This window comes from Streptomyces sp. NPDC040610, assembly GCF_055594065.1.
In genome coordinates, this window is record NZ_JBVIXA010000002.1 from 1 (window position 1) to 57671 (window position 57671).

Consider the following 57671-nt stretch of genomic DNA (forward strand, 5'->3'; position numbering starts at 1 on the left):
TCGCTCCCCCCCCCCCCCCCCCCCCCCTCCTCCCCCCCCCCCCCCCCCCACCCCCCCCCCCCCTCCCCCCCCCCCCCCCTCCCCTCCCCGCCCCCCCCCCCCCCCCCCCCCCCCCCCCTCCCTCCCCCCCCCCCCCTCCCCCCCCCCCCCCCCCCCCCCCCCCCCCCCCCCCACCCTCTTCCCCCCCCCCCCCCCCCCCACCCCCCCCCCCCCCCCGATCCTGCGGCAGTTGGTCAGAACCTCCAGGGCTTGCAGTTCAGGAGCTTCTTCGTGCCGACCTTGCGGTCGCAGGCGTACGCGACGACCTTGTCCTTGGCCTTGAACGACCACGACTTGGTGCTGTTGACGACGGCCACGCGATTCTTGACCGTCCGCCAGCCGCCGCCCTTGAATTCGTCGTACTTGAGCGCCAGGACGGCCTCGTACCCGTCACCCGCCACGCGGTCCTGCGCCGTGGCGCCCGAGAACTTGCCGTCGTAGAAGGCGCGGCCGTTGGCGTCCTTGCCCGCGTACCAGTACTGGTACGTCCCGCTGATCTTGGCCTTGCTGCTGCCGGACGTCCCGTGGAAGCCGATGGGCGCGGCGCTGGAGGAGCGGGGGCTCTTCTCGTGCGGGGCCGTGGTGGACGCGCCGGCGGATGACGCTCCGCTGAGCACGAGCCCCGCGAACGCTCCGGTGACTCCGGCGCTTGTGACCGCCTTGCGCCAGCGGGTGCGCGGCTTCGTCGATGCAGACATGTGTCGTCCCTCCCCGCCGCGGGCCGACCTCGGCTCAGAGGTCTGTGGAACCCGCGGATCGACAGCGCGGCAGGCCCCGCGCCGAGGCGGGCCGTGGCCGTGCTGATGACGAAGAGTTCACAGCGTGCGACGTTTTTCAGCACCCCACTTCCGTCCTGGTGAACAATCGCGGCAGGGTCGGGCGGGGCGGGGCGCGTGACCCGCGCGAGGCCGTCGCATTGCTTGCTGGGAAGGGCGGCGGCTCGTAGGTTGACACGGTTGATCAACGGAATACGGGGGGCGTGGGGTGGGGCGTCGGGAGAAGCCGCTCGATCCGACGGACGGGCCGGTGGCCCGGTTCGCGGTGGAGTTGCGCAAGGTGCGGCAGGAGGCGGGAGCTCCGTCGTATCGAGTGATGGCCCAGCAGGTGGGCTACTCGGTGACGGCGCTGTCGCAGGCGGCCGCGGGCGAGAACCTGCCGTCGCTGGCGGTGGTGCTCGCGTACGCGCGGGCCTGTGGGGCCGATCCGCAGGAGTGGGAGCGCCGCTTGCGTGAGGCGGTGCGGGAGCAGGCCGAGGAGTCGCTGGGCGAGGGTGAGGGCGACGGCGGGCAGTCGCCGTATCGGGGTCTGACGCGCTACGAACCGGGCGACGAGGGGCTGTTCTTCGGGCGGGAGCGCTTGACCGATGACCTGGTGGGGCGTGTGCGTGCGTCCCGCTTCACCGTGGTCTTCGGTCCCTCCGGGGGCGGCAAGTCGTCCCTTCTGCGGGCGGGGCTCATACCCCGGCTGCGGCGCCCCGATGATGCGGCGGAGCGTCCCGCGGCCATTCGGATCCTCACACCGGGCGAGCATCCTTTGCGTACGCACACAGCGGTGCTGACGCCCGCCGCGGGGGACGGTGACACCTGGCTGATCGTGGACCAGTTCGAGGAGGTGTTCACGCTGTGCCGGGATCCGCAGGAGCGGGCGGACTTCATCGACGGGCTCCTGGCGGCGCGGAATCCCGACAGCCGCTTGCGGGTGGTGCTCGGCGTACGGGCCGACTTCTACGGCCGCTGCGCCGAACACCGCGCCCTGGCGGAAGGCTTGTCCGACGCCGGCCTCCTGGTCACGGCGATGTCGCCCGCCGAGCTGAGGCAGGCGGTCGTGAAGCCCGCCCAGGTCGCGGGGCTGATCGTGGAACGGGAGTTGACCGCCCGGCTCGTGAAGGAGGCCGGGAGTGAGCCGGGGGCGCTGCCGCTGCTCTCCCACGCGCTGCGCGAGACCTGGCGGCGACGGCGCGGCCGGACGCTGACCTTGCAGGGGTACGAGGACACGGGCGGCGTCCACGGTGCCATCGCCCGCACCGCCGAGGACGTCCACGCCCAGCTCTCCGACAGCCGCAGGGAGTTGGCACGGCTTGTGCTGCTGCGGCTGATTGCCCCGGGTGAGGGGGCCCAGGACACCCGGCGGCCGATCCGGCGCGCGGAACTCGACTTCGGTGATGGCGACGAGGTCGACGCCGTGGTGGACCTGCTGGCCCGGGCCCGCCTCATCACCCTCGACGACGACACCGTCGACCTCGCCCACGAGGCGCTGATCACTTCCTGGCCCCGCCTGGGAGCCTGGGTGGACGCCCACCGGGACCGGCTGCGCGCCCACCGCCATCTGACGGAGGCGGCGCGCACGTGGGAGGAACTGGCGCACGACCGGGGCGCCTTGTACCGGGGTGCCCGGCTGACCACGGCGACGGAGCACTTCGCCGCCGACGGTGACGGGTGCGCGGATCTGACCGGGCTCGAGCTGTCCTTCCTCACGGCGAGCCGACGCGCCCGTACGCGTGCGCGGCGCCGCCGTCGTGCGCTGTCGGGCGCGCTGGCGGTGCTGGTCGTCCTGTCGGTGGTGGCGGGTGCCATGGCGTGGCGGGAGAGCCGTACGAGCGAGCGGCGGCACGTCGAGGCGGAGGCCCGCCGCATCGCCGCGGCCGCCGCCACCATGCGTGATCACGACCCGGTCACCGCGATGCGGCTGAGCGTCGCCGCCTGGCGGCTCGCGGAGTCCACCGAGACCCGCTCGGCGCTGCTGGGTGCCATGGCGCAGCACGAGGTGTCGTCCTTCTCCCGCACCGGCGCCCCGACGGATGCCGTGGCGACCGAGTTGACCGCCGACGGGCGGACGCTGGTGGCGGTGGGCGCGGGGCACGTGCGCACCTGGGACATGCGCGAGCCGCGGCCGAGGGCTCGTGCGTACCCCGGTCCCGGCAAGCTGGTCGCGGACGGCCCGGATGTGACGGTGAGCCCGGACGGCCGGACGCTGGCCGTGCTCACGACCGACTCCACGGTGCTGTGGGACGTCCGCGCCGGTCGCGTGCTCAGGCGCCTGCCCGCGACCGAGGCGCAGAGCGTGGTCTTCTCCCCCGACGGCAAGCGGGTGGCGCTGAAGGTGTGGAACGTGGACGACGAGGGCACGGCGGAGGGCGGGGGCGGGGCGGCTGTGCCGCAGGGCGCGCGCGGGGCGGAGGTCGCGAGAGATTCAGGTACGTCACAGGGCGCGGACACCGCGTACAGCAAGCTCTACGACGTACGCAGCGGCCGCACCCTGCTGGCCATGAAGCAGCGGCATCCGTACAAGTCGGAGAGCTTCGCACTGAGCGCGGACAACCGGCTCCTTGCCCGGTGCGGTGAGGAAGGTCCGCTGGAGGTCTGGGACATCGCCCGGCGCGCCCGGCTCGACCGCTCCTGGCTGGACGAGGACAAGAAGCGGTTCGACTGCGGCGGCGGCTCGTTCGTGTTCACCCCGGACAGCAGGTATCTGGCACGCGTCAGCGGCCGTGAGATCCGCCGCTGGGACCTGCGCGGCGGCCGCGAGGCGCCGCGCGTGGTGGGCAGAGGACTGGAGGACGTCCGTTTCAGCGCGGACAGCGAGTTCGTGGTGGCGTCCACGGCGGACGGGGTCGCGATGTGGCGGCTGGCCTCACCGGACGCGCCGGTGTTGCGCCACGCCACCGTAGGCAGCGCGTCCTGGGGGTTCGAGCTCGACCTGGACGCGGGAGTCGTGCGCTACTTCAACGAGACGCGGACGGTCCTGCACTCGCTGAGCGTGAAGTCCGCGGTCGAGGCGTCATGGCGCAAGGAGTACTTCTCCCCGGGGCGGCTGGCCGAGGACGGCCGCACCCAGGCCGTCGTCCGCCACGCGGAGGGCGGCAAGGAACTGCGGCTGGTGGACACCCGCAGCGGGCGGACCGTCTTCAAGCCGCCGGTCGAGCCCTGCCCCAAGGCCGCCGAGAACAAGCCCGCGCCCGCCGGTCCTGACGAAACATCACCGGACGAGGAGCCGGGCGCGGCCGAAATGGGTGAAGGTCCGGGGCCGGAGGAGTGCACCGACCTCATGGCGTTCAGCGCCGACGGCCGGTACTTCGCCTACGCGCAGGCACGGCAGTTGGGCGGCGCCACAGCGCCGAAGCGGGACCGGGTCGGCGTCTGGGACGTCCGCAAGGGCCGTGAGCACGCGGTGGTCGATCTGGACGCGAACGAGATGGGCGGGAGCGGTCTGGACGGTCTCGTGCTCAGCGCCGACGGGTCCCGTCTGTTCCTGGCCCGTACCTCGATGCAGGAGACCACCGAGGTGTGGGACCTGCGCTCCGGCGGTCGGCCCAAGAAGGTGAGGACGCTGTCGGGCATCTCCGGCGGGCTCGCGGTACGACGGGACTCGGCCCGGGTCGCCTCCTGGCAGGCCATCGCCGACCCCCGCTCCGGCAAGACCGTGCGCACGTCGCTGAGCGGCACCCTGACCAGCGAGCTGGCGTTCAGCCCCGGCGGGCAGTACCTGGCCGCGGGCGACGCCTACGGCCGGGTGACCATCTGGGACGGCACCGGACACACGCGCCGCGCCGTGCTGACCGCCGCGGACGCCGACACCGCGCCCACCACCGACGACGACCCGGTCGGCGCGCTCGCCTTCTCCCGCGACAACACCACGCTCGCCGTCGCCACCCACTCCGGCACGATCCAACTGTGGGACGTCCCCTCCAGCCAGCCACTGGGCTCGCCCCTGCCCACCCCCGGCGACACGATCACGTCGCTGGCCTTCAGCCCCGACGGCAGGACGCTGTACGCGGGCGGATCCCATGTGCCGTCGCAGAAATACACGCTCGACCCCGCGCGTCTGGTCACCGCCGTGTGCGAGCGGGCGGGGTCCGGGCTGTCACGGCGGGACTGGCGGACGTATCTGCCGGATCTGCCCTACCGTGCCACCTGCTGAGTGGCGGAGCGGCCGCTCGCACGGCAACGGCAGCTCGGACCGCTCCGACCGCTCCGACCGCTCCGACCGCTCCGACCGCTCCGACCGCTCCGACCGCTCCGACCGCGAAAACTCGTCGTACAGGGCTGGAATGAGCCAGCCTGCACACGCGTTCGGGCAGACATGACTAATGATCACCGCACCATCACCAACCCGGCCACCCTCCACGACCCGACCCCCTTCGGCTACAGCCACGCCGTCTCGGCACCCGGCGAACTCGTCTTCATCGCCGGGCAGTACGCCTCCGACAGCACCGGCGCCCCCGTCCCCGCCGACTTCGCCACCCAGGTGGAACTCGCGCTCGACCGGCTCCAGTCGGCGCTGGAGGGCGTCGGCCTCGGCTACGAGAACGTGGTCCGCCTCGGCAGCTTCATCGTCGACCACGACATGGAGAAGCTGGAGGCCCTCGGCAAGGTGCTGCACGCGCGCTTCGGCGACCGGCTTCCCGCCCAGACCCTCAGCGGCGTCGCCGCCCTGGCGCTCCCGGGCATGCTCTTCGAAATCGACGCGACAGCGGTACGGCCGTAACGAAGAGCCAGGAGCATGCGGAAGCGGCGGGCACGGTCGAGGGACCACTCCCCCGGCTCCTGGCCCCGTCAGCGCAAGCGATTCCGTACCCGCTCCGCCTGGGTGCGGCGGTTCTGCGACTCGTACAGCGTCAGGGCCTGCTGCCACGCCTCGCGGGCCGCGGTGGTCTGACCCAGGCAGTGGTGGGTCTCGGCCAGGTTCGTGAGGGTGTCGGCCTCGTTCGAGGAGTCGGAGCGTTCACGGAAGAGGGCCAAGGCCTGCTCGAAGTACTCCAGGGCTTCGGGGAGTTGGCCGGAGTGGTGGGCGATGTAGCCGAGGCTGTCGAGGGTGGAGGCGGTGTCGGCCGGGCTGCCGTGCTCCTCGTAGAGGCGCAGCGCCTGCTCGCAGTGGGTGCGCGCCTCGGGGTACCGGGCGAGCTGGGCGTGCATCCAGCCGACGGCGTTGAGCTGGTTGGCCTGCCAGAACGGGTTGTCCAACCGCCGGTACAGGTCGAGGGCGCGCAGCGCGTGGTCGAGGGCGCGCTCGTCGTCGCCGTTCTGCTCCCAGACGCGGCCGAGGGTGCGGCAGATGTGCGCCTGGCCTGCGATGTCGTTGGTGCGCTCGGCCAGGGCGAGGGCCTGGCGGAGGTGTTCGAGCGCCTCGGGGTGGTCGCCGGTCAGGGAGCGGGCGTGGCCGTAGCGCCAGTGGGCGAGGGCCTTGGGGGCGGGGGTGTCTCCATGCTGTTCGGAGGCCGTGAGGGCGGTGCGCCAGACGGTGAGGTACTCCGTGAGGTGATAGCCGCCCTGGTGGTACGAGATGAGGGTCCAGGCCAGCTGCCAGACCTGGCGGAGGCGGCCGGTGGCCAGGGCGAGCGACTGCACGGCGAGCAGGCAGGCGTGTTCGTCGTCGAACCACTGGAGCGCCGCCGCGAAGTCGGCCGGACTCAGGGGGGCGCAGCCCGGCGCCGGAGGTTCGGGCTGGACCATGAAGGGCGTGTGGGGGCCGTCGAGGAGCCGGTTGGCCGCGTACGCGGTGTGCAGGTGGAAGTCGACGAGCCGGTTCAGGGCGGACTCGACGTCCTGGTCGAACTGTTGGTGGGCGACCTCGCGCGCGTACAGCCGGATCAGGTCGTGCAGGTGGTAGCGGCCCGGCCGGTCCTGGCGCACCAGGTGGGCGCCCTCCAGTTCGGCGAGCAGGGTGCGGGCGCGGGGCACGGGCACGGCCGCGAGGCTGGCCGCGGCGGCGAGGCTGATGTCGGGGCCGGGGGCCAGGCCGAGCAGGACGAACAGCGTCGCGGCCTCGGGGGTGAGAGCGTGGTGCGAGGCGGCGAAGGCGGCGCGCAGGCTGGCGGTGAGGTCACCGGCGTGGAGGGCGTCGAGGCGGTCGGTGGCCTGGCTGAGTTCCGTGGCCAGGGCGGCGAGCGGGAACTCCGGGTGGGTGGCGGCGCGGGCGGCCACGATGCCCAGGGCCAGGGGCAGTCCCGCGCAGTGGTCGACCAGGGCGCTGACGGCTTCGGGCTCGGCGGCGACGCGGGGCATGCCGAGGTGGCTGGTGAGGAGTTGGTGTGCGGCGGCGGGGTCGAGGACGTCCAGGGGCAGCGGCCGGGCGCCGTGCGTGGCCACGAGCGCGGTCAGGCGACTGCGGCTGGTGATCAGGACGGTGCAGGCGGGGCTGCCCGGAAGGAGCGGGCGGACCTGGTCGGCGTCGCGGGCGTTGTCGAGCACGATGAGCATGCGGCGTTCGGCGACGAGGCTGCGGTAGAGCGCGGTCTGGCCGTCGAGGTGCGGCGGAATGCCGTCCGGGGCGACGCCGAGCGCGTCGAGGAAGCCGCGTACCGCCGTGGGCACGGGCATCGGCTCCGCCGTCGGGTCGAAGCCGCGGAGGTTCACGTACAGCTGCCCGTCGGGGAAGCGCTGCGTGTTCTCGTGCGCCCAGCGCACGGCCAGCCAGGTCTTGCCGACGCCGCCGGAGCCGCCGATCGCCGAGATCACCACGGTCTCGCCCAGGGCCTTGGTCAGTTGGTCGAGTTCGTCGCCGCGCCCGGTGAACACGCCTGGTGACAGGGGCAGTTGGCGGGGCACGGGGGTGGAGGGCAGGGCTGCGGCGCTCGGTGATCGCGGCAGGCCCAGGCGCGGGTCGTCGGTGAGGATGCGCTGGTGGAGTTCCCGCAAGGGGGTTCCGGGGTCCACGCCCAGCTCCTCGGCGAGGTGTTCCCTGATGCGCTGGTAGTGACCGAGGGCGTCGGCCGCGCGGCCCGCTCCGTGCAGGGCGAGCATGAGCTGTCCGGCCAGTCGCTCGTCCAGGGGGTGGGCCTCGGCCCGTGCGGTCAGTTCGGCGAGGAGTTCGCCGTGGCGGCCCTGTCGCAGGGCGAGGTCGTTGCGGTCCAGTTCGGCGGCGAGCCGTTCGCGGGCGAGGGTGTCGCGCAGGGCGTTGAACCAGGGTGTGTCCAGGCCGGAGAACGCCTCGCCCCGCCATTGGGCGAGTGCCCGCGCGAACAGCTCCGCGGCCTCTTCGTCGTCCTCGCTCGCTCTGGCCTGCGCCACCAGGTCGCGGAATCGGTGCAGGTCCACGGTCGAGGGGTCGACGGTGAGCCGGTATCCGCCCGGCTCCTTGTCGATGCGCACCCCGCTCCGCTCGAGCTGGCTCAGCGCCTGGCGTAATCGGGACAGGTAGCTGTAGAGCGTGGACTGGAGCCGCCGCGGGGGTCGGTCACCCCAGATGCGGTCGGCCAGCTGGTCCACGGAGACCGTGCGGTTGGCGTCCGCGAGGAGTGCCGCCAGGACCCCGCGCTGCCGCATGTGTCCGATGCTCAACGGCCGTTCGTCCACCGTGACTTCGATGTCTCCCAGCACCACGAAGCGGGCCGTCACCACGCCGCACCTCCTGCCCCCGTGACCTGCGGCCAGGCGGTGCCCCGCAGGTTCCCCCCACCCACCCTGACCCCGCGAGTCAAGGTTTGTCCGAGCGTTGTCCAGGCTCGGCCGAAAACCGGTCACGTCCGCAGCCGTGCGGCGAGTGCAGATCGAGACGCTGCCGGACACCCCCGCGACGCTCCGCGCCGCCGAGCGCGACGGCTTCGTCCGCGAGGGCGTGCTGCGCTCCGCGGCCTGGGTGATGGGCGAGTTCCTCGACGAGGTGCTGCTCGGGCTGCTCGTCGAGGAGTGGAAGCCGGATGCCAAGGCCTAGGGTGCCTGTCTCGAAGTCCGGCTCATTTCCTTCTTGTGGCAAGATCGCGGAATGCTACGACTAACTGACTTCATCATCGACTGCCCGGACACGATGAAGCTGGCCGCCTTCTACTCCGAGGTGACGGAGCTCCCCGTCAAGGAGGGCAGCAACGAGCACTGGGCCGGTATCCAGTTCGGCGAGATCGAACTGGCCTTCATCCAGGTGGAGGACTACCGCGCCCCGCGGTGGCCCGACAGCGAGCACCCCAAGCAGTTCCACCTCGACTTCGAAGTCGACGACATCGAGGCCGAACAGCACCGCGTCCTGGCCCTCGGCGCGACCCTGCAGCGGGACTGCGTCGGCCCCAACGGCTACGGCTTCCGCGTCTACACCGACCCCATTGGCCACCCCTTCTGCCTCTGCCGCAACAAGGGTGTCGTCTGGACCGATCAGGGCCCCACCTGGCCCCAGCGCGACCAGTAGGTCGATACGGTCGCCCCATGCACGTACGAGCAGTGGATCCGCGGGACACCGCCTGGGAGCACGACGACGCCACCTATCGGGCCTCCTTCTGGGACCGGTCGCAGGGGGCGTCGGACGAGTACGAGGTGACGGGTGCCGATGTCGAGGAAGTCCTGACCTGGGCGCGCGTCAAGGCGGATGAGACCGGCTCGGCGTACACGTTGTACGTGCGCGTCGTCGACGAGGGCAAGCCCGGTCTGGTCCGGCTCAGCGGGATGGCGGGCGACCCGTTCGCTTGAGGCCGCCGCCCGTCTCACGGCGGGTCGGCCCCGGGCGCCATCGTAAGGACCACCTTGCCCCGGGGGTGGCCCCGCTCCAGATGGCGGACGGCGGCCGGGGCCTCGGCCAGGGGGTAGGTGCTGTCGACGACCGGGGTGAGGGCGCCGCTCTCGATCAGGGACGTGAGGGTCTCGAGGTCGGCACGGCGTACGGCCGCGAACAGGCCGAGGAGGTCGTGGCGCGCGACACGGGTCACCAGGGCCATCCGCAGCCGGGTGCCGGTGTCGCCGAGCCAACGGTTTCCGCCCTCGCCGCCGACGCGCACCACGGTGCCGCGCGGGGCGAGGGCGCGGCGCAGCAGGGGCAGGGGACGGTTGCCGGCGGCGTCGACGACGACGTCGTAGCGGTGGGGGCTGTCGGTGATCTCCTGGCGGGCGTAGTCGAGGACGGTCGTGGCACCGAGGGTGCGTACGAACGTGGCCGCGCGGCCTCCGCAGACACCGTCGACCTCCGCGCCGTGGACGACGGCGAGTTGGACGGCGTAGCTGCCCACCCCGCCGGAGGCGCCGATGACCAGGACTCGCTGACCGGCGCGCAGCCCCGCCTTGGTGTGCAGCGCCTGCAGGGCGGTGACGGCGGAGACCGGGACGGCGGCGGCCTGCACGAAGGTGACGTTCGCGGGCTTGGGGGCGATCCTCTCGGCCTTGGCGAGCGCGTACTCGGCGAAGGAGCCGTCGAAGTGCCCGTACACCGCGTCGCCGGGGGCGAGGCCCGTCACCTTCGCGCCGACCGCCTCGACGCGTCCGGCGCCGTCCCAGCCCCGTACGGGATTCCTGGGCCTGCGCAGTCCGAAGACCGGGCGGACCATGAAGGGCAGCCCGGTCATCACATGCAGGACGTCGGGGCCGACTCCGGCGGCGTGCACGCGTACCAGCACCTCGCCCTCGGCAGGGATGGGCGGATCGACGTCCCGTACGTGAAGCGTGTCCGCGGAGCCGTAGACGTGCTGCACGATGGCCTTCACGGTGGTTTCTCCCGGTCCGGGCGAGCGGGTACGGCGGGCCTTCGCAAGCATCGCGCGAACCCACTCCGCTGCCTAGAGCCCGACGGCGGCCGACGCCGAAGTCCGGCGCCGACCTCAGGGGCGGCGCCGGACTCATCGGGCAGGCCTTGGGGGGCCCACCCGGTGCGCGGGCAGCGTGTCCCGGCCCCACGTCCCCGCTCGGGCTCTCCGAGCGGGTCAGTTCGCCCCGCCCTGCCCTGCGCTGCCCATCGGGCCGACCTTGACGGGGGAACCGCCGTCCTCGGTCACGGGCAGGGTGGAAGCGCCCGGCCACTCGATGGAGAACGACTTCGTCTCCCCGGGAGGCGTGATCACGAGCCCCGTGACGCTGACGCCGGAGCCGCCCGAGTCGTTGACCGGGTAGGTGACACCGAAGGACACCGACTCGCCGTCCTTGAGGGTCATCGGGCTGGACTGCCCCGTGCGCGTGGCGGACAGGTCCCCCTCGCTGGTCTTCAGGTCGACGCCCGCGAATCCGGTCAGGGCGCAGTCCCGGCCGCCACCGTTCTTGAACGTCACCGCGACCGTGCCCTCGGTGTCACCGTCGATGGTGCTGTCCGACGCGGAGATGTCCAGCTCGTCGGTGCGGCACTTGCCGGACTTGGCGCTCGCGTCGGAGCCGCCCCCGGTGGCCGCGCCCTGCCCGCCGGAGTCCTTCCCGCCGGAGTCCTTGCCCGCGGAGCCCTTCCCGCCGTCCTGCTCCGCACCGCCCGAGCCCGAACCGCCGGAGGAGGACGACGCGGTGGACTCGGCCGACGGGGAGTCCCCCGCCGAGTCGTCACCGTCGTTGCACGCCGAGAGCGAGAGAGTCGCGGCAACGGCCAGGGCGGCGAAGGTGAGCTTGTGAACGCGCATCGATTCTTCCTCAGTATCGGTTGGGGTGTCGGCCGCTCGGTCCGTGCCGTACGAGTCGTACACGTCGTACGAGTTGGTCCGAGCGGGCGTTGCTGACCTGCATGAGCCGCTCGGCTCGCAGCCGCGTTCATCCCAACCGCCCGCTAATACACCCCTGTTACACGCACCGCGAGGCACGAGACGCACCGACTCAGGGCGCGCTCCGGCCGTGTCCGCCCCTCCCGGCACCGGTGCCGCGCCCTCCCCCGCCGCCCTCCAGCACGGAAAACGGGGCCTGCGCGCGATGAGCCGCATGGGCTCGGGGGCCTGCCGCCGAGGAACCGGGCGCGCCGGTTCCGACCGCAATTGCGCACCCGTTCGAACCTGCCGCCCTCTGGGACAGACCTGTAACCCTGTGGATCTTGACCCGGCCGGCGCCAACCCCCCTATGCCGTAGACGACTTCGCGACCGAGTGCCTCTCGGGTGTGCCGATGCCTCAGGCGTCCCGCCACCCCACTACCGTTGCTCCCCATGACAGTCGCCACGACGGACATCACCGCGGACCTGATCCGGGATCTGCTGCGCGAGCAGCACCCCGACCTGGCGGATCTCCCCGTGAAGCTGGGGGCGCGTGGCTGGGACAACCAGCTGTGGCGGCTCGGCGACGATCTCGCCGTCCGGCTCCCGTGGGCGACGGAGTCCGCGGACGAGCTGCTGCGCAAGGAGCACGTCTGGCTGCCCGCCCTGGCGCCGCACCTACCGCTGCCGGTCCCCGTCCCGCAGCGGCTCGGTGAGCCTTCCGAGCGGTTTCCGCGGCCCTGGATCGTCACCACGTGGGTCCCGGGCGAGCCCGCCGACCGCGCCCCCGCGACGTGCGCCGCGGAGGCGGCCGACACCTTGGCCGCCTTCCTGACCGCCCTCCACCGCCCCGCCCCCGACGAGGCGCCCGCAGGCCGGAACCGGGGCGGACCGCTGGCCGACCACATCGAACCCTTCACCCAGGGGCTCGCCTCCGCGACCGAACTGGGGCTGATCCACGACCCGGACGCCGTCCGCGCTGTCTGGGAGGACGCCCTCGCCGCGCCCGACTGGACGGGTCCGCGCCTCTGGCTCCACGGCGACCTGCATCCGGCCAACATCCTCACGACGAACGGCACGTTCTCCGGCGTGATCGACTTCGGTGACCTGTTCGCGGGCGACCCGGCCTACGACCTCGCCGCCGCTTGGATCCTGTTGCCGGACGGCGCCGCCGACCGCTTCCACGCGGCCTACCGCCCGGCCCCGGACGCCGCGACCCTGCGTCGCGCCCGCGGCTGGGCGGTGCTGCGCGCTTTCGCCTGCCTCCACATCGGCCACGCCGGGGACCACGGCCTGCCCGGCGGCAAGCCCAGCTGGGGGCCGCCCGCGCACGCCTCCTTGCGGCGCCTCACCTCGCCGTAGATGCACTCGGCCGGTGAGGGCGGCCTGCGGTGCCTCCGGTGCCGTGGCCGTCGCAGCCGTGCGCCCCTGGCCTTGCGCACGACCCGCCCACGGCCTAGAGCGAGCCGAGGAACTCGATCGTCCTCCGGGTCAGGAGCTTGGCGGCGTCCGGGTCGTGGGACGCCAGCGAGTGGTCCGCGAACAGGTGCTCGTCTCCGGGGTACAGGAACATCTCCGCGTCAGCGCGGTCGGAGACGAGCGCGCGGGCGGCTTCGATGTCCTCGACGAAGAACGGATCGGCTTCCTTCGCGTGCACCTGCACCGGCACACCGTCAGGCCATGCCGCCCCGAACTCCGAGACGGGAATGCAGGCGTGGAACAGAAGCGCGCCCCGCGCGCCCGGCCGCGTCTGCGCCAGCTTCTGGGCGGGCAGCACACCGAGCGAGAAGCCGACGTAAACGGCGTCCTGCGGCAGGAGTTCGGCCGCACGGACGCCGCGCTCGGTGATCTCGCCGAAGCCGATCTGCTCGACGTAGGCCTGGCCCTCGTCGAGGGAGCCGAAGGTGCGCCCGTCGAAGAGGTCGGGCGTGTGGACGGTGTGGCCGTGCGCGCGCAGCTCGTCGGCGAAGGCCGCGACTCCGGGCGTCAGCCCCTGCGAGTGATGGAACAGTATGACCTCGGTCATGCCCAAACCCCTTGCCTGCCGGTGGCGAATGATCCGGAACTCTAGCTCCAGAGGCTGAGTCTGCGGCGGACCGCCCCGCGGCCCGGCCGACCGGGTCAGTCCTCCAGGATGAGGTCGGCGATCCTGCGAGCCAGCTCGCGGTCGGCGATCGCCCATGTCCCCTTTCTGGTGCTGTAGTTGGTGGACATCACCACCAGGGCGCGCCCGTCGACGGAGCGGACGATCTCCGAGTAGGAGCCGCCGACCTGGCTCTGCCCGGTGTGCCAGGCGATGCGGTGTTCGCCGGTGCCGGGCTCCAGGGCCCAGCCGTATCCGTACGCGAGTCCGTCCTCGGAGTCCTCGGCCGCGGACGCGTGCGGGGTGAACATCTTGCGGCGCGCGTCGGCGGAGAGGACCTCGCTGCCGTTCAGGGCGACGTGCCAGCGGAGCAGGTCCGTCGCCGTGGAGAGCATGCCGCCGTTGCCCCGCAGGTTCCAGTACGGCCCGTCGGGTGCCCAGGGCTGTTCGTTCGGGCGGCCCGCGGGCTTGCCCTTCTCGTCGTACTCGACGGCGATGTCCCGCTGGGTCCACCGCGGCCGGACGTAGCCGGTCCGCTCCAGGCCCGCGGGGCGGAAGAGGCGGTCGGCGAGGAACTGCTCGTACGGCAGGCGTGATCGCTCCTCGATGACCGCGGCGAGCAGACTGTATCCCAGGTTGGAGTAGTGGAAGGCGCGGCCCGGGCGGGAGCGCAGCTCGGTGTGGGTGAGGGCCCGGAGCATGACCGCGCGGGTTAGCGGGGTGTAGTCGTCGCCGTAGCGGTCGGGCAGGAATTCCGGCAGGCCCGAGGTGTGCGACAGGAGCTGGTGCACCGTCAGAGGGCGTAGGTGCGGCGGAAGTCCCGGGAGCAGGTCGCCGAGGCGGTCGCGTACATGGACGCGGCCATCCATCTCCAGTTTCAGCACGGCGGCCGCGGTGAACTGCTTGGTGTTGGAGGCGATGTCGTACACCGTGCCGCGTCCGCACCGGATGCCGCCTGCGCGGTCCGCGAGCCCGAAGCTCTCGCTGTACACGATGCCGGACTCGTTCGCGGCGAGGACGGTGACGCCCGGCCCCTTCGGCAGCTCGGCGGTCACCACGTCGTGGATCCGGCCGTGGAGTTCCCCGTCCGACCTGCGGTCCTTCTTCTTCTGGCCGCACGCCGTGGCACCTGCCAGGGCGGGCACGACGAGTGCCGCCCCGCGCACCACCGTTCGGCGCCCGACCGGAACCTCCTTGAACGCCCCGCCCGTTGACACCCTCGGCCCCGGCATCGACCACTCCCCCATCCCGCACTCACGCCCACCCGGCACCGGCCGTCGACGCGAGCACCACCGCCCGTTGGTGCCCAGCATGCCGGAGGGGGCGTGAAGGCCGAGTGAGGAGATGACCCGGGGGCGGGTGGGCGCGAGCCCGGGTCAGTGGCGTGTGAGCAGGTCTCCGATGCCGAGGTGTCCGCTCGGCCCGTGGCCAGGGAGGCGGCGATGCGGAGGCCGCGGTGTGGCGCTCCGCTGCGTTACCGGGCCTCGCTGCGGCGTTCATAAGACGTTGATCCATCGAGGATCGCTCCGCGCCAGTCTTCACCGCGGGCGCGTCCGCGCCCGGAATCGGCAAGAGGCAAGAAGACCGGCAAGAAGAAGGGAGCATCCCTGTGCGGCGTAAGAGACGCACGGCGGCGGCCTGGTGCGCGGCACTGGCCTTCGCCCTGCTCGCGACCCCCGCGGTCGCGGCGGACGGCCCGGAGGGGCCCACCAGACCCGACCGCCCCGAGAAGCCACGGCCACCGGCGGCGGCGAAGGCGATCGGCGGGGCGGGGGCTCCGTCGGCGACGGCAGGCACGGAAGCTGCCGCGAGCGAGGACGAAGGACCCCCGACCGACGGGAAGTTCTACATCCAGAACGCCCACAGCGGCTATCACATCTCGGCGAGCGACAACCCGGTCGCCACCCACCGGCCCAAGGGCGACGAGGACGAACAGCAGTGGGAGTTCGCCCGGAACGCCGATGGAACGTACAAGATCAAGAACCCGGACTGGGACGGGCAGTGCCTTGCCCAGCAGAGCGGCGACCACCTCAACGTCGAGCCCTGTGGCAACACGGAGACCGACTGGGAATTCCGGCACGACAAGGGTGACCGGTACCGCATCCACGTGCCGGGCTCGGAGCGCAGGCTACGGAGCGGAGAGAAGAACGACTCTCCGATCTGGGTGGACACCGACGATCCAAACAATCAGAAGGAGAACTGGTACATCACGCCGATCAATCCGCCGAAGTCGCCGATGCCGGCGGATCCGAAGCTCGACGACATGACGTTCCTGACGACGCACAACGCGTACTTCAACTCGGAGGACTCGGAGGGCACGCCGGCGCCCGTAGCGCCCAACCAACCGCACTCCGTGTCCCGCCAACTGCGGGACGGCGTGCGGTCGGTGATGCTCGACGCGCGCTACGCCAATGGACGCGTGCGCATGTGTCACGGGGGCTGCCTGGGCGGCGAAAACACCTCGACCATGACCTTCTCCAAGATCTTCGAGGACATCGTCGCCTTCATGAAGGAGGACAAGGAGGCAGTCGTCACCGTCTTCCTGGAGGACTACACGACCGCGGAGCAGTTGGAGAAGGAACTCGGCGACGACCTCGCCCCCGGAACCGACGCGGCCAAGATGGTCTTCCGGCCCGACGCCGAGGGTGTGAAGGAAAAGGGCTGGCCCACGGTCAAGTCCATGGTCGACTCGGGCAAGCGCCTGCTGCTCTTCACTGGCGACGGGGACGCCGAGAAGAAGGAGGACGGCAAGAACAAGCTCGGCTTCATCTACGAGCAGCCCTGGATCGTCCAGAACCACTGGTCGATGGGGCTCGGCATCGGCAACGCCGACTGGAGTTGCTACAGCCGGTGGAATGCTCCGCTCACCCAGGAGGACAAGAACTTCCGGCGCCTGTACGTGATGAACCACTTCCGGGACTCTCCGATGGATCCCACGTACCGCAACGACAACGAGAAGCTCCAGAACCGCGCCGAGCGCTTCTGCATGCCGGCCGCCCGCAAGAAGCCGAACTTCCTCGCGGTCGACCAGTACAAGGACGGCAACCCCATGTCCGCCGTGAAGGACATGAACACGTACACGTACCACGGCGACACCCCCGGCATGGGCGGCACGCCAGAGACGCCGCCGTCCACCGGCAGCGCCGGTGACCCCGTGGACAACGCCACCGACGACCGCTCCGCCAAGCCCTCCACGTCCGGCCCGCACGAGCGGTGCCGTCCCGAGGGGCTCGCCGCGACGAAGGGCGTCGACACCCCGTACTGCAGGGTGTACGGCGACGACGGGCGCGAGTGGCTCGGTGGGAACGGGCACGACAAGCGGGTCGTCGGCTACTTCACGGGCTGGCGCACCGGCGCCAAGGGTGACCCGCGCTATCTGGCGAAGAACATCCCCTGGTCGAAGGTGTCGCACGTCAACTACGCCTTCGCGAGCGTCGACGGCGGCGACCGGATCTCCGTCGGTGACCCGGACGACCCGAAGAACCCGGCGACCGGAATGACCTGGCCGGGCGTGCGCGGGGCCGAGATGGACGACTCACTCCCGTACAAGGGCCACTTCAACCTCCTCAACCGCTACAAGAAGAAGCACCCGCAGGTGAAGACGTTGATCTCGGTGGGCGGCTGGGCCGAGACGAAGAACTTCTACACCATGGCCACCCACGCCGACGGCTCCGTCAACCAGGCGGGCATCGACACCTTCGCGGACTCGGTGACGGCCTTCCTCGACCGGTACGGCTTCGACGGCGTCGACATCGACTACGAGTACCCGACCGCGCTGCCCGACAGCGGCAACCCGGCCGACTGGGAGCTGTCCAACAGCCGCCGCAAGGGCCTCCAGGCCGGTTACAACGCGCTGATGAAGACCCTGCGCGAGAAGCTGGACCGCGCGGGCGCCGACAAGGACCGCTACTACCTCCTCACCTCGGCGGGCTCCGCGTCCGGCTACCTGGTGCGCGGCTACGACGGGGGCCAGGCCCTCCAGTACCAGGACTTCGTCAACGTCATGTCGTACGACCTGCACGGCTCCTGGAACAAGTACGTCGGCCCGCAGGCGCCGCTGTACGACGACGGCAGGGACGCCGAGCTGGCCGCCGCGAAGGTCTACGACGAGAAGGAGTTCGACAAGACCGGGTACTTCAACGTCGACTGGTCGTACCGCTATTACCGCGGCGCGCTGCCACCCGGCCGCATCAACCTCGGCGTCCCCTACTACACCCGCGGCTGGCAGAACGTCTCCGGCGGCACGGACGGCCTGTGGGGCACCTCGTCGCTCCCCGACCAGGGCGCCTGCCAGCCCGGCACCGGTGAGAAGGGCGACTGCGGCCACGGCGCCGAGGGCATCGACAACGTCTGGCACGACCTCGGCACCCGGGGCGAGGAGGTCGCCTCCGGCTCCAACCCGCTGTGGCACGCCCGGAACCTCCAGGACGGCATCACCCCCGGCTACCTCCCCTCCTACGTCGACACCGACAAGGAGTCCGGCAAGCTGAAGGGCACGTACTCGGAGAAGTACGACGACACGCTGAAGGCGTCGTGGCTGTGGAACGCCGAGAAGAAGGTGTTCCTCTCCACGGAGAACGACGCCTCGATCGACGCCAAGGCGCGGTACGTGAAGGACAACGGCATCGGCGGCGTCATGCTGTGGGAGCTGGCGGGCGACTACACCAAGCGCGCCAACGGCGAGTACGGCATGGGGTACGACGTCACCAGCCGCCTGGACGGGGCGCTGCACGGCTCCGGGGGCTACAAGACGGAGCGTGCCGGTGACACTCCCCTGCCCGACGACGTCGTGGACGTCTCCGCCGAGTTCGTCGACTACCCGACGGCCGAGGGCGACCTGTGGCCGATCCAGCCGAAGCTGCGCGTCACCAACAACACGGAACGGACCCTCGGCACCGGCACCGAGATCTCCTTCGACCTGCCCACGTCCACGTCCCCGCTCCTCAAGGACGCCGGCGGGGCGGAGCTGAAGGACGCGGTGAAACCCGGCCGTTCCGGGCCCAACGTGGGCGGTCTGAAGGCCGACTTCCACCGCGTGACGCTGAAGCTCGGCTTCTGCGAGGCCATCGCGCCCGGCAAGTCCCACGACATCGGCCTCAAGTACTACCTGCCGGTGACCGGCCCCGCGAACATCACCGTGTCGACCGGCGACCACACGTACGGCTCCGTCCAGGACGACCGCAAGGGCGTGCGGACGGTCCAGCCGGACACCGGTGACGCCAAGGAGTGCGACGCCCCGGAGTGGAAGCAGGGCTCCCCGCACGGCAAGACGGTCGGCCGGACCTTCGCGGCCTGGGACAAGGGCGACAAGGGCTGGCAGTTCGAGTACCAGGGCAACCTGATGGACCACCACCCCGGTGAGAACCGCGCCCACCTGGTGGAGCCGCAGCCCGGCAACCCCAACCAGCTCTGGACCCCCCGCAGCGCCGGGAACGGCTGGTACACCCTCACCAACGCCGGCAAGTGCCTGACCGCGAGCGGCGCCCGCGAGGACATCAAGACCGCCGGCTGCACCTCGTCGGAGGCCCAGCGCTGGCACTTCGTCCCCATCGACCCGGCGACGGGGTCCGAGGGCTCCCCCTCCGCCCCCGCCCACGGCAAGCTCTTCACCCTCCGCTCGGCCGGGGGCAAGGACGTCGAGGCCGCCTTCGGCGCCACGACTCCCAACACCCACCTGTGGAGCGGCAACAGCGCCGACCCGGCGACCGGCGCCTACGTCTCCTGGAAGGGGTCGTACTGGGCGGCGTCCTGGTACACGACCGTCGAGCCGGGCACTTCGGAGCGGGACAGCCAGGGGAAGGAGGTGTTTCCCTGGCGGAAGTTGGGGCGGGTGAGCTGACACTGCCCTGAGGTCCTGGGTTCGGACGAGCCCGCACGGGACCGTGGCGCCCGCGCTTGCTCCGCGGACGCCACGGTCCATCGCGTCGCGCTGCCGGACCGCGGGCCCCGACGCCCCCGCCGCAGGTGATCAACGACCCCGCGACCCCGCGGCGTCCGGTCCCGCGGCCGGAATCCGGCGGTGGACGTCGGCCAGCAGATTCCGCATCGACAGCCGGAAGATCTCCGCCTGGTGCTCGCCAAGGAACCCCGTGTGGCCGAACACCTCCAGGACGACGAGGCCCGTCATGTGCCCCCAGCCGCTCAGGAGCAGGGAGGTCGCCGCGGGCGGCAGGTCGCCCATGCCGTCCGGAGGGAGGTGGCCCAGGAACGCCTGCAGCGAGGGGGAGAGTTCGGGGGTGTCGGCAGCGGCGAGTTGGTCCCAGGTGAAGCCGTCGAACATCGCGGCCTGGAAGATCGCGCTCATGCGGCGCACCGCCTGGGTGGTGGGGCCGTCGGCAGGTGCGGCGTAGTCACGCAGGGGTGCCCCGTAGAGGAGTTGGAATCGCTCGGGGTGGGCGATGGCCCAGCGGCGGTAGCCCTCGGCCGCCACAACGAGTCGCGGCACGTCCGCGTCGTCCCCGGCGGTGTCGACGGCTGTCTGCACGGCGTCGGCCACATCGTCGTACGCCTTGGTGATGAGCGCCGTGACGAGGGCGTCCCGGTTCGGGAAGTAGTGGTAGAGCGCCTGCACGGTCATGCCGAGGCTGCGGGCTATCGCGCGCAGGGACATGGCGTGCGGGCCGTGCTCGGCGATGTGGCGCTCGGCGGCTTCGAGGATCTCCTGGGTGGCGGCGGCTCGACGTCGCTGGCGCAGCGTGGGAGGGGCCGCCTCGGGGGTGTCTGCGGACATGTGGTGACCGTACGACGGCGGACGGCCACGGGGCAGCAGTTCTGTGCGAGATGTGAGGAAAATCTAACACTGCCAAATTTTCCGTCTCCTCGCTAACGTCGTTCGTGGCGCGAGGGGTTCGGCATCAGGACCTTCGCCGCCACTGACGGGAGCCCGCGCGAGGCGTCCCACCCCACTCCACTCTGGCCCGTTTCGGGCTTCTTGGCTGACTTTTGTCAATTTTCGTCACCTTATGGCACGTATCAAAGGAGACCTCCCGTGTTTGACCGCCTGGCCGAACTGGCGATTCGCCGCTCCCGGCTGATCCTCGTCGTCGCCGTCGTGGCCGTGGCCCTCATGGGTGCCGTCGGCAGCGGCGCGTTCACCAAACTGAAGGGCGGCGGCTTCGACGACCCCGCTTCCGAGTCCACCCGGGCCGAGAAGGTCATCGAGGACAAGTTCGGCGGCGAGACGAACCTGATCCTGGTGGTCCGTGCCGACAAGGGCCGTGTCGACACCCCGGCCGCCCGGGGCGACGGCCGGGCTCTGGTGGCCGACCTCAAGAAGGAGAAGCACCTGGAGAACGTGGTGTCGTACTGGGACACCAAGAGCCCCACCCTCCGGTCCGAGGACGGCCGCGAAGCCATGGTGCTCGCCCATGTGAAGGGCGACGCCACGCAGTTCGAGAAGAACGCCAAGAGCGTCATCGACGACTACAGCGGCCCCTACGAGGGCGGGCTGAGCGTTCGCGCCGGGGGCGGGGCCGCGGTCAGCAGCGACATGTCGAGCCAGGTCGTCGACGATCTCCTCCTGGCGGAGGCCATCGCCATCCCGCTGACCCTCGTGCTGCTGCTGTTCGTCTTCGGCAGTGTGGTCGCGGCCCTGCTGCCGCTCGCCATCGCCGTCTTCGCCATCGCGGGCTCGTTCGCCCAGCTCAGCATCCTCGGCGGCATCACCGATGTCTCCAACACCGCGACGAACCTCACCACGGCCCTGGGTCTCGGCCTGGCCATCGACTACGCCCTGTTGATGATCAGCCGCTTCCGGGAGCAGCTCGCGGCGGGCGCGAGCGTGGACGACGCCGTCCGCAGGACGGTGCGCACGGCGGGCCGCACCGTCGCGTTCTCCGCGGCGACCGTGGCGGCCGCGCTCGCGGCGCTCCTGGTGTTCCCGCAGTACTTCCTGCGCTCGTTCGGCTACGCCGGGGTCGGTGTCGTCGCCATCGCGGCCCTCGGCACCCTGTTCGTGATGCCCGCGCTGCTCGCGGTCCTGGGGCACCGGGTCAACAGCGGGAAGCTGCCGTGGCCGAAGCCGGGACGCACCGCCGGGCGGGCCCCGCTGTGGGGCAGGCTGGCCCGGACCGTCATGCGCCGGCCCGCGCTCACCGCGCTGCCCGTCCTCGCGGTCCTGCTGGTGGCGGCGAGCCCGCTCCTCGGCATCACCTTCGGCACGCCGGACGAGCGGGTGCTGCCCGAGGACGCGCAGAGCCGCCAGGTCTCCGCGACCCTGCGGGAGGACTTCGACGGCAACGACGACGCGGCCCTGCACATCGTCATCGACCGGCCCGTGGCCAAGGGCCCGCTGGCGTCGTACGCGACCGAGCTGTCCGGTCTCGACGGTGTCGCGCGCGTCGAGACCGGCACGGGAACGTACGCCAAGGGGCAGGCCGAGGCGGACGGCCCCGTGAACGCCTCCCTCAGCCGTGCAGACGCGCAGCGGATCACCGTGGTGAGCGATCTCGCGCCGAAGTCGGACGCGGCCCAGAGCCTCGTCAAGGACGTGCGGACGCTCGCCCCGCCCGCCGGTTCCGACCCTCTGGTGGGCGGCGTCGACGCCGAACTCGTCGACTCCAAGGACTCCATCGGCGGTCTGCTCCCGGTCGCCATCGGCCTGGTCGTGCTCACCACCTTCGTGCTGCTGTTCCTGTTCACCGGCAGCGTCGTGCAGCCGCTGCGGGCGCTGGTCCTCAACATGCTCAGCCTGGGAGCGACCCTCGGCGTGATGACCTGGATCTTCCAGGACGGCAACCTCTCCGGTCTGCTCGGCTTCACCGCGCAGCCCATGGAGCTGGCGATGACCGTGCTGATGTTCTGCATCGCCTTCGGCCTCTCGATGGACTACGAGGTGTTCGTCACCAGCCGGATCAAGGAGCTCCACGACCAGGGCGCGGACAACGAGACCGCCGTGACCGACGGCCTCGGGCACACGGGCCGCATCGTCAGCGCGGCGGCCTGCCTGCTCGCGGTGAGCTTCCTGGCCTTCGGCACGGCCAAGCTGAGCTTCATGCAGATGTTCGGCCTGGGCAGCGGTCTCGCCATCCTCATCGACGCCGTCGCCGTACGCGGTGTGCTCGTCCCCGCCGCGATGCGGCTGCTCGGCCGCTCGGCCTGGTACGCGCCCGGCTTCCTGCGGACGTTCCACGGGCGGTACGGCCTCAGCGAGGCGGGCCCCGAGACCACGCCCGTGCCCGCGCCGTCGGCCGGGGCCGAGTCCGAGACCGAGCCCGCGTCCGAGCTGACGGCGAAGTCGCCCTTCGTACGGAACTAGGGGCGGCCCGCAGGGAGGTTCCCGTGGGAGAGAGTGGATGCCGCGAGCAAGCGGAATCCGCCTCTCCGGCATCCCGTCGCCCCTCCCCCGAGTGCCCCACGCGTCCCACCCTCGCGTTCCAGGCACCTTGTGTTCCTGCAGGTCAAAGTCCATTTTCCCGTTCCAGTGTCCCGAACTGCCCCACTTTCCTGGCGGTTGGGACGGATCACCCGACAAGCTCGTTCCGTGCTCCTCCGCAAGCTCCCCACGCCCCGCCGGGATCGTTCCCGTGGGCGGCGCCGCGGGGGCCCGGTGGGCGAGCACGGCTCAGCAGTGACGACATGGGAGTTCGTAGATGCAACGCATGCGCTCACGTTTGATCGCCGCGCCGGTCGCGGCTGTCGCCCTGACCCTGACCGTCGGCGGCTTCCAGGCCGCCGCGGCGGGGTCGTCGGCCTCGGGCGGTGCGGGACAGTCCGGCAAGGCCGCCGCGTCCGGCGCGTGCCTGGCGGGTGCCACGACGCTGGTCGGCGACCTCGACGGCGACGGCCGCCCGGACAAGATCTTCAAGCCGTCCGGCATCGACGACCCCAACAAGGCGCGCGCCCAGTACCGCCCCGGCCCGCTCAAGCGGACGAACCTGGGCTCCGCGCGGGCCCGGCACTCCAACATCGGCGACCACGGCGAGGCCAAGCATCTGCGTGTCGCCAACTACAACGGCGACGCGTACCCGGACATCGCGATCCTCAACAACTCCGGTGACGGGTCCCTCGACCGGCAGGTGCGGCTGTCCAAGAGGAGCAGCGGCCCCGGCGGTTACGTCTACGAGCAGCAGACGAGGTACGGCCAGGTCGGCACCCCGGCCGAGCCGCCGTCCATGCCCACCAAGGGCTGGAAGCACTTCTACAAGGCCTGCTCCTGACCCCATGAACCCCGGGCGCCGCCGATCCCCCGTGTCGGCGGCGCCCGGCACCTCCGAAGCCTCAGCCGCAGAAGCCTCAGCCGCAGAAGTGAGGAAGTCCCTTGTCCGCTTCGCTCCCGTCCGCCGCGTCCGCCGGGTCCCCGGTGTCACCGGTGTCCCTCGTTCCCTCCATACCTTCCGCGTCCTCCGCGCCCTCCACGTCTTCCGCGCCCTCCATGCCCTCCATGCCCAAGGCGACCCGGGTCAAGGTCAGCGTCACCGCCCCCGACCCGATCAGCCGCGAGGGAGTCCTCAGCCAGCTGCGGCGCCACCCCGAGGTCGAGCTGTGCGAGGACTCCGGCCACGCCACCGTCGCGTTACTCGTCGAGGACGTCCTCGACGAGGCCGCGCTCACCCGGCTGCGGCGGACCGTGCGCAGCGAGGGCACGCGTGCCGTGCTCGTCGTCGGCACGGTCCGCGAGAACGAGCTCCTCGATGTCATCGAGTGCGGTGTGGGCGCCATCGTCTGGCGCCGCGAGGCCACCACGCACCGCCTGGTGCAGGCCGTGCTGACCACCGCCAAGGGCGGCGGCGACCTGCCGCCGGACCTCCTCGGCCGGCTCATCGGCCAGGTGGGGCGGCTGCACCGGGGCGGCGCCGACCAGCCGGGCACCACGCTGGGCCTCACGCCCCGCGAGGTGGACGTCCTGCGTCTGGTGGCCGAGGGCCTCGACACCTCCGAGATCGCGACGAAGCTGTCGTACTCCGAACGCACCGTCAAGAACGTGATGCACGGCCTCACGACCCGGCTCCACCTGCGCAACAGGTCGCACGCTGTGGCGTACGCGCTGCGGGAGGGCTACATCTGAGCGGTCGGGGCGGGTCCGCGGGGCGCCACGTCTCCGTGTCCCAGTGCCCAGTGAATCCGGCATTTACTGCGGCATCCCTCACCACAGCCCTGAGCACACGAGCCGGATGTCGTAGGCGTTGCCCCCTGGATCGGATGCCACCTCCGCGCGGTGGAGGGCATCCGACTGGCCGGGCGCCGGAACCGGCTACGCACTCGGGGCCAGCAGACCGGCGTCGATGACCTCAGCGATAAGGGTGGCGCCGCGGCTGTTCTGGTGGATGTGGTCGGTCGTGAGCACGAGACCTCGCCGCCGCGAGATCGTGTCGAGGCTGCGGCGCAGCACTGCGTGCTGGACGAGGACGCCGACGGCCGCCGCGGGCGTCACCTCCCGGTATGAAATCGGCGGCGGATCCGCTTGGCGCAGTTCCTCGATCTGGCGTTCGTGGAGCGGAAGGTAGGCCACCTCGTTGCTGGCGGCGACCTCGGCGATCATCCGGCTGTACGCCTGCGATGCCTGTGCCGCTGCTCCGTCGAGTTGTTGGCCGAGTACCGGTAGCGACAGCAGACCGATCGTCGCGTCGGTCTCCGCTCGCAGCCGTGCGACGACGGCTCCCAGGCACTGTTGGAACCAGCCGGCCGACGGGCGATCGGGGAGCTGTTTGCGCCTCATGGCCTGCTCGACGGGGTAGCCGGCAAGGCTCGCTCGGGCGTCGTTGGTCCCGATCAACACGGTGATCACATCGGGTGGGTTCGTGACGACGGCATCAAGGCGCTGCAAGAGGTTGTAGGCGAAGTCGCCGTTGGCGCCGAAACGGGCGAGCCGCATGTCACCGGGAGCGTGGTGTCGTCCGAGAAGATCCAGGTAGTCGACGCTGAACTGCGCGCGGGTGAGGCTGTCGCCGAGGCACGCGATGCGTGTCGTCACGGCGCTTCCTCCGGGCTGGGCGTGCCGACGCGTTCGGTCGGGCGGGTGTCGGTCCGAGGACGGTGGTCGGTGCCGAGGGTCGCGGTGATGGCCAGGATGGACGTCGGCCCCTCCGTGTCGACCACGTGCCATACCCCGGCCGGGTTGATGGTGGCCTCGCCCGGCCCGAGCAGAACGTGGTCGGGCACCCCGTCCACGTCGCGGGTGACCGTCACGGACCCACTGAGGCAAACGACCAGTTCGTCGCCTGCGGGGTGGCTCTCCCAATGGTCGCCGGGCCCTTCGCCGTCGAAGATCATCACCATCCGGCCCTCGGCGCCGTCTGCCGCGACCGCAACGCTGTAGGCCTGGAGCACCTCCGGGTCCCAGGTGAAACCCTCGACAGGTTTCGCTCTCGATCCCAGTCCGAGGTGCACGGGGGTGGTCCGCAGGTCCATGGCATTGTGTTCGTGGTTGACGAGTCTCATGCCGACGATCGTCCACGACGGCGATCGGGCGGTCTTGAAGAAAAGGGAAGAGAAGCCGACGCGAAGGACAGACGGTTGGCGGCTACCCGGCTCCGAGGAGGAGTTCGCCACGACGCCAGGCCGTCGGCGATCGGCCCGTGAACTCGCGCCAGTCCCGAACGAGATGGGCCTGGTCGGCGTAGCCGGAGACGGTTGCCACATCGCCCCACGGGAGCGGGTCCTGCGCCGCCGCCAGTTCGTGCGCGTGCTCGAAGCGCAGGACTCGGGCGAAGGTCTTCGGCGACAGGCCCACCTCACCGCGAAACCGATCGGTGAGGTACCGACGGCTCCAGCCGAGTTCCGCGGCGACCGCACCAACCTGGACGCAACCTCGCGCGGCGACGAGGCGGCGCCACGCCTCGGCTACTTCGGGGCGCACCCAGCGCGCATGCTCGCCGCAGCCGTCATGGCCGACAGCCCGGAGGAGCAATTCGTCCAGCGCGGTGAACCGCGCCGCCCATGTTGTCGCCGATCGGAGCCGGTCGACCAGCTCGACGGCAATCGCTCCGAGAAGCTCGTCAAGCGGGACAAGTCGGTGGGCGAGCTCGGCGGCGGGCATGCCGTAGATGGCCCGGGCCCCGAGCGGTGTCAGCGATACCTGAACACCTTGCTGGCGTCCGTCGTGGTGAATCGCGACGGACCGGCACATCAGGCCGCCGGCCACGCTGCCGAATCGGGTGACCGGTGACCCGTCGTCAACGCCCGCCGCCACCTCCAAGGGGTCTGACAGGCTGATCACCGCAGTGAGCGCGCGGCTCGGCGGGCCGCAGTGCACCCCCGTCGGGAGCCCGCGGAGGTCGAAGCCGACATACGAGTCGACGTACTCCCGCAAGGCGGGCGCCGGACGTGCACCGATCCCGGTGGCCGTGTGGTCCTCCATTTTCGTCAGTGTACGAGCCGCCCAGCCCAGAAAGATCACCGTCCATGGAGTAGACGCCCGCGGCTTGCCGGTCGTCGCGGGACCGGCCGAGGCCGCGGCCCTCGGCAACGTCCTGGTGCAGGCGGGCCCACGAGGTGGTCAGCGATCTGCGCACCCGGCAGGTTGCCTTGAGCCAGCGCGACGCCGCGCCCTCGCTGCCTTTCTGGACGGCTGGGGCGCGGCGCACCAACTGCCGCCAGTGGGGCCCGCGCAACGCAGCCGTCTACCGGTCGGACCCCGGTGGGCCGGATCGGTAGGCGTCGTCATCGGGCGGCGGCTCACCTGGGTTCTCGCTGCAGTCGCCCTCCGTCATCGCCTTCCGGAGTTCCGCGTTCGTCTGCTTCATCAGGCATGTGATTGTCCTTCCCGACGCGGGAGCGGCTCGTCCCACCCTGCCGCGAGGCCCGGCGGCGACCACCCTCACGCGGCCACAGGAAACCCCTCCGTCCGCAGCACCCGCCGCCCCTCGTCCACCGCGAACACCTCGCAGCCCGCCCGCGCCGCCGCCCAGTCGACGCCCTCCGCACCCAGTGCGAACGCCGCCGTCGCGGTCGCGTCCGCCTCGGTCAGCGACGCGGCCACGACGGTCAGGCTGAGCAGGCCCCGGACCGGGCGCCCCGTGCGTCCGTCGAGGATGTGGTCACCGCGCTCGTACCGCGCGGACGTGGCGACCGCGCCGTCGCTGAGGTCCACCACCGCGCACAGCCGGTCGGCGTGTTCGGGGTGGCGTACGCCGACCCGCCACGGGCCGCCGGAGGCGACGACGTCACCGCCGGCGTTCACGCAGAAGCGCGTGGCCCCGGCGGCCGCGAGCAGGTCCGCCGCCTTCTGCACCGACCAGCCCTTCACCACCGCGCAGGGGTCGAGGCCGCGCCCGGGCAGGCGGACGTCGAAGGCGCCGCCGGTCGCGATCCGGTAGTGCTCGCACAGGCCGAGGATCTCCGTCAGCTCCGGGCTGAGGTCCGCGGCCGCCGACTCACCCCGGCCCAGGCGTGACACCTCGCTGTCGGGCTTGAACGGGCTGAAGCGCGCGTCGACTTCGCGCAGCCACGCGAACACCTCGTCCACGGCGGCGGCCAGGTGCTCCGGGCCCGCGCCCTCCGGCTCGTCGTCGATCCGCACCGACACGGGGAAGCCCATGACGTGTTCGACGCGCAGCACGTCAGGCGCCACCCTTCGCGTCGATGGCGGCCTGCAGCGACTCCTTGTAGCCGTCGCTGGTGACGGTCGCGCCGGACACCGTGTCGACGTCCGCGCTCTGCGCGGACAGCGTCTCCTCGATGAGTTTCGGTACGGCGGCCGTGGTCTGCGGGTGATTGGGCTGCTGGAGCATGCGTACGGAGCGGATCTTGTCGCCCTCGAAGGTCACCTCGACCTGTACGGGGCCCTTCTCCGTGGTGACGGTGGAGCCCTGGACGGGCCGCGCGGCGGTGCCCCCGGCGTTCGGGTCCCCCTCGGGGGCGGTGGCCGACGGGGGCGGCGGCGGGGGCGCGGCCTCGGTGGACGTCGAGCCGAGGGACGGTTCGTAGCGCCACAGCGGGATCACCGCGGCGGCGGTCAGCGCCAGGACGGGCAGTGCTCGCTTCATGGTGTTCCCCCTCTTATCCGGCCAGGCTGAAACGCTCGGCGTGTATCTGCTGCTTGGGCACGCCGAGGTCGCCCAGGGTGCGCAGGACGGCGGTGGTCATGCCGGGCGGTCCGCAGACGTAGACGTCCCGGTCGGCCACGTCGGGCACGAGGGTGGCGATGTCGCGCGGGGCCAGCTTGTCCGGGGTGGCGGGGCCGGTGATCAGGTGCAGCTCGGCGTCCTTGGCGTGGGCCAGTTCGGCCAGCTCGGCGTAGAGGACCGCGTCCCGGTCGGTGGCCACCCGGTAGATGAGCACGACGTGGCCGTGCAGCTCTTCGAGGAGGGCGCGCACGGGCGTGATGCCGACGCCGCCCGCGACGAGCAGGGTGTCCGGCCGGGTGCGGTGCATCGTGGTGAAGGCGCCGTACGGGCCCTCGGCGAACACCCGCGTGCCCACCTTGAGGTGGCGCAGGGCGGCCGTGCCGTCGCCCGCGGTCTTCGCGGTGAGCCGGAGGTGGGTGCCGTCGGGGGCCGCCGACAGGGAGAAGGGGTTGGCCTGCCACCAGCGGTCCCTGGTCAGGAACCGCCAGAGGAAGAACTGCCCGGCGCGGGCGGGCAGCCGGTCCAGGTCGCGGCCCGAGACGTAGATCGAGACGACGTGGTCGGACTCGGGCACGACGGCCGTCACCCGCAGCCGGTGGCGCAGATTGCGTCCCAGCGGCAGGACGACACGCCCCACGAGGACCGCGCCGAGGGCGGTGCCCCACAGCGCGTACCAGTACGCCGTGGCGGTGTCCGAGGCCGTGAACGTCGAGCCCGCCGCGACCTGGTGGGTGAAGGCGAGCACCACCGCGAGGTAGGTGTAGAGGTGGATGAAGTGCCAGGTCTCGTACGCCAGTCGGCGGCGGGCGTACCGGGCCGAGACCGCGCCCACCACCATGATCAGGGCCATGGCGACGAGGGCGCGCAGCAAGCCCTCGACGGTCTCGGCCAGGTCGACGAGCTGGTCGACCGGGCCCATCGAGGAGGCCTGGGCGTAGCCGAGGACGATGAAGACGCCGTGTGCGACAAGGAGCCACAGCAGACCGAAGCCGACCCAGCGGTGCCAGGACGTCAGCCGGTCCATGCCGATGCGGCGGTCGAAGAACGGGAGCCGGGCGACGAGCAGCAGCTGGAAGGCCATCAGGAGCGCGGCGTAGAGCCCGGCGAGGCGCCCCATCACGATGAGGGCGTTCGAGGCGAACCCGGCCTGGACGAAGAACACGGTCACGACGGCGACGTTCGCCGCGAGCAGGGCGTACAGACCGGCGCGGGCCACCGCCTTCGGGCGGACCGCCGTCCGGGGTGGCTCAACACGGTGGAGGGTCGTCACGGGCGGCAACTCCTAGATCGGCGCCTGGGACCTACGAGACTGCCCCCAGGGAGCTGTCGTTTTCCTGTCGCTGAACTTTCAAGTGCCTATCGATGTGGGCGCGGGGCCCGTGCGCGGCTGGGGCGGCGCGGGCGCGTGGCGCACTATGGGCGGGTGGAAAAAGTGCGCCTTCTCGTCGTGGACGACGACCCGCCCATCGCCGACCTGGTGGCGACGGTCGCCCGTTACGAAGGCTGGGACGCGGTCACCGCGCACACCGGCGAGGAGGCGCTGCGCCGGGCTGCCGAGTTCCAGCCGGACATCGTGGTGCTCGACCTGATGCTGCCCGGCCTGGACGGCTTCGCCGTGCTCGACCGGCTGCGGGCGTCCGGGACGATGGTGCCGGTCGTCTTCCTCACCGCGCGCGACGGTGTCTCCGACCGGGTCGCGGGCCTGACCCGGGGCGGCGACGACTACCTGGTCAAGCCGTTCGCGGTGGAGGAGCTGATGGCCCGCCTGCGGACCGTCCTGCGCCGCAGCGCGGGTCCGGGCTTCCAGCGCTCGGTGCTGCGCGTGTCGGACCTGACGATGGACGAGGACACGCGCGAGGTGCGGCGCGGCGACCGGCTCCTGACGCTCACGCCCACCGAGTACGAGGTGCTGCGCTACCTCATGCGCAAGTCCCCGACCGTCCTCACCAAGGCGCAGATCCTCGACCACGTCTGGGAGTACGGCTTCGGGGGCCGCTCGAACGTCGTGGAGCTGGTCATCAGCCGGCTGCGCCGCAAGCTCGACGAGCCGGACGACAGCGGCGCCGCGCTCATCCACACCGTGCGGGGCGTCGGGTACGTGGTGCGGCAGGTCGCCGAGTGATCCGCCGTCTCGCGCGGACGTACCGCAGGCTGCGCCTGGGCACCCGGCTCGCGCTGGGCCTCGGCGTGCTCGCGCTCGCCGTGTTCGCCGTCGTCGGCACCGCCCTGTCGACGTACATGCGGGACTATCTGGAGCACCAGCTCAACAACCAGATGGCGCTGGTCCAGGGCACCCAGGCCAAGGACGCCGAGAGGCACGGCACGGTGGAACGGCAGCCGTTCTACCGCTGGTACACGGCCGTGTACGACGTCACGGACGACCGGGCCGTGCTGCGCAGGCCCAGCGAGGTGCCGACGGACGCCGGGAAGCTCTCCGCCGTCGCCGAGGTCCAGCGCGACTCGGGGGCGAAGGAGGTCTTCCGCACCGCGCACATCAAGGGCCAGGGCGACTACCGGCTGCGCGCCTGTGAGGTCACCCCCGGCGTCGTCCTGGTCACCGCGGCGCCCCTGGAGGACATCGAGAAGACCATGGACCGGCTGCTCATGGTCCAGGTCATCGCGTTCGCGCTCGCCCTGGTCGGCCTGGTGGTCCTGGGCCGTGCCCTGCTGCGCCGCGGACTCAAGCCGCTCAGCGACATGGCGCACACCGCCCGCGGCATCACCTCGCACGACTTCACCGACTCGGCCCGCCTTCCGGTGCGCGTCGACTCCGACGCCGGCGGCCCGGAGGTCGGGGAGCTGCGCACCGCGTTCAACACCATGCTGGAGCACATCGACGACTCGCTCGCCGTCCGCACCGAGGCGGAGCAGCGGCTGCGCCGGTTCGTGGCGGACGCGTCGCACGAGCTGCGTACGCCTCTGATGTCGGTACGCGGCTACGCGGACCTGTTCCAGTACGCGGCCGCCAACGAGCCCGCCGAGCGGGACAAGCACCTGGCGCGGCTGCGCGCCGAGGCGGCCAGGATGGGCCTCCTCCTCGACGACCTGCTGCTGCTCGCCCGCCTGGACGCCGCCGACGTGGAGACGCCGCTGCGCCTTCAGGACACGGACCCGGTGGAGCTGGTGAACGAGGCGGCGGACGCGTTCCGCGCGGGCAGGCCGGAGCATCCGCTGACGGTGCGGGTGGACGGTGATCCGGCAGTGCGGGTCGAAGCCGACCTTGCGGTGCGTACCGACGGCGACCCGGCGGTGCGGCTGCGTCTCGACCCCCTGCGCGTCCGGCAGGTCCTGGACAACCTCCTCACCAACGCGGCCGTGCACACCCCGGCCGGGACCGAGGTGTCGCTGACGCTGTCCGTATCCGCCGACGCCGTGGTCGTCCAGGTCGCCGACCGCGGCCCCGGCATCCCGGCCGCCGACCAGGAGCGCGTCTTCGACCGCTTCTACCGCGTGGACAAGGCCCGCACCCGCGACCGCGGCGGCAGCGGCCTCGGCCTCGCCGTCGCCCGGTCCCTGATCCGGGCCCACGACGGCACCATCGAGCTGACGAGCGCTCCGGGGTCGACGGTCTTCACGCTCCGGCTCCCCCGCTAGCGGTCCCCGCGGCGAGGGCGCGGGCACAGCCGAGGACCCCGCCGACCGGGCCAGGCTTCGGGGCCGGTCCGGCATGGCGGCGGTCCTGTGGCGCACGGCACGGGGATGCTGAGGGCCGGACCAGGCAGGAGAGACCGTGGACGCATCCAGCCCGCACCCGGCCCGAGGCCGGGCGGCCACCGGCTCGGGCCGTACCGTCGCCGCCGAGCCGGGCGTCATCGGCATCGCACTCGGCGCCGTCCTCACGATCATGCTCGCGCAGGGTTCCTGGCAGTGGTTCGCCACCTACATCGGCGTGACGCTGCTCGCGGCGCTCTTCTCCCTCTACCGGCTGCCGACGTGGCAACCCGGCCTCCACTCCGCGTACGTGGCGAACCTGACGGCGTATTCGCTGGTCGTCGGCCTGTGCGCGGCGATCACCCTGGCCCCGATGCTGCAGCGCTGGTCGTGGCTTTTCCCCATGCCGGGCACGCGCGACAGCTGTCCCGCGCTGGGCGCCTACGAGAGCACCCGGACGGAGGCGGCCCTCGCGGACCTGGCCGACCGCGACGCCGCCGCCCTGGCCCGCGCGCAGGACGTCCACGGCCACACCGCCGTCGCGGACTGCCTGTCGGGGCCTAGTGCCACCGAGGACCGAGGTCATCACCCGGGATCGCGGACACAGCTGCGCGGGATCGACGCCTGGCGGAAGCCACGTTCCTGCAGGTCAGTCAGTTCCGTCGGTGGCCCTAGGGGATGACGAGTAGCTTGCCGGTGGTGCGCCGAGCCTCCAGATCGCGGTGAGCTCGGGGGACCTCGGCGAGCGGGTAGCGGGCCGTCACGGTGGTCTCAAGCACCTTGGTGCGCACCAATTCAAGCACGTCGGCGGCGCGCCGGAGCAGCTCGGACCGATCGGCGATGAAGTCCCCGAGGCTTGGCCGGATCAGGGTCAGCGAACCGCCCTGGGCGAGCCGGATGGGGTCGAAGGGCGGCACTGCACCACTCGCGGCGCCGAAGAGCACCAGGTGGCCGCGGGTTCGCAGGCTGGCGAGGCTCGCATCGAAGGTGTCCCTGCCGACGCCGTCGAAGACGACAGGCAGGCCCTGGCCGCCATGGAGCCGCTTCACCTCGGCCGCGAGATCGTCCACGGCAGAGTAGAGGATCACCTCGGCGGCCCCGGCGCGCCGCGCCAGCTGGGCCTTCTCCGGTGTCGAGGTTGTGCCGATCACCCTGCCGCCGAGATGGGTGATGAGCTGGGTCAGCACAAGCCCCATGCCGCCGGCAGCAGCGTGCACGAGCACCGTGTCGCCCGGCTGGACCGGGTAGGCGTCCTTGACGAGGTAGTGCGCCGTCATGCCCTGCAGCAGCACGGCGGCGGCGGCCTCGAAGTCGACGCCGTCGGGCAGGGGCACGAGCCGGGAGGAGTCCACGACGGCCAGCTCTGCATAGGTGCCGGGAGTCTCCACCCAGCCGACCCGGTCTCCCACAGCGACGTGGGTGACGCCGGGTCCAACCTCGAGGACCGTGCCCGCGCCCTCAGTGCCCGGGGTGAAGGGCAGCGGGAGGGGGTACCGGCCCTCGCGGTGGTATACGTCGAGGAAGTTGACGCCGGACGCGGCGACCTCCACGACCGCTTGGCCCGGGCCCGGCATCGGTTGATCAATGTCGACCAGCCGCAGCACCTCGGGACCGCCCACTTCGGAAACCTGAATCGCTCGCATGACCCCTCCTGAAACGGCTGACTTCCCTCACCAACTCCGGTCGTGGCGATCCGATTCCCGCTCGCGGTGAGGTGTCGTAGCCGTCTCGTGCCCACGTGGGAGAAGGGCCTAGGAAAGTCAAGCTGGTCTCCTCGGTAGTCGGCTTGTAGGCCAGGAAACTGGCGAACTTCCAGTTCCGTTTCGCGTCGGGCTCCTGCACCAGCTGAGCGGTGATGGTGAATCCGGCCTGGTTACGCAGCTCAGCGAGCTGGTGTGTGGGCAGCCGATACGACGCGTAGGACACGGGGTGGCCGCCATAGCCGTGTGTCGGACGGCGGTGCTCACCGGCGCCCACGTGGCCAGTGAGGAGGAGATGTCCGCCGGGCGCCAGGGTGCGGTGGAACTCGGCGAACACGACCGGCAGCAGTTCCGGGGGTGTGTGGTGGGTGGAGTAGTACGCCAGGATGCCGCCGAGCGTGTCGTCCTCGATTTCCAGCGCGGTCATGGAGCCCACGGAGAAGCGCAGGTCCGGATAGGCGCTTCGGGCCAGTTCGATCATCTTTGGGGACACATCGATGCCGAATGCAGAAACTCCAAGTCCGGCCATGTGCGCTGTCACTCTTCCGGGCCCGCAGCCCATGTCTGCGACCGGTCCTCGGTCGGATGCCTGAACGAGTTCGGCGAACGCGGTCAGCACCGAGCGTGACAACGGGTCCAGCTCGGACGGGGACTTGACGAGGGCGGCGTAGTCGTCGGCCACGGTGTCGTATGACTCCCGGACCGCAGCAAGGTAGGAAGGCTCAGTCACGCGGCGAATCCAGGCCGGTGCACTGACATGGCCGACGGCCCTGGCTTCCGGGTCACGCTGGCGCTTGAAGGAGCGGCGCGAAGGCGCGCTGTTCGTCGAACGGCTGCCGGGTCTGGAGACAGTGGTGGAGCTGGCCGACGAAGTGCTTCTTGCCGCAGGCGCGGGTGATCGGGGCCGAGCCGGCGTACGACTTCAGGGCTCTGCCGTCGGCGAACCGTGTCCGTTTGAGCAGAGCCAGCAGCTGCTGGCCGAACGCGTCCTCGACGGCCGGACCAAGCCGCCTACACCCCGGATTAGGGCTTGCTCGTCCTCCTCCCCCGGGCTCCTGCCGGACGGCCGTGCGCACCCGACTTGATCGGGCACAGGATGTCGGGTCGGGCCAGGTGCCTGCCGCCTAGCGTGGTGATCACGAAAGAGGAAGGGGACCGGGGTGCTGGAGCGTCTCAACCAGAGCCTGGAGTACATCGAGCGGCGTCTCGACCAGGACGTCGACGTGGCCGAGGTGGCGCGGATCGCGGCCACCTCGGAGTACCACCTGCGCCGGATGTTCTCCGCGCTCGCGGGCATGCCGCTGTCGGAGTACGTACGCCGCCGTCGGCTCACGGTCGCGGGCGGCGAGGTGCTCGCGGGGCGTGCGTCCCTGCTGGACATCGCGGTGCGCTACGGCTACGGCTCGGGCGAGGCGTTCGCCCGGGCGTTCCGTGCCCTGCACGGGGTCGGTCCCGGCGAGGCCCGGCGCACCGGAGCGGCGCTCGTCTCCCAGCCCCGGTTGACCTTCCGCCTCACCGTCGAAGGGAGCAGCAGCATGCGCTATCGCGTCGTGGACAAGCCGGACTTCGGTGTCGTCGGCCTCAAGACCCGGGTGCCACTGGTGCACACGGGGCCGAACCAGGCGATCATCGACTTCGTCCGCGGGATCGACCCGGGGACCCTGGAGCGCCTGGAGGAGCTGTCGGACCAGGAGCCGCGAGGCGTCGTCGCGGTCTGCGACGACCTGGACCCGAGCCGCGCCGAAGGCACCGAACTCGACTACTACCAGGGGGTGATCACGTCCGCGGCCGCCCCCGACGGCACCACGGTCCTGCCGGTCCCCGCCGGGACCTGGGCGGTCTTCACCACCAGCGGACCCGCGCCGGAGGCCATCCAGGAGCTGTGGCGGGACGTGTTCACGCAGTGGTTCCCGTCCAACCCCTACCGCGGCCGCCCCGGCCCCGAGATCCTGCGCACCCGCATGTCCCCGGACAGGGCCGAGGCCGACGCGGAACTGTGGCTCCCGGTGGAGCGGGAGCAGGGCTGAGCCCATGTCGGCGGTCCGCCCCGGGCCCTGCGAACGGCCACGGGACGGGCCGCCGACAAGGGCTGTTGTCGGCTCAACTACTCTCGGCGCGGACGACGTTCACACCGTGATCCGGCCGACCGCGGCCGCATCGCCTCTCGGGGGAGACGCCCACGTATGCATACGCCACCATCACCACAGGGAACGCGGCGCGCTGACGAATCAGCGGTCCGGATCGGCGCTCTCGTCCCGCTGACGCGGCCCGGCTGGGTCGGGGCGGGTCAGCACGTGCTCGCCGGGCTCGAGTTGGCCGTACGGGAAGTCAATGACGCCGGCGGGATCGGCGGAACGCCGCTGGAGCTGGTGGTGCGGGACACCGCGGCCGATCCGCGGCGGGCCGAGGCGGCCGTGGACGAGCTGGCCGGCCTGGGGGTGGCCGCGTTGGCAGGGGAATACCACAGCGTGGTCGCGCGCACCGCCGCTGCCCGGGCCGACGCCCTCGGCCTGCCGTTCCTCTGCTCCTCGGGGGTGCTCGACGCGCTCACCGACGAGCCGACGGACTGGGTCGCGCGCCTGGCCCCGGCGCAGTCCCACGGCTGGCGGATCTACGCGGACTTCCTGCTCGGCGCGGGCCACAGCCGCATCGCCGTGGCGGCGGATCCGAGTGTGTACTGGGCGTCCGGGACCCGCATCCTGCGGGACCACCTCGCTCCTCACGGCGGCACGGTGGTCGCGCTCGACACACGCACGCTCTCCCCCACGGCGTTGTGCGACGAACTCGTCGCCACGGGCGCGACAGCCCTCCTCCTGCTCGTCGGCCACCCGGATCCGGCGGTGCCGATCGTCAAGGCCGTCCGTCACGACCCGCGTCTCGCCGACCTCTTGATCGGTGCTCCGGCCGGGCAGCCGGAGCTCGCCGACTGGGCGGCGGCGCTGGGCGCGGACGGCGCCGCGGTCCCGTTCCTGCGCTATCTGCCCGAGCGCCTCACCCCGCTCGGCACACGCGTCGAGGCGGCCCTCCGCGAGCGGCTGGCCGGGGCGCCGTCCTTCGTCGCCTTCGAGGGGTACGACACGATCGCCGTCCTCGCCGAAGTGCTGCGCTCGTACGGGACGGACCGGGCGCGCATCGCCGCGTCCTGGCCGCGCGTCGCCGTCGAAGGGACCCGCGGCCAGATCCGGTTCTCCCGCACGCCGGGCATCGGCGTGTGGCAGTGGGCCTGGCCGCCCGTCCAGGTCGTGGATCGGGACCCGGTACGGCCCGACCGCTATCGGGTCCTGCACGTCGGCTGAGCGGGGCGCGGCACACGGACCGTTTGGTGTGGCGTGACGTTACGGTCGTCGCCATGACTGACAATTCACTGCGTTCTGTCTCCATCGAGCGGTCCGGTCCTGGCCGGTTCACCGCGACCAACGCCCGCGGGGGCACGATCAGCTTCGGCACCGGCTCCGGGACCGACTTCACGCCGGTCGAGCTCTTCCTCGCCGCGATCGGCGGCTGCACCGCGGCCGACGTGGAGGTCGCCACGAGCCGTCACACGGATCCGACCGCCTTCTCCGTCACCGTGACCGGCCACAAGGTCGAGGAGGAGAGCGGCAACCGGATGTCGGACCTCGAAGTCGCCTTCACCGTCACGTTCCCGGACGGGCCGTCGGGGGACCGCGCCCGCGCGATCCTCCCCCGTGCCGTGAAGACCTCGCACGACCGGCTCTGCACGGTCAGCCGCACCATCGAGGCGGGCACACCGGTCCGCGCGACCGTGTCCGACGCGGCGGACGGCGCCTGACCCCCACGCCAATGTTATGGGTACATGACAGTAGGCGCGGGGAGCACGGGGCTCTACGGTGCTGGGCGAACGCAGGCGACGGGCAGCGACGGCTGCACCGCTCCCGTCGCTTGCGGCACCCCCCACACACGCTCGCTTCGAGAAGAGGTTCTCGTGAGCCGCAGAGTCCCCGCCCGCCTGCTGACGGCCTGCCTCGTCCTGGCCCTGAGTTCGGGCACCGTGGCCGCCTCCGGTCCCGCCCCGGCCGATCCTTCCGCGGACACCGGGCAGAGCCGTGCCCCCGATCCCTACTGCTACGACGAGCCGTCGCAGCCGACCGCCGACCTGAGCGACCTCAAGGCGTCCTTCAACTCCTCGAACTGGATGCGGACCCTCCAGACCATGTACAAGCGGCGCTGGCCCAGCGGCGAGGCACTGGCGATCGCCCAGGCCAACGACAAGTACTGGGACCAGTTCGTGAACAAGCGGAGCTTCGACGGGTTCGCCGAGTCGATGATGGTGGCGATCCACGAAGAGACCCACATGTGGGACCTCGACCCGTCCCGGACCCGCTGGGACGTCCACAGCGCGGCATGGATCAACGCCGGTCAGCAGGCGCTGACGGTGCCCCTGCACGGCGGCTTCCCCCGTAAGGAGATCCTGCCGCTGATCAAGGACAAGCTCAGCTCCTCGATGGACGACATCTACCTGCGGGACCAGACACAGGGCTCGTACCGCCTCCAGGGGGTCCTCGCGGAGCAGAACGCCGGGCTCACCGGACTGCCCGCGGTGACGGTGCTCCAGGAGTTCATCAAGGGCGTCGGGGCCAGCAACGCCCGGGACATCGCCGCCACCAACCTCCGCTACCTGCTGCTCTACCTGCGCGTCGCCAAGGACAAGCACCCCGACTACTGGGCCAGGATCAAGGCCGAGCCGAAGCTGCGCGACCTGGTCCTGACCCAGTTCCTGCGGACGGCGTACTGGCTGGAGAAGTCCGCGCCCTACACCGGCAAACTGGGCAGCAAGGACGCCGACAAGATCACCACGACGAACTACGCCCCGGAGAACATCGCCGTCCTGGAGGAGTTCACCGGCCGCAAGGTGCGCCTGGACTCGCAGAAGCACTGCACCGTGGCACCTCGTTAGGCTTCCGCGCCCCCAGAAGCCGGGAGGCGCCTACAGGTCAGCGGCGATGATCTTCTCGATGTTGCGTTCGGCGAGCGCCGTGATGGTGACGAACGGGTTGACGCTCGTGTTGCCGGGGATCAGGGCGCCGTCGATGACGTAGAGACCCGGATGGCCGTGCAGGCGGCCGTAGTTGTCGGTGGCCTTGTCGAGGACCGCGCCGCCGAGGGGGTGGTACGTGAGGTGGTCTCCCCAGATCTTGTACGTGCCGAAGAGGTCGGTGCGGTAGATCGTCCCCTCCTTTGCGTTGATCTTGTCGAAGATCGTCTTGGCGGCGTCGATCGACGGCTGCTTCCAGGCGGTCTGCCAGTCGAGTTCGGCCCGGCCCGCCGCGGCGTTCCAGGTGAACTGGGCGCGGTGCGGGTTCTTGGTGATCGACAGATAGAACGAGGCGTACGTCTCGATCCCGGTCGGCAGCGGTGCCACCTCGGCGAACGCGCCGCCCGCGGCCCAGTTGTCGATGCCCGCGGTGGGGATGGCCGACTGGAGGCTGCCGGTGGGGTCCCACAGGTGGTTGGCGCGCCCGCACATGACGTTGCCGTTGTCGCCCCAGCCCTTGCCGACCTCGCCGTTGAGGTGCGGCAGCGCGCCGGTGGCCCGTAGTTTCACCAGGAGCTTGCTGGTGCCGACGCTGCCCGCGGCGAAGAAGACCCTGTCGGCGGTCATGGCCTTGGTGGCGACGGTGTCGCCGGTGGTGTTGATCTGGTCGACCGTCACCGTGTAGCCGCCCCCGGCCGCCGGGGTCACCGAAGTGACCTTGTGCAGCGGGGAGATGGTGACGCGGCCGGTCGCCCGCGCGCGGGCGAGGTAGGTCTGCTGCAGGGACTTCTTGCCGTGGTTGTTGCCGTAGAGGATCTCCCCCGCGAGCGCCGACTTGGGGACGGTGCCCGCGGCCTCGCGCTTCATGTAGTCCCAGTCGTACACATCGGGCACGAACACGAAGGGGAAGCCGGAGCGCTGGGCGTGCTTGCGGCCGACGCGGGCGTACTTGTAGCACTCGGCCGTCTCGAACCACTCCGGGTCGATGACGTTCACGCCGAGGCCCGCGTTGGCGCGCGGGTAGTAGGTGTCGTACATCTCCCCCGCGCTCACCGAGGGCAGGACCGCGGCGAAGTTCTCGCGCTTCGGCGTGACCGCCATGCCGCCGTTGACGAGGGAACCGCCGCCCACGCCGCGGCCCTGGTAGACGGTGATGCCGCCGAACTCCTCGGCGTCCAGGATGCCGGTGTGGCGCGGGACGTTCCTGTCGATGGGGAAGCCGAGGAAGTTGCTCAGCGGCTGCTTGGTCTTGGTGCGCAGCCAGTAGGAACGGGCGTCCGGGCTCGTGGTGTTGGCGAAGATCTTGCCGTCGGACCCCGGGGTGTCCCAGGCCATGCCCATCTCCAGCATGTGCACGTCGACGCCCGCCTCGGCGAGCCGCAGAGCGGCGACGGAGCCGCCGTATCCGGTGCCGATCACCAGGACGGGGACGTTGGCGCCGTCGACGGCGCGGGCCACAGGCGCCTGCGCGGCGAGCGCCGCGGTGCCCAAAATAGAACCTGTTCCAACAATGAATCTTCGACGTGACAGACCATCAGACGCCTTGCCACGTAAGGGTGTACCGCTCATGTGACCTTCCTCACTCTTGACTGAATCGAAACGAGTTCTACTGCCGCCCGCACGGGAAGTCACGGCATACCTAAAAGTAACTTCTGTCCGATCTTGTACCGTCCGCACTCAGTCGCCGCGGCCGACGACGGCGGTGACCCGGATCTCGACCCGCATCTTCGGCGCCCCGAGCGCGGAGACACCGACCTCGGTCCAGATCGGCGCACGGCCCCCCATGCGCTCGCGGAACTGCTCGACCATCACGCGGTTGTGGGACTCACCGATCGCCTCGGCGGATTCGGGGATGTGGTACGAGTTCACAGCGATGACATCCCGCCAGGTGGCCCCGGCCTCGGCGAGGGTGCGCTCGACGTTCTCGAAGGCCTGGACGATCTCGTCCCGGAGGGCCTCGGGGAAGTTCCAGTCGTCGTCCCATCCGCCCTGACCTGAGGTCTCGACGCGGTCGCCGACGCGGACCGCCTGGTTGTAGTGCATGGCGGCGAGCTGTGTCTCGCCGTATCCGGGTGTCGCGAAGAACTCGGGCTTGCTCATGGCGGCCCCTCCTTTTTGACTTCAAGTGTGAAGTAAACGTAGCACCCATTTGCTTCACGCGTGAAGTGACCACCGTTCGGTATGGTGCGGACATGACCACCCGCGCGAACCCGAACCCCGGCAAGGACGCCACCGACGGCGCCGCCGAAGACGCGCTGTGGCTGTCGGCCCAGGAGAAGGAGGCCTGGACCGGCCTCGTCTCGCTGGCGCTGCTGCTTCCCGGACGCCTCGAGTCGCCGCTGCAGCAGGAGGCGGGTCTGACCCTGTTCGAGTACCTGGCCCTCAGTCATGTCTCGGAGGCTCCCGGGCGGCGCCTGCGGATGAGCGAGTTGGCCTATCTCGCCAACGGCTCGCTGTCACGCCTGTCCAACGTCGTCAAGCGGTTCGAGAAGCGTGGCTGGATGGAGCGGTCGCCCGACCCCGACGACGGCCGCTACACCATCGCCGCCCTCACCGACGCCGGGTACGACGTGGTCGCCGCCGCCGCCCCCACCCATGTCCGCTCGGTCCGACAGCTCGTGCTCGACCAGCTCACCGCCGCCGACCAGCAGGCACTCGCCCGGATCGCCGAGAAGCTGCGGGTGCGCCCGGCCGACCTGGCGTAGGACGTCACCGCGCCGCGGGCCGTCCGGAACGGGCACGGCGCAGGGCGAGGACGAGCGCGGCCCCGGCCGCGACGATCAGGCCCACGAAGACGGGGTGGATGTCCTTCGACAGGCTCTGCGCGCCGTCCGGCCGCACCAGCCAGATCGTGAGCGGGATCGCGAAGGAGACGGCCAGGAGGGCGGCGGCGGCGCGGACCGCGCGGTCGCGGACGCGGGTGAAGGCGCCGACCAGGGCGATGACGACCGGCACGCCCGAGATCAGGGCGAACTGCCCCAGGACCATGATCGGGACCGCCCAGGCGGAGATGGTCACCGCCCGCGGAATGCGGTGGGCCGTCGCCGCGGGTGACGCGGTGGGCGTGGAGGTGGAGGTGGGGGTGGGTGCGGAGGCGGGCGTGGAGGCGGAGGCTGACATGACGTTCCCCTCGTGTGCGGGTGGCCGGGCGGGCGGAGTCGGATGCGCGCACCAGAAGCGCAGATCAGAAGCGCGGATGGGAGGTGCGCGGTACGTCGCGTCGCATCGCGCCGCCCGGGTGATTAGTTGCTTTGCCGTTCGTTATAAGTTCTAACTCCCGCGACGGACTCTCGTCAATAGCTCCAGTGATAGCCTCTAACTAATTCTTGAGTGCATTGCAGCGGTGTGGGGCGAGAGGTGGCTGGGCCATGGCGGACACGGACACGAAGACCCCGCGCGAGCGGTACCGCGCGCAGGTGCGGACCGAGATCAAGGACCACGCCTGGGGGCAGATCGCCTCGGCGGGGGCGTCGGCGCTCTCCCTCAACGCGATCGCCAAGCAGATGGGGATGAGCGGGCCCGCGCTGTACCGGTACTACGCCAACCGCGACGAGCTGATCACCGAACTCATCAGGGACGGCTACCGCAGCCTCGCCGACACCTTCCACGCGACCGCCGCCTCCGGAGCCGACGTCGCCGCGCTCGCGCACGCCCTGCGCCACTGGGCGCTGGCCGACCCCCAGCGGTACTTCCTCCTCTACGGCACCCCCGTCCCCGGCTACCACGCGCCCGACGACACCACCGCGATCTCGTCGGAGATCATGGCGACGCTGCTCGACGCCTGCGCCGCGCTCCCCTCACCTCCGCCCTCTCCGCCCTCTCCGCCCTCTCCGCCGTCGGAGCAGCCCTCGGATCCCCGCGCGCAACAGTCCGCGAACAGCCCCGCGGCCGCGTTCAACGCCCACCTCGCGGACCACCGCCAGTGGGCGGGCGACCACCCCGCCCCGCCCGCGGTCCTGCACCGGGCCCTGACCTTCTGGACCCGGCTGCACGGCGTCCTGTCCCTGGAACTCGCCGGGCACTTCACGGGGATGAGCTTCGACGCCGAGCAGCTCTACGCGGCCGAGCTCGACGGCCTGCTCGTCGGCGATGGCGGACCGCGTACCGGGCACTGAAACCCTCTTGAAACCGCGCTGAATGCGGCCTGCCGCACCGTCTGCGGCATGACGACAACGACATCCCGCCCACTCGCCATCGCGGCCAAGGGGCTGCGCAAGGCCTACGGGGACAAGGGGGACAAGACGGTCCTCGACGGCATCGACCTGGCGGTGCCGACCGGCACCGTCTTCGCCCTGCTCGGTCCGAACGGCGCCGGCAAGACCACCGCCGTCAAGATCCTCTCCACCCTCATCACGGCGGACGCCGGTGACCTGCGGGTCGGCGGCCACGACCTGGCCGTCGACCCGCAGGCGGTGCGGGCCGCCATCGGCGTCACCGGGCAGTTCTCCGCCGTCGACGGGCTGATCACCGGCGAGGAGAACATGCTCCTCGTCGCGGACCTGCACCACCTCTCCCGCCGCGAGGGCCGCCGTACCAGCGCCGCACTGCTTGAGCGCTTCGACCTGGTGGCGGCCGCGAAGAAGCCCGCCGCCACCTACTCGGGCGGTATGCGGCGCCGCCTCGACATCGCCATGACGCTGGTCGGGGACCCGCGCATCATCTTCCTCGACGAGCCGACGACCGGACTCGACCCGCGCAGCCGCCACACCATGTGGGGCATCGTCCGCGAGCTGGTCGCCGACGGCGTCACCGTCTTCCTCACCACCCAGTACCTGGAGGAGGCCGACGAACTCGCCGACCGCATCGCGGTGTTGAACGACGGCAGGATCGCCGCCGAGGGCAGCGCCGACGAGCTGAAGCGGCTCATCCCGGGCGGGCATGTGCGGCTGCGCTTCACCGACCGGTCCGCGTACCGGTCCGCCGCCGTCGCCCTGCGCGAGGCCACCGCGGACGACGAGGCGCTGACGCTGCGGATCCCCAGCGACGGCAGCCAGCGCGAGCTGCGTTCCCTCCTCGACCGGCTGGACTCCGCCGGCATCGAGGCGGATCAGCTGACCGTGCACACCCCCGACCTCGACGACGTGTTCTTCGCCCTGACCGGCGGCGCCGACCAGCCCGTGGAGGCGGTCCGATGAGCTCCCTCTCCCCCGCCGTACGCGACTCGTACACGATGCTGCGCCGCAACCTGCTGCACGCGCGGCGCTATCCGTCGCTCACCCTGAACGTGCTCCTGATGCCGATCGTCCTGCTGCTGCTCTTCGTCTACATCTTCGGCGACGTGATGAGCGCGGGCATGGGTGGCGGTAGTGCCGACCGCGCCGAGTACATCGCCTATCTCGTCCCCGGCATCCTGCTGATGACCATCGGCAGCGCCCCGGCCGGGACGGCGGTGTCCGTCGCCATGGATATGACCGAGGGCATCATCGCCCGCTTCCGGACCATGGCGATCCATCGCGGTTCCGTGCTCATCGGGCACGTGATCGGCAGTGTGCTGCGGGCGATCATCAGCGTGGTCCTCGTGGGCGCGGTCGCCGTGGCCGTCGGCTTCCGGTCCACGGACGCCACGGTCGTGGAGTGGCTCGCGGCGCTCGGGCTGCTCGCGCTGGTCGCCACGGCGTTCACCTGGATCGCCGTGGGGATGGGTCTGGCCAGCCCGAACGTGGAGGCGGCCAGCAACAACGCGCTGCCGCTGATGATCCTGCCGTTCCTCTCCAGCGCCTTCGTCCCGGTCGACGCGATGCCCGGCTGGTTCCAGCCGGTCGCCGCATACCAGCCGTTCACGCCCGCCATCGAGACCCTGCGCGGGCTGCTGCTCGGCAGCGAGATCGGCAACGACGGGTGGATCACGGTCGCCTGGTGCCTCGGCCTGGGCACGCTGGGCTACTTCTGGTCGACGTCGCTGTTCCACCGCGACCCTCGATGAGCACGCGGGCCGCGTCCCGCAACTCCTCACGCCCCAGGGCGGCGTACTCCGACACCGCGTCGGCGTGGGCCGCCCTGTCGGCGTCCTCGGCCGCCCGCCGGGCGCGGGCGGCCGACATGGTCGGCTGGAACTCGCGCAGCACCCGGAGCCGTTCGGCGAGCGCGATCATCCGTACGGCCTCGGGTTCGACACCGCCGGACCCCAGCCCCGCCACGCCCAGCGCGTGCAGCACCGTCCCGTACACCGGCAGTTCCATGGGCGTGCGCGGCGGACCGGCGAGCAGCGTCCGCAGTCGTGCGCGCAGCCGGTCGACGGGCTCCGCGACCTGTTCGATCCGGTCGGCGTACGCGTGCGCCGTCACCGCGGCCGCCTGGATCTGCAGCGCCCACGGATCGATCCAGGGATCGGCGTGGTACATGGATCGGGTGTGGGAGAGCCGCTCCATCGCGCCGCGCCAGAGTGCGAGCCCGGTCTCCGTCCGCCCCCGTGCGAGCGCGATCTCGGCGCGCACGCCGATGTCGGGGCTGTAGAAGCTGTCCTGCAGCGCCGCGGTGCCGTCCACCTGCCGCAGCCAGTGCTCCGCCTCGTCGAAGTCGCCGCGCTGCACGCAGGCGAGGGCGAGGCCGGAGCGGATGCCGATGTAGTCGCGCTCGTCGCCGAGTTGCGGCAGCACCTCCAGGGCGGCCTTCAAATTGCCGTACGCGGCCTCTCCCTGCCCCGTCTTCAGGCACAGCTCGCTCAGCCGGGAGTGGCTCACGACCCACACGGTCGGGTTGTCGACCGACGCCAGGACGGCGATCATCCGGTGCGCCGAGGCGAGCGCGCGGTCGATGTCGTGCTGGTACTCCCAGACGTACGTGGCGACGCACTCGGCGATCCCCGCGACCAGCGGCCGCTCGCTGGCGCAGAGCCCGCCCAGCACGGCGTGGTCGGGAGGCCGCATCTCGGGGACCGCGCTCAGCACCACGGCGGTGGCGCGCAGCAGCGTGTCCGGCGGGGCCGGGGGCAGCCGCCGCAGGGTGACGAGCTGACGCAGGACGTGCGAGCCGTTGAAGAGGCTCCCCGTGCACAACACCGCTGCGGCGCGGGCGACTTCGACGTACGCGGGTTCGGGGTGGTAGTGCGACAGGGGCGGGCCGGTGTCGGCGGCGAGCGCGGCGAGGCGCGGGTAGTTGGAGTCGGTGGACCACAGGGCGGCGAGGACGGCGGTGACGGCGGCCGTGGTGGGGCCGTCGGCGCGGGCGAGGGCGTGCCGCAGCGCCGCCACGAGGTTGTCCTGCTCGGCCTTGACGCGCTCCCAGGTGGCCAGGGGCTCCGGGCCGAGGAGCACGTCGTGGTGGGCGACGCCGAAGTCCCGCGCCCAGGCGAGGAACCGGCCGACGGCCTCCTCTTCGCCACCCGCCGGGGCCAACTCGCCCCGCCTCGCCGCGAGTCCACCACCCGCCACCGTCGCCTCCCCGCCCGCCACCGCGGGCCCGCCATCCAGCTCCGCACGTCCCCGGCCCGCCACCGCGCCTTCCCGCCCCTCTTCCGCGGCCTCCCCGCCCACCTCCACCAGCCGTGCCGCCCCGAACTCCCGTACCGTCTCCAGCATCCGGAACCGCACGCCGACCGGCGTGTCGGCGACCGTGAGGAGCGACTGGTCCGCCAGCTGCTCCAGGAGCGCCAGCGCGTCCTCGCCCAGGACCTGTTCGGCCGCGTCCCCGCTGAAGCCGCCGGGGAAGACGGACAGCGTGCGCAGCGCGGCCCTGGCGTCCCGCGTCAGCAGGTTCCAGCTCCACTCGACGACGGCGTGCAGCGTACGGTGCCGCTCCGGCGTGTCCCGGGCCCCGCCGCGCAGCAGCGCGAACCGGTCGCCGAGGCGGCGGGCGATGTCCGGCACGGACAGGACCCGGACCCGCGCGGCGGCCAACTCCACGGCGAGGGGCAGCCCGTCGAGGTGGCGGCACAGCTCGGCCACCGCGTCCGGAGGCAGCAGCACGCCGGGCCGGGCGGCCCGGGCCCGCTGGGTGAACAGCTCGACGGAGGTGTCGAGGCCGAGTTCCGGCAGGGCGTACACCGCCTCCGACGTGAGGTCGAGCGGGGCCCTGCTGGTGGCGAGCACGGTGAGGTCCCGGGAGGAGGAGACGAGGGCGTGCACGAGGTCGGCGGCGCCGCGGATGACGTGTTCGCAGTTGTCGAGGACCAGCAGGGCGGGCCCGGTTCCGAGCACGCCGAGGATGCCGGTCACGGGGTCGACCGGGGTGGGGCCGGGCACGGAGCCGTGTCGACCCTCGCCCGCGCCGAGCGCGGCGGCCACCTCCACGGCGACGTCCTGGTCGGCGGTGACACCGGCGAGCGGCACGAAGTACACCACGCGCTGCTCGGCCCGGCGGCTGACGGCGTGCGCGAGCCGGGTCTTGCCGAGCCCGCCGGGACCGACGACGGTGACGGCCCGGGAGGCGCGCAGCAGCCGCTCGACCTGCGCGATGTCCTCGTCCCTGCCGAGGAGTCGGTTCGGCTCGTGCGGCACACCGTGCCTGACCACCGGCGCCTCGCCGCGCAGCAGCTCCCGCTGCACGGCCTTGAGCCCGGCGCCCGGATCGGCGCCGAGGTCGTCGCGCAGTTCGCGGCGGTACGTCTCGTAGCGTGTCAGCGCGGCGGCCGGGCCCGCCGTCGCCGCCGTGCCGCGCAGCAGTTCGGCGAGCACCTCCTCGTCGCGGGGTTGCGCGGCGGCGGCCGCGGCCAGTGGTCCGGCCGCCTCCGCGTGACGGCCGAGGCGGGCGAGCGCGAGGGCCCGGGCGCGGACGAGCGCGTCGCGGACGGGGGCTCGCTCGGCGCGCAGCGCGGACACGGGGTCGGAGGTGTCACCGGGGTCGCCCCCGGCGTCCGGGGTCCCCGGCCAGAGCGCGAGCCCGGCCTCGGCGGCGGCGAGGGATCCGGCGTGGTCCCCGGCCCTGGCCCGGTCCGCGCTCGCGGCGGCGTGCAGCGGCAGGGCGGAGCTGTCGACCTGGTCCTCGGTGAGGGCGAGCCGGTAGCCGGTCGAGGTGCTCACGATGGTGTCGGCGCCGAGCTGGGCCCGCGCCCTGGACACGAGGACCTGCACCGCCTTCCCCGGCCGCTCCGGGCGCTCGTCCGGCCACAGCCCCGCCACCAGGCGTTCGGTGCTGCGGCCGGTGCGCAGGTCGCCCGCGAGCAGCGCGAGGAGGCCGCGGATGCGGGGCGCGGTGACCTCCTGCCCGCGATGGGCGACACGCGACAGCAGGGTCAGGTCAGGGCTCATCCGTGCACATTAGCCAAGGTGGCAGCGGGCTCGACGCGGCGGTGAGCGCGGCTTCCGGGGCGGGGGTCAGGGGCGGGTCGGCACGGTCCGCTGCCCACGCCCGGTGTAGGCGCCGAGGGGGCGGATCAGCGCGTTGTGGGCGAGTTGTTCGGTGATGTGGGCGGTCCAGCCGGTGATGCGGCTCATCACGAACAGGGGCGTGAAGGTGGGGATGTCGAAGCCCATCAGGTGGTAGGCGAGACCGGCGGGGTAGTCGAGGTTGGGGTGGAGGCCCTTGCGGGTGGTCATGGCGTCCCGCAGGGCCGTGTGCAGGGCGGCGAGGCGGGTGGCGTCCGGGGCGTCGGCGTGGGCGACGAGCCGGTCGGTGGCCTCCTGCATGATCGGTACGCGGGAGTCGCCGTCCTTGTAGACACGGTGACCGAATCCCATGATCCTGCGCCGCGCGGCGAGTGCCTCGTCGAGCCACGCCTCGGCCCGTTCGGGTGCGCCGATCTCGTTGAGCATGTGCATCACGGCTTCGTTGGCGCCGCCGTGCAGGGGGCCCTTGAGGGCGCCGATGGCGGCGGTGACGGCGCTGTAGAGGTCGGAGAGGGTGGAGGTGACGACGCGTGCGGTGAACGTCGAGGCGTTGAAGCTGTGTTCGGCGTACAGGACGAGGGAGATCTCGAAGCAGCGGACCACCTCCGGCTCGGGGACGCGGCCGAAGCACATGTGGAAGAAGTTCTCGGCGTACCCGAGGGAGGCGTCGGGCTGGATCGGGGTGAGGCCCCGGCGCCTGCGGTGGTCGGCGGCGACCACGGTCGGCAGCTTCGCGAGCAGCGCGAGGGACTTGCTGAGGTTGGCCGCCGGGGTGCCGTCGTCCTCGGCGGGGTCCTCGGCGCCGAAGAAGCTGACGGCCGTGCGCAGGACGTCCATGGGGTGGCAGGTCTCGGGAAGCCGGGCCAGGAGTTCCGCGGTGGTGCGGTCCAGGGGGCGCAGGGCGCGTTCGCGGGCCCGGAACGCGCCCAGCTGGTCGGGGTCGGGAAGCTCGCCGTGCCAGAGCAGGTGGGCGACTTCCTCGAAGGAGCAGCGGGCGGCCAGGTCCTGCACCGGGTAGCCGCGGTAGGTGAGGGAGTTGGTCTCCTGGATGACGGTGGAGATCTCGGTGGTGTCGGCGACGACTCCGGCGAGGCCGCGGCGGATGTCCGTCCGGGCGGGTGTGGCTGTGGTCATGCGGGGCTCCTCGGGCAGAGGCTGCGGGCCGGGCGGGGGGAACAGGGGGCGGCCGCCCGGTGGAAGAAGGCGGCGGGCTCGGGCGTGCGGACGTCAGACGCCCGGCGGGAGGTGGAAGTCGAAGACGGCCGAGTCGAAGGCCGCGTACTCCTCGTAGCCGAGCACTTCGTAGAGCCGGGAGCGGGTCTGCATGCGCGGGACGAGCGACTCCTGGGTACCCTCGGCGGCGAGGGTGCGCAGTCCCTCCTCGACGGCTCCCATCGCGAGCCGGAAGAAGGTGACCGGGTACAGGGCGATGTTGTAGCCGAGGTTCTCCAGGGCGGCCGCGGTCAGCAGCGGGCCCTTGCCGAACTCCGTCATGTTGGCGAGCAGCGGTACGTCGACGGCCTCGCGGAACGCCTCGAACTCGGCCTCGCCCAGGAGGGCTTCGGGGAAGATCGCGTCGGCGCCCGCGTCGACGTACGCCTTCGCCCGGTCGATCGCGGCGGCCAGGCCCTCCACGCCGCGCGCGTCGGTGCGGGCCATGAGCAGGAAGCCGGGGTCGCGGCGGGCGTCGGCCGCCGCGCGGACCCGCTGCGCCATGTCGGCGGTCGGCACGAGCGTCTTGCCGTCGAGGTGTCCGCAGCGCTTGACGGCGATCTGATCCTCCAGATGCATCCCGGCGAGCCCGGCGTCCTCGAAGAGCTGTGTGCTGCGGGCGGCGTTGAGGGGCGCCCCGAAGCCGGTGTCGGCGTCGATGAGGACGGGCAGGTCGGTGACGCGGGTGAACTGCTGGGCGCGGGCGGCGATCTCGGTGGCGGTGGTGAGGCCGATGTCGGGCAGGCACAGTTCGGCGGCGAGGACGCCGCCGGAGAGGTAGGCGGCCTCGAAGCCGTGCTTCTCGATGAGCTTCGCCGCGTACGGGTTGATGGCTCCCGGCATCCGAAGGAGCCGTCCGGAGGCGAGCCGCGCGCGCAGGTCGTGGCGGCGTTCGGCGGGGGTGGTGCGGGTGTGCAGCATCAGAACAGGCCCTTCGGGAGCTCGCTGTCGTACGCGGCGACGGCGGCGGTGTCGACGGCCGGGAAGAGGCCCGCGAGTCCGGCCGTGTCCAGCTCGGCCAGTCGGCTGGCCGTGTCCAGGAAGGCGTCCCGCGCGTCCGGCGTGACGACGCCTTCGGTGAGGGTGCGGAACTTGGCGGTGTAGCCGTCGCGGTCGAACGGGCGGGCTCCGGCCGGATGGGCGTCGGCGACGGCGAGTTCGTCCTCGACGACCGTGCCGTCGTCGAGGGTGATCACGGCGCGGCCGCCGAAGGCACGGCGCCCGGGGTCGGGGTCGTGGTAGCGGCGGGTCCACTCCGGCTCCTCCACGGTGGAGATCTTCCGCCAGAGGTCCACGGTGTCCGGGCGGCGGGCCCGGTCGGGGGCGTAGGAGCGTTCGTGGTGCCAGGTGCCGTCCTGGAGGGCGACGGCGAAGATGTACGGCACCGAGTGGTCGAGCGTCTCGCGGCTGGCCGTCGGGTCGTACTTCTGCGGGTCGTTCGCGCCGGAGCCGATGACGTGGTGGGTGTGGTGGCTGGTGTGCAGGACGACGGAGCGGACCCGGTCGAGGGGGCCGGTCCTCTCGCGCAGCCGCCGCGCGAGGTCGATGATCGCCTGCGCCTGGTACTCGGCCGAGTGCTCCTTGGTGTAGGTGTCGAGGATCGCGCGGCGCGGTTCGCCCGGCTCGGGCAGGGCGACGGTGTACGACGCCTTGGGTCCGTCGAGCATCCAGGCGAGGAAGCCGTCCTCGCCCTCGTAGATCGGCGCCGGGGCGCCTTCTCCGCGCATCGCCCGGTCCACGGCCTCGATCGCCGCCTTCCCCGCGAAGGCGGGGGCGAACGCCTTCCAGCTGGAGATCTCGCCCTTGCGGGACTGCCGCGTCGCGGTCGTGGTGTGCACCGCCTGCCCGACGGCCTGGTGCACGGTCGACGTCGGCAGCCGCAGCAGGGCACCGAGTCCGCAGACCGTGGCCGCGCTGAGGTGCGCGACATGGTCGATGCGGTGCGCGTGCAGGCAGATGCCCTTGACGAGCGCGACGTGGATCTCGTACGCGGCGACGATGCCGCGCAGCAGGTCGGCGCCGGAGCGGCCGGTGTGCTGGGCGACGGCGAGCAGCGGCGGGATGTTGTCGCCGGGGTGGGAGTAGTCGGCCGCCAAGTACGTGTCGTGGAAGTCGAGTTCGCGCACCGCCGTGCCGTTGGCCCAGGCCGCCCACGCGGGTGGGACCCGGGCGGGGCTGCCGAAGACGGTGGCGCCGGGGGTGGTCGCCGGGTGGGCGGTGGCCTGGGCGCGGGCCACGGCGACCGGGCGGCGCAGCAGTGAGGCCAGGGCGACCGAGGCGTTGTCGATCACCCGGTTGACGGCCATGGCGGCGGCCGCCGGGTCCAGGTCGGCGGCCTCCTGGGTGCCGGTGGCGACGGCGGCGAGCTTCCAGGCCAACTGCTCCTCGCCGGGCAGCCGTTCGGCGCTGGCGTGGACGCGTATCCGATGGTCGATCACGGGACTCCTCGCGGTGCACGACTGAGCGGAACCTCCCCCGGCCCGGGGGAGGTTCGCGCCTTCCGCACCGATCATTCCCACCGCCGGGCCCGCGGGCGACGGCTCCAATCTGTGAAATCCGTACCGCCGATGGCTGCGAAACTGCGAATTCTGCGAAAGATGCGGATGGTAACTTCGCAACAACGGACCGACCGGGCGCCGCCCGCGGAGAAGGAAGGAGCGCGGCACTCATGGCACGGCCTCCCGCACGGAAGATCTACGCACACGCCAAGCTGCGGAGGCTGCGCGCCGAGCGCGGCATGAACCAGGTCGAGCTGGCCCGCTCGCTCGGGATCTCCACGAGCTATCTCAATCAGATCGAGCACAGCCAGCGCCCGCTGACCGCGCCGGTCCTGCTGCGCATCGCCGAAGTGCTCGGCGTGGAACCCGAGTTCTTCTCGGAGGCGGCGGAGGAGCGGCTCGCCACCGATCTGCGGGCGGCCCTGAGCGACGAGGCCACCGGCGTGTCCGCCACCGCGGAGGAGGCCGTCGAGGTGGCCCGCGACCATCCCGAGGTGGCCCGCGCCCTGGTGGCCCTGCACCACCGCTACCGGGACGCCGCCGAGCAGGTCGCCGCCCTCGCCTCGGCCGACACGCCGGGCGTCGCCCTGCCCCCGGCCGAACCGCACGACGAGGTGCGGGACTTCTTCTACGCCCACCACAACCACTTCGAGCCGCTCGACGGCGCGGCGGAACGCGCGGCGCGGGAGTGGGACCTCGCGTCGGCCCGCCCGGCCACGGACGTCCTGGAGCGGCGCCTGGCCGACCACCATCACGTCACGGTGGTGCGGGCGGCCCCCGAACGCGCGGCGGACGCCCGGCGCTTCGACCCGACGAGCCGCCTGCTGTTCCTCTCCCCCTGGCTGACCGAGGGCCAGCGCGCCTTCCAACTCGCCACCCAGATCGCCCTGTTGGAGTACCGACCCCTGCTCGACACGCTGGTCGACGCGGCCGGGCCGACCTCCGCGCAGGCCGCGGCGCTGACCCGCATCGGCCTCGCGAACTACTTCGCCGGTGCCCTGCTCATGCCGTACGCGGCCTTCCTCGCCGCCGCGGAGGAGCTGCGCTACGACATCGAGCTGCTCCAGGCGCGGTTCGGCGTCGGCTTCGAGACGGTCTGCCACCGCCTCAGCACGCTCCAGCGCTCCGGGCGGCGCGGGGTGCCCTTCTCGTTCCTGCGCGTGGACCGCGCGGGCAACGTCTCCAAGCGGCAGTCCGCCACCGACTTCCACTTCTCCCGGCTCGGCGGCACCTGCCCGCTGTGGACGGTGTACGAGGCGTTCTCCGCGCCCGGCCGGATCCTCACCCAGGTCGCCGAAATGCCCGACGGCAAGCGCTACTTCTGGGTGGCGCGCACGGTCACCCGGGGCGGCGGCGGACATCACGCGCCGCGCGCCGAGTTCGCCGTCGCCCTGGGCTGCGAACTGCGCCACGCGCACCGCCTGGTCTACGCGGAGGGCGTCGCCCTGGAGGACCCGCGCGCGGCGACCCCGATCGGTCTGGGCTGCCGCCTCTGTGAACGCCGCGACTGCGCCCAGCGGGCCCGGCCCCCGGCCGGCGGGCGCCTGGCGGTCGACCCCGACCGGCGGACGTACGTGCCGTATCCCGTCGAGACGTCGGGCGGCGCCTGACCCGTCAGATCGTGCCCTCCCGGGCGCCCACCACCGGGTAGGGCACGAAGGTGCTGCTGTTCTCGTCGATCGCGAGGCGCCGGTCCAGCGGGGGGACGGCCCGTTGGGGGCAGTCGGTGCGTTCGCAGAGGCGGCAGCCCATGCCGATGGGGACGGCGGCCGAGGTGTTGTCGAGGTCGAGGCCGTCGGAGTAGACGAGCCGGGAGGCGTGCCGGATCTCGCAGCCGAGGCCGATGGCGAAGGTCTTGCCGGGTTCGCCCCAGCCGCCGCGGTGCCGGGTGAGCGCCCGCGCGGTCCACAGGTAGCGCTGCCCGTCCGGCATGGCGGCGACCTGGACGTGGATGCGGCCGGGCGCGGCGAACGCCTCGTACACGTTCCACAGCGGGCAGGTGCCGCCCGCGCGGGAGAAGTGGAACGCGGTGGCGGACTGGCGTTTGGACATGTTGCCCGCGCGGTCGACCCGGACGAAGGAGAACGGGACGCCGCGCAGCCGGGGCCGTTGCAGGGTGCTGAGGCGGTGGCAGATCGTCTCGTAGCCGAGCCCGAAGTGGTCGCAGAGCCGCTCGATGTCGTAGCGGAACTCCTCCGCCGCGGCGTGGAAGCGGCGGTAGGGCAGGATCAGGGCGGCGGCGAAGTAGTTGGCGATGCCGATGCGGGCCAGCGGCCAGGCCGCGGAGTCCGGCTCGAAGTCCTCCGAGGCGAGGGCGGAGACCTGGTCCGTGTGTTCGAGCAGCGCGAGCTGGGTGGCCATGCGGAACGCCTGCTGGCCGGGGCGCAGCCGGCCGGAGAGGTGCAGGACGCGGGCCGCCGGGTCGTAGTGGTGCAGGAGCTGGTCGGAGTCCGCGGCGATGCGCACGCCGTGGCGTTCGGTGAGGCGCGCGGACAGGACCCGGACGACCTCGCCGGGGCGGATGCCGATCTCCGCCGCGAACCGCTCGGCGGCGAGGTCGATGTCATGCAGGTAGTTCTGGCGCCGGTAGAAGAACTCGCGGATCTCCTCGTGGGCGGAGCGCGGCTGCGCCACCGGGCCCGGGCCCCGCCCCTCCGCCGCTTCGGCGAGCTGCTCGGTGAGGCGCTGGTTGCGGCGGCCGAGGTCCACCAGGAGCGTGGCCACGGCGGGCATGCGGGAGGCGAGGTCCGAGAGGTCGGACGCCGACACCTGGCCGGTGGAGACCTCGCCGGTGAGGGCGTCCCGCAGGTCGGCCACCAGCCTGCTGGTGTCGCGTTCGGAGAAGAAGCCCGGGTCGACGCCGAACGCCTCGGTCAGGCGCAGCAGGACCGGCACGGTGAGCGGGCGGGAGTCGTGCTCCATCTGGTTCAGATAGCTCGGCGAGATGGCGAGGGTCCGGGCCAGGTCGGCCTGGCTCATCCGGCGTTCCTCGCGCAGCCGTCGCAGCCGCGCTCCCGCGTACGTCTTGCTCACTCGTGACTCCCGTCCCGCTCGCTCATCCGCGGCTTCCGTCCCCCGGCCATCCGCAGGCTTCTGTCCCCTCGGGCATCCGCGGCTCCCCCCGTCGGGCATGCCCGCGATCGTAGTCACGCAGACCCGCCCCACCAGCCTTGACAAACTTGGCAAAACCGCCGCAGAAGATTCGCAGAAGTTGGCAGCCCTCCTCGCTTGCTGGCACTCAGTGCCGATGCCACAGTCGAACCGCGGCCCGCCGGACTCCGTCGGGCGGAGCGGAACCGGGGCGCGAACTCCTGCCCTGACGTCGGAGATCCCGGCCCTTCCGCCCGACACGGCAGCATTGCTCACCTGTCCACACACGGATCCGGCGGGCCGCACCACAGATCAATCAGGCACTCAGTGCCAGATATTCGCACAGTTCACGAATCTCCGGGAGACGGTCATGGCACAGGCAGGGACGACGACGGCGACGGCCGAGGAGCTCGCGCGACGGTGGGCGACCGACCCGCGGTGGCAGGGGATCGAGCGCACCTACAGCGCCGCGGACGTCGTGCGGCTCTCGGGCAGCGTCCGCGAGGAGCACACCCTGGCCCGGCGCGGCGCCGAGCGGCTGTGGCGCCAACTGCACGAGCTCGACTACGTGCACGCGCTCGGCGCGCTGACCGGCGGCCAGGCCGTGCAGCAGGTCAAGGCGGGGTTGCAGGCGATCTACCTGTCCGGCTGGCAGGTGGCCGCCGACGCCAACCAGGCCGGGCACACCTACCCCGACCAGTCGCTCTACCCTGCCAACTCCGTTCCGCAGGTGGTCCGCCGCATCAACAACGCGCTGCTGCGCGCCGACCAGATCGCCACCAGCGAGGGCGACTCCGCCGTGGACTGGCTGGCCCCGATCGTGGCCGACGCCGAGGCCGGTTTCGGCGGCCCGCTGAACGCCTTCGAGCTGACCAAGGCGATGATCGCGGCGGGCGCGGCCGGCATCCACTACGAGGACCAACTCGCCTCGGAGAAGAAGTGCGGCCACCTCGGCGGCAAGGTCCTCGTCCCCACCGGCCAACACGTGCGCACCCTCAACGCGGCCCGCCTCGCCGCCGACATCGCCGATGTGCCGACCCTGATCGTCGCCCGCACCGACGCGCTCGCCGCCAACCTCCTCACCAGCGACGTCGACGAGCGCGACGCCGAGTTCGTGACCGGCGAGCGGACGGCCGAGGGCTTCTACCGCGTCCGCAACGGCATGGCCCCCGTCATCGCGCGCGGCCTCGCCTACGCCCCGTACGCCGACCTCATCTGGGTCGAGACCGGCACCCCCGACCTCGCCCAGGCCCGCGAGTTCGCCGAGGCCGTCCACGCCGAGCACCCCGACCAGATGCTGGCGTACAACTGCTCGCCGTCCTTCAACTGGAAGGCCGCGCTGGACGACGACCAGATCGCCAAGTTCCAGCGCGAACTGGGCGCCATGGGCTACAAGTTCCAGTTCATCACCCTGGCCGGATTCCACTCCCTCAACCACGGCATGTTCGACCTCGCCCGCGGCTACGCCGACCACGGCATGACCGCGTACGTGGACCTGCAGGAGAAGGAGTTCGCCGCGCAGGAGCACGGCTTCACCGCCGTCAAGCACCAGCGCGAGGTCGGCACCGGCTACTTCGACCTGGTGTCCACCGCGGTCAACCCGGCCTCCTCCACCACCGCGCTCTCCGGCTCCACCGAGGAGGAGCAGTTCCACTAGGGTGCGCCGCGCCGGGCCGAGAGGCCCGGCGCACGCGTGTCTCATCTCACGTTCCGGAATGTGAACAGTGCTGCCCAGGAGCGCGCCCACCCTCTAATCTGACGCGTGCAGCTGGTTCGCCCTGTCCGCCAGGCAGGCGCGTCGTAAGAGGGAACCCGGTGGGAATCCGGGACTGCCCCGCAGCGGTGAGCGGGAACGACCGCCGTCACACGCACTGGGCCCGATGAACGGGGCCTGGGAAGCGACGGCCAGTAGGTGTCTGCCCGGCAGACGTGCCCGCGAGTCCGAAGACCTGCCCGTTGCCCGTACGTGACCGATCGCGTGCGGATATCCCGGTGACCTCGTGGGCGGGTCGGCGTACATACCAGACGGAGCACCGTGCCAGTGGCGTGTGTGTGGTCCGTCTTGTTCGTCATCCCTTCGCGTCCGCGTCCCGTCCCGGGATTCTCAGGAGTCATCTCGCGAAGGAGATTTCCGTGACAGCGAAGTCCGCAGCCGCGGCAGCACGGGCCACCGTGTACGGCTACCCCCGTCAGGGCGCAGGCCGTGAACTCAAGAAGGCGATCGAGGGGTACTGGAAGGGCCGCGTCACCGCCGACGCCCTCAACCGGGCCGCGACGGACCTGCGCCGCTCCACCTGGCAGCGCCTGGCGGCGGCCGGTGTCCACGAGGTGCCGACCGGCGACTTCTCGTACTACGACCACGTCCTGGACACCAGTGTCATGGTCGGCGCCGTCCCCCGGCGGCACCGCTCCGCCGTCGACGCCGACCCGCTCGACGGCTACTTCGCCATGGCCCGCGGCACCCAGGACGTCGCGCCGCTCGAGATGACCAAGTGGTTCGACACCAACTACCACTACCTCGTGCCGGAGCTCGGCCCCGACACCGTCTTCAGCGCCGACTCCACCAAGCAGGTCGCCGAGTTCAAGGAAGCCCTCGCGCTCGGCCTCGCCGCCCGCCCGGTCCTGGTCGGCCCCGTCACCTATCTGCTGCTCGCCAAGCCCGCGCCCGGCGTGGCCGCGGACTTCGAGCCGCTGACGCTCCTGGACCGGCTCCTGCCCGTGTACGCCGAGGTCCTCGCGGACCTGCGCGCGGCCGGCGCCGAGTGGGTGCAGCTCGACGAGCCCGCCCT

Annotated in this window: 45 protein-coding genes, 3 pseudogenes and 1 riboswitch (1 of these 49 running past the window's edge); of the genes and pseudogenes, 24 read left to right on the forward strand and 24 right to left on the reverse strand. The window is 71.8% G+C overall.

Annotated features, from left to right (window positions below):
* Positions 1-233: 233 nt before the first annotated feature.
* Positions 234-737, reverse strand: coding sequence for a hypothetical protein (locus ACZ6AA_RS06935; RefSeq protein ID WP_468462388.1), 504 nt, complete (start codon positions 735-737; stop codon positions 234-236).
* Between the two features lie 286 nt (positions 738-1023).
* Here ACZ6AA_RS06935 and ACZ6AA_RS06940 point away from each other — a divergent pair, with 286 nt between their 5' ends.
* Together ACZ6AA_RS06940 and ACZ6AA_RS06945 are read left to right on the forward strand one after the other, a co-directional pair.
* The gene (locus tag ACZ6AA_RS06940; protein WP_471456657.1) at positions 1024-4956 is read left to right on the forward strand and encodes an nSTAND1 domain-containing NTPase; all 3933 of its coding nucleotides are present in this window, start codon (positions 1024-1026) and stop codon (positions 4954-4956) included.
* 162 nt (positions 4957-5118) lie between these two features.
* Positions 5119-5523 (forward strand): RidA family protein, encoded by a 405-nt coding sequence (locus ACZ6AA_RS06945; RefSeq protein ID WP_468462386.1) that lies wholly within the window; start codon positions 5119-5121, stop codon positions 5521-5523.
* A gap of 68 nt (positions 5524-5591) precedes the next feature.
* Here ACZ6AA_RS06945 and ACZ6AA_RS06950 read toward each other — a convergent pair whose 3' ends face one another.
* A complete protein-coding gene (locus tag ACZ6AA_RS06950; protein ID WP_471456659.1) occupies positions 5592-8375 on the reverse strand; it encodes an AfsR/SARP family transcriptional regulator in 2784 nt (927 codons plus the stop codon).
* A 133-nt stretch (positions 8376-8508) separates the two neighbouring features.
* Here ACZ6AA_RS06950 and ACZ6AA_RS06955 point away from each other — a divergent pair.
* The 3 genes and pseudogenes from ACZ6AA_RS06955 to ACZ6AA_RS06965 all read left to right on the forward strand — a co-directional run.
* Positions 8509-8688 (forward strand): annotated as a pseudogene (locus tag ACZ6AA_RS06955) (GNAT family N-acetyltransferase); the annotation flags it as partial.
* Between the two features lie 51 nt (positions 8689-8739).
* The gene (locus ACZ6AA_RS06960) at positions 8740-9153 is read left to right on the forward strand and encodes a VOC family protein (RefSeq protein ID WP_471456661.1); all 414 of its coding nucleotides are present in this window, start codon (positions 8740-8742) and stop codon (positions 9151-9153) included.
* A gap of 17 nt (positions 9154-9170) precedes the next feature.
* Complete coding sequence (locus tag ACZ6AA_RS06965; RefSeq protein ID WP_468458066.1) at positions 9171-9431, forward strand: hypothetical protein; 261 nt, start codon at positions 9171-9173, stop codon at positions 9429-9431.
* 14 nt (positions 9432-9445) lie between these two features.
* Here the strand turns inward: ACZ6AA_RS06965 and ACZ6AA_RS06970 are convergent, their stop codons facing one another.
* Both ACZ6AA_RS06970 and ACZ6AA_RS06975 read right to left on the reverse strand, forming a co-directional pair.
* Positions 9446-10435 (reverse strand): NAD(P)-dependent alcohol dehydrogenase, encoded by a 990-nt coding sequence (locus tag ACZ6AA_RS06970; protein ID WP_471456663.1) that lies wholly within the window; start codon positions 10433-10435, stop codon positions 9446-9448.
* Positions 10436-10651: 216 nt separating this feature from the next.
* Positions 10652-11329, reverse strand: coding sequence for a DUF4232 domain-containing protein (locus tag ACZ6AA_RS06975; RefSeq protein WP_471456665.1), 678 nt, complete (start codon positions 11327-11329; stop codon positions 10652-10654).
* Between the two features lie 511 nt (positions 11330-11840).
* Here ACZ6AA_RS06975 and ACZ6AA_RS06980 point away from each other — a divergent pair.
* Positions 11841-12749, forward strand: coding sequence for an aminoglycoside phosphotransferase family protein (locus ACZ6AA_RS06980; protein ID WP_468458060.1), 909 nt, complete (start codon positions 11841-11843; stop codon positions 12747-12749).
* Between the two features lie 94 nt (positions 12750-12843).
* Here the strand turns inward: ACZ6AA_RS06980 and ACZ6AA_RS06985 are convergent, their stop codons facing one another.
* The gene (locus ACZ6AA_RS06985; RefSeq protein ID WP_468458058.1) at positions 12844-13413 is read right to left on the reverse strand and encodes a dienelactone hydrolase family protein; all 570 of its coding nucleotides are present in this window, start codon (positions 13411-13413) and stop codon (positions 12844-12846) included.
* Positions 13414-13508: 95 nt separating this feature from the next.
* On the reverse strand, positions 13509-14702 hold the full coding sequence (locus tag ACZ6AA_RS06990) for a serine hydrolase domain-containing protein (RefSeq protein WP_471456668.1): 1194 nt from the start codon (positions 14700-14702) through the stop codon (positions 13509-13511).
* Between the two features lie 377 nt (positions 14703-15079).
* Between ACZ6AA_RS06990 and ACZ6AA_RS06995 the strand changes: the two genes are divergently transcribed.
* On the forward strand, positions 15080-19309 hold the full coding sequence (locus tag ACZ6AA_RS06995) for a glycosyl hydrolase family 18 protein (protein ID WP_471456670.1): 4230 nt from the start codon (positions 15080-15082) through the stop codon (positions 19307-19309).
* Between the two features lie 129 nt (positions 19310-19438).
* Here the strand turns inward: ACZ6AA_RS06995 and ACZ6AA_RS07000 are convergent, their stop codons facing one another.
* Positions 19439-20200, reverse strand: coding sequence for a TetR/AcrR family transcriptional regulator (locus ACZ6AA_RS07000; RefSeq protein WP_468458052.1), 762 nt, complete (start codon positions 20198-20200; stop codon positions 19439-19441).
* Positions 20201-20458: 258 nt separating this feature from the next.
* Here ACZ6AA_RS07000 and ACZ6AA_RS07005 point away from each other — a divergent pair, with 258 nt between their 5' ends.
* From ACZ6AA_RS07005 to ACZ6AA_RS07015, 3 genes are all read left to right on the forward strand, one after another.
* Positions 20459-22726, forward strand: a complete 2268-nt coding sequence (locus tag ACZ6AA_RS07005) for an MMPL family transporter (RefSeq protein WP_468458050.1) — start codon at positions 20459-20461, stop codon at positions 22724-22726.
* 343 nt (positions 22727-23069) lie between these two features.
* Positions 23070-23627: an FG-GAP repeat domain-containing protein gene (locus ACZ6AA_RS07010; protein WP_471456673.1), complete on the forward strand. Its 558-nt coding sequence runs from the start codon at positions 23070-23072 to the stop codon at positions 23625-23627.
* 224 nt (positions 23628-23851) lie between these two features.
* Complete coding sequence (locus tag ACZ6AA_RS07015) at positions 23852-24475, forward strand: helix-turn-helix transcriptional regulator (protein ID WP_468458046.1); 624 nt, start codon at positions 23852-23854, stop codon at positions 24473-24475.
* A 186-nt stretch (positions 24476-24661) separates the two neighbouring features.
* On the opposite strand, the gene ACZ6AA_RS07020 is transcribed toward ACZ6AA_RS07015, so the two are convergent.
* From ACZ6AA_RS07020 to ACZ6AA_RS07045, 6 genes are all read right to left on the reverse strand, one after another.
* The gene (locus tag ACZ6AA_RS07020) at positions 24662-25381 is read right to left on the reverse strand and encodes an SGNH/GDSL hydrolase family protein (protein ID WP_468482357.1); all 720 of its coding nucleotides are present in this window, start codon (positions 25379-25381) and stop codon (positions 24662-24664) included.
* Positions 25378-25848 carry a cupin domain-containing protein gene (locus ACZ6AA_RS07025; protein ID WP_471456675.1) on the reverse strand — a complete coding sequence of 157 codons (471 nt, stop codon included), beginning with the start codon at positions 25846-25848 and terminating at the stop codon, positions 25378-25380. The genes ACZ6AA_RS07020 and ACZ6AA_RS07025 overlap by 4 nt, the downstream gene beginning before the upstream one ends.
* An 82-nt stretch (positions 25849-25930) precedes the next feature.
* Positions 25931-26767 (reverse strand): helix-turn-helix domain-containing protein, encoded by an 837-nt coding sequence (locus ACZ6AA_RS07030; protein ID WP_471456677.1) that lies wholly within the window; start codon positions 26765-26767, stop codon positions 25931-25933.
* A 459-nt stretch (positions 26768-27226) separates the two neighbouring features.
* Positions 27227-27967: an FAD:protein FMN transferase gene (locus ACZ6AA_RS07035; RefSeq protein WP_468482360.1), complete on the reverse strand. Its 741-nt coding sequence runs from the start codon at positions 27965-27967 to the stop codon at positions 27227-27229.
* 1 nt (position 27968) lies between these two features.
* Positions 27969-28394 (reverse strand): FMN-binding protein, encoded by a 426-nt coding sequence (locus tag ACZ6AA_RS07040; RefSeq protein ID WP_468458036.1) that lies wholly within the window; start codon positions 28392-28394, stop codon positions 27969-27971.
* Positions 28395-28407: 13 nt separating this feature from the next.
* Positions 28408-29745 (reverse strand): ferredoxin reductase family protein, encoded by a 1338-nt coding sequence (locus ACZ6AA_RS07045; protein ID WP_471456679.1) that lies wholly within the window; start codon positions 29743-29745, stop codon positions 28408-28410.
* A gap of 153 nt (positions 29746-29898) precedes the next feature.
* Here ACZ6AA_RS07045 and ACZ6AA_RS07050 point away from each other — a divergent pair, with 153 nt between their 5' ends.
* The 3 genes from ACZ6AA_RS07050 (at position 29899) to ACZ6AA_RS07060 (ending at position 32808) form a co-directional block, all read left to right on the forward strand.
* Positions 29899-30597 (forward strand): response regulator transcription factor, encoded by a 699-nt coding sequence (locus ACZ6AA_RS07050; protein WP_468458032.1) that lies wholly within the window; start codon positions 29899-29901, stop codon positions 30595-30597.
* Positions 30594-32069, forward strand: coding sequence for a sensor histidine kinase (locus tag ACZ6AA_RS07055; RefSeq protein WP_468458030.1), 1476 nt, complete (start codon positions 30594-30596; stop codon positions 32067-32069). The genes ACZ6AA_RS07050 and ACZ6AA_RS07055 overlap by 4 nt, the downstream gene beginning before the upstream one ends.
* A gap of 136 nt (positions 32070-32205) precedes the next feature.
* Complete coding sequence (locus tag ACZ6AA_RS07060; RefSeq protein ID WP_471456681.1) at positions 32206-32808, forward strand: hypothetical protein; 603 nt, start codon at positions 32206-32208, stop codon at positions 32806-32808.
* Here the strand turns inward: ACZ6AA_RS07060 and ACZ6AA_RS07065 are convergent.
* From ACZ6AA_RS07065 to ACZ6AA_RS07075, 3 genes and pseudogenes are all read right to left on the reverse strand, one after another.
* Positions 32798-33769 (reverse strand): quinone oxidoreductase family protein, encoded by a 972-nt coding sequence (locus ACZ6AA_RS07065; RefSeq protein WP_471456683.1) that lies wholly within the window; start codon positions 33767-33769, stop codon positions 32798-32800. The genes ACZ6AA_RS07060 and ACZ6AA_RS07065 overlap by 11 nt on opposite strands.
* Positions 33770-33908: 139 nt before the next feature.
* A pseudogene (locus ACZ6AA_RS07070) lies at positions 33909-34556 on the reverse strand (class I SAM-dependent methyltransferase); the annotation flags it as partial.
* A 52-nt stretch (positions 34557-34608) separates the two neighbouring features.
* Positions 34609-34827 (reverse strand): annotated as a pseudogene (locus ACZ6AA_RS07075) (hypothetical protein); the annotation flags it as partial.
* A gap of 159 nt (positions 34828-34986) precedes the next feature.
* On the opposite strand from ACZ6AA_RS07075, the gene ACZ6AA_RS07080 reads away from it, so the two are divergent.
* The 4 genes from ACZ6AA_RS07080 to ACZ6AA_RS07095 all read left to right on the forward strand — a co-directional run bounded on the left by ACZ6AA_RS07080 (position 34987) and on the right by ACZ6AA_RS07095 (position 38741).
* On the forward strand, positions 34987-35853 hold the full coding sequence (locus ACZ6AA_RS07080; RefSeq protein ID WP_468458024.1) for an AraC family transcriptional regulator: 867 nt from the start codon (positions 34987-34989) through the stop codon (positions 35851-35853).
* Between the two features lie 156 nt (positions 35854-36009).
* Positions 36010-37122, forward strand: coding sequence for an ABC transporter substrate-binding protein (locus tag ACZ6AA_RS07085; RefSeq protein WP_468458022.1), 1113 nt, complete (start codon positions 36010-36012; stop codon positions 37120-37122).
* Between the two features lie 53 nt (positions 37123-37175).
* Positions 37176-37616 carry an OsmC family protein gene (locus tag ACZ6AA_RS07090; protein WP_468458020.1) on the forward strand — a complete coding sequence of 147 codons (441 nt, stop codon included), beginning with the start codon at positions 37176-37178 and terminating at the stop codon, positions 37614-37616.
* 153 nt (positions 37617-37769) lie between these two features.
* Positions 37770-38741: a hypothetical protein gene (locus ACZ6AA_RS07095; protein WP_471456686.1), complete on the forward strand. Its 972-nt coding sequence runs from the start codon at positions 37770-37772 to the stop codon at positions 38739-38741.
* 30 nt (positions 38742-38771) lie between these two features.
* On the opposite strand, the gene ACZ6AA_RS07100 is transcribed toward ACZ6AA_RS07095, so the two are convergent.
* Positions 38772-40388: a GMC oxidoreductase gene (locus ACZ6AA_RS07100; RefSeq protein ID WP_468482366.1), complete on the reverse strand. Its 1617-nt coding sequence runs from the start codon at positions 40386-40388 to the stop codon at positions 38772-38774.
* A 108-nt stretch (positions 40389-40496) separates the two neighbouring features.
* A complete protein-coding gene (locus ACZ6AA_RS07105; protein ID WP_468458012.1) occupies positions 40497-40919 on the reverse strand; it encodes a Rid family hydrolase in 423 nt (140 codons plus the stop codon).
* A gap of 92 nt (positions 40920-41011) precedes the next feature.
* Between ACZ6AA_RS07105 and ACZ6AA_RS07110 the strand changes: the two genes are divergently transcribed.
* Positions 41012-41524, forward strand: a complete 513-nt coding sequence (locus tag ACZ6AA_RS07110) for a MarR family winged helix-turn-helix transcriptional regulator (RefSeq protein ID WP_468458010.1) — start codon at positions 41012-41014, stop codon at positions 41522-41524.
* Positions 41525-41528: 4 nt separating this feature from the next.
* On the opposite strand, the gene ACZ6AA_RS07115 is transcribed toward ACZ6AA_RS07110, so the two are convergent.
* A complete protein-coding gene (locus tag ACZ6AA_RS07115) occupies positions 41529-41939 on the reverse strand; it encodes a hypothetical protein (protein ID WP_471456689.1) in 411 nt (136 codons plus the stop codon).
* A gap of 248 nt (positions 41940-42187) precedes the next feature.
* On the opposite strand from ACZ6AA_RS07115, the gene ACZ6AA_RS07120 reads away from it, so the two are divergent.
* Genes ACZ6AA_RS07120 through ACZ6AA_RS07130 form a run of 3 tightly spaced genes read left to right on the forward strand, consistent with a single transcriptional unit; the run spans position 42188 to position 44742 of the window.
* The gene (locus tag ACZ6AA_RS07120) at positions 42188-42934 is read left to right on the forward strand and encodes a TetR/AcrR family transcriptional regulator (RefSeq protein WP_468482367.1); all 747 of its coding nucleotides are present in this window, start codon (positions 42188-42190) and stop codon (positions 42932-42934) included.
* A 48-nt stretch (positions 42935-42982) separates the two neighbouring features.
* On the forward strand, positions 42983-43954 hold the full coding sequence (locus ACZ6AA_RS07125; protein WP_471456691.1) for an ATP-binding cassette domain-containing protein: 972 nt from the start codon (positions 42983-42985) through the stop codon (positions 43952-43954).
* Positions 43951-44742, forward strand: coding sequence for an ABC transporter permease (locus ACZ6AA_RS07130; protein ID WP_471456693.1), 792 nt, complete (start codon positions 43951-43953; stop codon positions 44740-44742). The genes ACZ6AA_RS07125 and ACZ6AA_RS07130 overlap by 4 nt, the downstream gene beginning before the upstream one ends.
* Here the strand turns inward: ACZ6AA_RS07130 and ACZ6AA_RS07135 are convergent.
* From ACZ6AA_RS07135 to ACZ6AA_RS07150, 4 genes are all read right to left on the reverse strand, one after another.
* Entirely contained in the window at positions 44663-48004 is a 3342-nt protein-coding gene (locus ACZ6AA_RS07135) for an ATP-binding protein (RefSeq protein ID WP_471456695.1), read from the reverse strand. The two genes, ACZ6AA_RS07130 and ACZ6AA_RS07135, sit on opposite strands and share 80 nt — an antisense overlap.
* 66 nt (positions 48005-48070) lie before the next feature.
* A complete protein-coding gene (locus tag ACZ6AA_RS07140) occupies positions 48071-49216 on the reverse strand; it encodes a bifunctional 2-methylcitrate synthase/citrate synthase (RefSeq protein ID WP_471456697.1) in 1146 nt (381 codons plus the stop codon).
* 93 nt (positions 49217-49309) lie between these two features.
* Entirely contained in the window at positions 49310-50215 is a 906-nt protein-coding gene (gene prpB, locus ACZ6AA_RS07145) for a methylisocitrate lyase (RefSeq protein WP_471456698.1), read from the reverse strand.
* Complete coding sequence (locus ACZ6AA_RS07150; protein ID WP_471456699.1) at positions 50215-51732, reverse strand: MmgE/PrpD family protein; 1518 nt, start codon at positions 51730-51732, stop codon at positions 50215-50217. The genes prpB and ACZ6AA_RS07150 overlap by 1 nt, the downstream gene beginning before the upstream one ends.
* A 230-nt stretch (positions 51733-51962) precedes the next feature.
* Between ACZ6AA_RS07150 and ACZ6AA_RS07155 the strand changes: the two genes are divergently transcribed.
* Positions 51963-53402 (forward strand): short-chain fatty acyl-CoA regulator family protein, encoded by a 1440-nt coding sequence (locus ACZ6AA_RS07155; RefSeq protein WP_471456701.1) that lies wholly within the window; start codon positions 51963-51965, stop codon positions 53400-53402.
* Positions 53403-53406: 4 nt separating this feature from the next.
* On the opposite strand, the gene ACZ6AA_RS07160 is transcribed toward ACZ6AA_RS07155, so the two are convergent.
* Positions 53407-54825, reverse strand: a complete 1419-nt coding sequence (locus tag ACZ6AA_RS07160; RefSeq protein WP_468457991.1) for a short-chain fatty acyl-CoA regulator family protein — start codon at positions 54823-54825, stop codon at positions 53407-53409.
* 427 nt (positions 54826-55252) lie between these two features.
* On the opposite strand from ACZ6AA_RS07160, the gene aceA reads away from it, so the two are divergent.
* Positions 55253-56539 (forward strand): isocitrate lyase, encoded by a 1287-nt coding sequence (aceA, locus tag ACZ6AA_RS07165; RefSeq protein ID WP_468457989.1) that lies wholly within the window; start codon positions 55253-55255, stop codon positions 56537-56539.
* Positions 56540-56634: 95 nt separating this feature from the next.
* Positions 56635-56853: riboswitch (cobalamin riboswitch) on the forward strand.
* A gap of 162 nt (positions 56854-57015) precedes the next feature.
* Positions 57016-57671, forward strand: the start of a protein-coding gene (gene metE / locus ACZ6AA_RS07170) for a 5-methyltetrahydropteroyltriglutamate--homocysteine S-methyltransferase (RefSeq protein WP_468457987.1). It continues 1663 nt past the right edge of the window; the window shows 656 of its 2319 coding nt (coding positions 1-656); the start codon lies at positions 57016-57018; the stop codon falls past the right edge of the window.

What these genes read in the sequence shown, in the direction of transcription:
- ACZ6AA_RS06935 (WP_468462388.1), bottom strand. Translation starts at nt 737, where the DNA reads ATGTCTGCATCGACGAAGCCGCGCACCCGCTGGCGCAAGGCGGTCACA.
- ACZ6AA_RS06945 (WP_468462386.1), top strand. Translation starts at nt 5,119, where the DNA reads ATGACTAATGATCACCGCACCATCACCAACCCGGCCACCCTCCACGAC.
- ACZ6AA_RS06960 (WP_471456661.1), top strand. Translation starts at nt 8,740, where the DNA reads ATGCTACGACTAACTGACTTCATCATCGACTGCCCGGACACGATGAAG.
- ACZ6AA_RS06965 (WP_468458066.1), top strand. Translation starts at nt 9,171, where the DNA reads ATGCACGTACGAGCAGTGGATCCGCGGGACACCGCCTGGGAGCACGAC.
- ACZ6AA_RS06975 (WP_471456665.1), bottom strand. Translation starts at nt 11,329, where the DNA reads ATGCGCGTTCACAAGCTCACCTTCGCCGCCCTGGCCGTTGCCGCGACT.
- ACZ6AA_RS06980 (WP_468458060.1), top strand. Translation starts at nt 11,841, where the DNA reads ATGACAGTCGCCACGACGGACATCACCGCGGACCTGATCCGGGATCTG.
- ACZ6AA_RS06985 (WP_468458058.1), bottom strand. Translation starts at nt 13,413, where the DNA reads ATGACCGAGGTCATACTGTTCCATCACTCGCAGGGGCTGACGCCCGGA.
- ACZ6AA_RS06990 (WP_471456668.1), bottom strand. Translation starts at nt 14,702, where the DNA reads ATGCCGGGGCCGAGGGTGTCAACGGGCGGGGCGTTCAAGGAGGTTCCG.
- ACZ6AA_RS07000 (WP_468458052.1), bottom strand. Translation starts at nt 20,200, where the DNA reads ATGTCCGCAGACACCCCCGAGGCGGCCCCTCCCACGCTGCGCCAGCGA.
- ACZ6AA_RS07010 (WP_471456673.1), top strand. Translation starts at nt 23,070, where the DNA reads ATGCGCTCACGTTTGATCGCCGCGCCGGTCGCGGCTGTCGCCCTGACC.
- ACZ6AA_RS07015 (WP_468458046.1), top strand. Translation starts at nt 23,852, where the DNA reads ATGCCCAAGGCGACCCGGGTCAAGGTCAGCGTCACCGCCCCCGACCCG.
- ACZ6AA_RS07025 (WP_471456675.1), bottom strand. Translation starts at nt 25,848, where the DNA reads ATGAGACTCGTCAACCACGAACACAATGCCATGGACCTGCGGACCACC.
- ACZ6AA_RS07030 (WP_471456677.1), bottom strand. Translation starts at nt 26,767, where the DNA reads ATGGAGGACCACACGGCCACCGGGATCGGTGCACGTCCGGCGCCCGCC.
- ACZ6AA_RS07040 (WP_468458036.1), bottom strand. Translation starts at nt 28,394, where the DNA reads ATGAAGCGAGCACTGCCCGTCCTGGCGCTGACCGCCGCCGCGGTGATC.
- ACZ6AA_RS07065 (WP_471456683.1), bottom strand. Translation starts at nt 33,769, where the DNA reads ATGCGAGCGATTCAGGTTTCCGAAGTGGGCGGTCCCGAGGTGCTGCGG.
- ACZ6AA_RS07085 (WP_468458022.1), top strand. Translation starts at nt 36,010, where the DNA reads ATGCATACGCCACCATCACCACAGGGAACGCGGCGCGCTGACGAATCA.
- ACZ6AA_RS07090 (WP_468458020.1), top strand. Translation starts at nt 37,176, where the DNA reads ATGACTGACAATTCACTGCGTTCTGTCTCCATCGAGCGGTCCGGTCCT.
- ACZ6AA_RS07100 (WP_468482366.1), bottom strand. Translation starts at nt 40,388, where the DNA reads ATGAGCGGTACACCCTTACGTGGCAAGGCGTCTGATGGTCTGTCACGT.
- ACZ6AA_RS07105 (WP_468458012.1), bottom strand. Translation starts at nt 40,919, where the DNA reads ATGAGCAAGCCCGAGTTCTTCGCGACACCCGGATACGGCGAGACACAG.
- ACZ6AA_RS07110 (WP_468458010.1), top strand. Translation starts at nt 41,012, where the DNA reads ATGACCACCCGCGCGAACCCGAACCCCGGCAAGGACGCCACCGACGGC.
- ACZ6AA_RS07115 (WP_471456689.1), bottom strand. Translation starts at nt 41,939, where the DNA reads ATGTCAGCCTCCGCCTCCACGCCCGCCTCCGCACCCACCCCCACCTCC.
- ACZ6AA_RS07120 (WP_468482367.1), top strand. Translation starts at nt 42,188, where the DNA reads ATGGCGGACACGGACACGAAGACCCCGCGCGAGCGGTACCGCGCGCAG.
- ACZ6AA_RS07125 (WP_471456691.1), top strand. Translation starts at nt 42,983, where the DNA reads ATGACGACAACGACATCCCGCCCACTCGCCATCGCGGCCAAGGGGCTG.
- ACZ6AA_RS07130 (WP_471456693.1), top strand. Translation starts at nt 43,951, where the DNA reads ATGAGCTCCCTCTCCCCCGCCGTACGCGACTCGTACACGATGCTGCGC.
- ACZ6AA_RS07135 (WP_471456695.1), bottom strand. Translation starts at nt 48,004, where the DNA reads ATGAGCCCTGACCTGACCCTGCTGTCGCGTGTCGCCCATCGCGGGCAG.
- ACZ6AA_RS07140 (WP_471456697.1), bottom strand. Translation starts at nt 49,216, where the DNA reads ATGACCACAGCCACACCCGCCCGGACGGACATCCGCCGCGGCCTCGCC.
- prpB (WP_471456698.1), bottom strand. Translation starts at nt 50,215, where the DNA reads ATGCTGCACACCCGCACCACCCCCGCCGAACGCCGCCACGACCTGCGC.
- ACZ6AA_RS07155 (WP_471456701.1), top strand. Translation starts at nt 51,963, where the DNA reads ATGGCACGGCCTCCCGCACGGAAGATCTACGCACACGCCAAGCTGCGG.
- aceA (WP_468457989.1), top strand. Translation starts at nt 55,253, where the DNA reads ATGGCACAGGCAGGGACGACGACGGCGACGGCCGAGGAGCTCGCGCGA.